General features: G+C 39.8%; 58 protein-coding genes and 1 pseudogene (2 of these 59 cut by a window edge). 38 read left to right on the plus strand and 21 right to left on the minus strand.

The features are described from left to right. From Q0976_RS14175 to Q0976_RS14210, 8 genes are all read left to right on the plus strand, one after another. Positions 1–903, plus strand: the 3' portion of a protein-coding gene (locus Q0976_RS14175) for a LysR family transcriptional regulator (RefSeq protein ID WP_299494500.1). Its footprint begins 42 nt before the window's first position; 903 of the gene's 945 nt are visible here — the last part of the coding sequence; the start codon falls outside the window, past its left edge; it ends in the stop codon at positions 901–903. 1,305 nt (positions 904–2,208) lie between these two features. Next, on the plus strand, positions 2,209–3,408 hold the full coding sequence (locus tag Q0976_RS14180; protein WP_299494501.1) for an ABC-three component system protein: 1,200 nt from the start codon (positions 2,209–2,211) through the stop codon (positions 3,406–3,408). After that, a complete protein-coding gene (locus Q0976_RS14185) occupies positions 3,405–3,905 on the plus strand; it encodes a three component ABC system middle component (protein WP_299494503.1) in 501 nt (166 codons plus the stop codon). The genes Q0976_RS14180 and Q0976_RS14185 overlap by 4 nt, the downstream gene beginning before the upstream one ends. Beyond that, positions 3,902–5,842, plus strand: coding sequence for a DUF3732 domain-containing protein (locus Q0976_RS14190; protein WP_299494504.1), 1,941 nt, complete (start codon positions 3,902–3,904; stop codon positions 5,840–5,842). Before Q0976_RS14185 ends, Q0976_RS14190 begins: the two co-directional genes overlap by 4 nt. 230 nt (positions 5,843–6,072) lie before the next feature. Then, positions 6,073–6,420: a hypothetical protein gene (locus Q0976_RS14195; RefSeq protein ID WP_299494505.1), complete on the plus strand. Its 348-nt coding sequence runs from the start codon at positions 6,073–6,075 to the stop codon at positions 6,418–6,420. A 420-nt stretch (positions 6,421–6,840) separates the two neighbouring features. Next, complete coding sequence (locus Q0976_RS14200; protein WP_299494506.1) at positions 6,841–7,017, plus strand: hypothetical protein; 177 nt, start codon at positions 6,841–6,843, stop codon at positions 7,015–7,017. A 75-nt stretch (positions 7,018–7,092) separates the two neighbouring features. Then, a complete protein-coding gene (blaDIM, locus tag Q0976_RS14205; RefSeq protein WP_299494507.1) occupies positions 7,093–7,851 on the plus strand; it encodes a DIM/SIM/IMP family subclass B1 metallo-beta-lactamase in 759 nt (252 codons plus the stop codon). Positions 7,852–7,892: 41 nt separating this feature from the next. Beyond that, entirely contained in the window at positions 7,893–8,381 is a 489-nt protein-coding gene (locus tag Q0976_RS14210; RefSeq protein WP_299494508.1) for a hypothetical protein, read from the plus strand. Between the two features lie 227 nt (positions 8,382–8,608). Here Q0976_RS14210 and Q0976_RS14215 read toward each other — a convergent pair whose 3' ends face one another. Then, positions 8,609–9,013 carry a hypothetical protein gene (locus Q0976_RS14215; protein ID WP_299494509.1) on the minus strand — a complete coding sequence of 135 codons (405 nt, stop codon included), beginning with the start codon at positions 9,011–9,013 and terminating at the stop codon, positions 8,609–8,611. A gap of 441 nt (positions 9,014–9,454) precedes the next feature. Between Q0976_RS14215 and Q0976_RS14220 the strand changes: the two genes are divergently transcribed. The 5 genes from Q0976_RS14220 to Q0976_RS14240 all read left to right on the plus strand — a co-directional run bounded on the left by Q0976_RS14220 (position 9,455) and on the right by Q0976_RS14240 (position 15,494). Further along, positions 9,455–9,991, plus strand: coding sequence for an AAA family ATPase (locus Q0976_RS14220; RefSeq protein ID WP_299494510.1), 537 nt, complete (start codon positions 9,455–9,457; stop codon positions 9,989–9,991). A gap of 949 nt (positions 9,992–10,940) precedes the next feature. Then, a complete protein-coding gene (locus Q0976_RS14225) occupies positions 10,941–13,304 on the plus strand; it encodes a TonB-dependent receptor (RefSeq protein ID WP_299494593.1) in 2,364 nt (787 codons plus the stop codon). A 105-nt stretch (positions 13,305–13,409) separates the two neighbouring features. Continuing rightward, on the plus strand, positions 13,410–13,694 hold the full coding sequence (locus Q0976_RS14230) for a hypothetical protein (RefSeq protein WP_299494511.1): 285 nt from the start codon (positions 13,410–13,412) through the stop codon (positions 13,692–13,694). Then, positions 13,691–15,253: a PepSY-associated TM helix domain-containing protein gene (locus Q0976_RS14235; protein WP_299494512.1), complete on the plus strand. Its 1,563-nt coding sequence runs from the start codon at positions 13,691–13,693 to the stop codon at positions 15,251–15,253. Before Q0976_RS14230 ends, Q0976_RS14235 begins: the two co-directional genes overlap by 4 nt. Next, a complete protein-coding gene (locus Q0976_RS14240; RefSeq protein ID WP_299494513.1) occupies positions 15,243–15,494 on the plus strand; it encodes a DUF3325 domain-containing protein in 252 nt (83 codons plus the stop codon). The genes Q0976_RS14235 and Q0976_RS14240 overlap by 11 nt, the downstream gene beginning before the upstream one ends. Positions 15,495–15,821: 327 nt before the next feature. Here the strand turns inward: Q0976_RS14240 and Q0976_RS14245 are convergent, their stop codons facing one another. Further along, positions 15,822–16,898: a hypothetical protein gene (locus Q0976_RS14245; RefSeq protein ID WP_299494514.1), complete on the minus strand. Its 1,077-nt coding sequence runs from the start codon at positions 16,896–16,898 to the stop codon at positions 15,822–15,824. Positions 16,899–17,044: 146 nt separating this feature from the next. Between Q0976_RS14245 and Q0976_RS14250 the strand changes: the two genes are divergently transcribed. Continuing rightward, positions 17,045–17,185: a hypothetical protein gene (locus tag Q0976_RS14250; protein WP_299494515.1), complete on the plus strand. Its 141-nt coding sequence runs from the start codon at positions 17,045–17,047 to the stop codon at positions 17,183–17,185. Between the two features lie 79 nt (positions 17,186–17,264). On the opposite strand, the gene Q0976_RS14255 is transcribed toward Q0976_RS14250, so the two are convergent. The 5 genes from Q0976_RS14255 to Q0976_RS14275 form a co-directional block, all read right to left on the minus strand. Further along, a complete protein-coding gene (locus tag Q0976_RS14255) occupies positions 17,265–17,558 on the minus strand; it encodes a hypothetical protein (RefSeq protein WP_299494516.1) in 294 nt (97 codons plus the stop codon). A 252-nt stretch (positions 17,559–17,810) separates the two neighbouring features. Continuing rightward, positions 17,811–19,259: a deoxyribodipyrimidine photo-lyase gene (gene phrB / locus Q0976_RS14260; RefSeq protein ID WP_299494517.1), complete on the minus strand. Its 1,449-nt coding sequence runs from the start codon at positions 19,257–19,259 to the stop codon at positions 17,811–17,813. After that, entirely contained in the window at positions 19,256–20,215 is a 960-nt protein-coding gene (locus tag Q0976_RS14265) for a DUF523 and DUF1722 domain-containing protein (RefSeq protein WP_299494518.1), read from the minus strand. Before Q0976_RS14265 ends, phrB begins: the two co-directional genes overlap by 4 nt. A gap of 19 nt (positions 20,216–20,234) precedes the next feature. Then, positions 20,235–20,909 (minus strand): ChrR family anti-sigma-E factor, encoded by a 675-nt coding sequence (locus Q0976_RS14270; RefSeq protein WP_299494519.1) that lies wholly within the window; start codon positions 20,907–20,909, stop codon positions 20,235–20,237. Next, positions 20,902–21,537 (minus strand): sigma-70 family RNA polymerase sigma factor, encoded by a 636-nt coding sequence (locus Q0976_RS14275; protein ID WP_299494520.1) that lies wholly within the window; start codon positions 21,535–21,537, stop codon positions 20,902–20,904. The genes Q0976_RS14270 and Q0976_RS14275 overlap by 8 nt, the downstream gene beginning before the upstream one ends. 404 nt (positions 21,538–21,941) lie before the next feature. Between Q0976_RS14275 and Q0976_RS14280 the strand changes: the two genes are divergently transcribed. The 3 genes from Q0976_RS14280 (at position 21,942) to Q0976_RS14290 (ending at position 23,373) form a co-directional block, all read left to right on the plus strand. Further along, positions 21,942–22,211 carry an AAA family ATPase gene (locus Q0976_RS14280; RefSeq protein WP_299494521.1) on the plus strand — a complete coding sequence of 90 codons (270 nt, stop codon included), beginning with the start codon at positions 21,942–21,944 and terminating at the stop codon, positions 22,209–22,211. A gap of 99 nt (positions 22,212–22,310) precedes the next feature. After that, the gene (locus tag Q0976_RS14285; RefSeq protein ID WP_299494522.1) at positions 22,311–22,466 is read left to right on the plus strand and encodes a hypothetical protein; all 156 of its coding nucleotides are present in this window, start codon (positions 22,311–22,313) and stop codon (positions 22,464–22,466) included. A gap of 145 nt (positions 22,467–22,611) precedes the next feature. Further along, entirely contained in the window at positions 22,612–23,373 is a 762-nt protein-coding gene (locus Q0976_RS14290) for an SDR family oxidoreductase (RefSeq protein WP_299494594.1), read from the plus strand. Positions 23,374–23,460: 87 nt separating this feature from the next. Here Q0976_RS14290 and Q0976_RS14295 read toward each other — a convergent pair whose 3' ends face one another. The 5 genes from Q0976_RS14295 to Q0976_RS14315 all read right to left on the minus strand — a co-directional run bounded on the left by Q0976_RS14295 (position 23,461) and on the right by Q0976_RS14315 (position 28,375). Continuing rightward, positions 23,461–24,168: an SDR family oxidoreductase gene (locus tag Q0976_RS14295; RefSeq protein ID WP_299494523.1), complete on the minus strand. Its 708-nt coding sequence runs from the start codon at positions 24,166–24,168 to the stop codon at positions 23,461–23,463. Positions 24,169–24,468: 300 nt separating this feature from the next. Further along, a complete protein-coding gene (locus Q0976_RS14300) occupies positions 24,469–25,278 on the minus strand; it encodes a PepSY-associated TM helix domain-containing protein (protein WP_299494524.1) in 810 nt (269 codons plus the stop codon). 75 nt (positions 25,279–25,353) lie between these two features. Beyond that, entirely contained in the window at positions 25,354–25,875 is a 522-nt protein-coding gene (locus Q0976_RS14305) for an FMN-binding protein (RefSeq protein ID WP_299494525.1), read from the minus strand. Positions 25,876–26,081: 206 nt separating this feature from the next. Next, positions 26,082–27,263: a porin gene (locus Q0976_RS14310; RefSeq protein ID WP_299494526.1), complete on the minus strand. Its 1,182-nt coding sequence runs from the start codon at positions 27,261–27,263 to the stop codon at positions 26,082–26,084. Between the two features lie 476 nt (positions 27,264–27,739). Continuing rightward, positions 27,740–28,375 carry a queuosine precursor transporter gene (locus tag Q0976_RS14315; RefSeq protein ID WP_299494527.1) on the minus strand — a complete coding sequence of 212 codons (636 nt, stop codon included), beginning with the start codon at positions 28,373–28,375 and terminating at the stop codon, positions 27,740–27,742. Positions 28,376–28,576: 201 nt separating this feature from the next. On the opposite strand from Q0976_RS14315, the gene Q0976_RS14320 reads away from it, so the two are divergent. Then, on the plus strand, positions 28,577–28,999 hold the full coding sequence (locus Q0976_RS14320; protein ID WP_299494528.1) for a GNAT family N-acetyltransferase: 423 nt from the start codon (positions 28,577–28,579) through the stop codon (positions 28,997–28,999). 19 nt (positions 29,000–29,018) lie between these two features. On the opposite strand, the gene Q0976_RS14325 is transcribed toward Q0976_RS14320, so the two are convergent. The 7 genes from Q0976_RS14325 to cmoA form a co-directional block, all read right to left on the minus strand. Further along, on the minus strand, positions 29,019–29,906 hold the full coding sequence (locus Q0976_RS14325) for a LysR family transcriptional regulator (protein ID WP_299494529.1): 888 nt from the start codon (positions 29,904–29,906) through the stop codon (positions 29,019–29,021). A 30-nt stretch (positions 29,907–29,936) separates the two neighbouring features. Further along, positions 29,937–31,664 carry a M3 family metallopeptidase gene (locus tag Q0976_RS14330; RefSeq protein WP_299494531.1) on the minus strand — a complete coding sequence of 576 codons (1,728 nt, stop codon included), beginning with the start codon at positions 31,662–31,664 and terminating at the stop codon, positions 29,937–29,939. A 21-nt stretch (positions 31,665–31,685) separates the two neighbouring features. Beyond that, positions 31,686–32,636, minus strand: a complete 951-nt coding sequence (locus Q0976_RS14335; protein ID WP_299494532.1) for an alpha-L-glutamate ligase-like protein — start codon at positions 32,634–32,636, stop codon at positions 31,686–31,688. 2 nt (positions 32,637–32,638) lie between these two features. Next, on the minus strand, positions 32,639–34,147 hold the full coding sequence (locus Q0976_RS14340; protein WP_299494533.1) for an inactive transglutaminase family protein: 1,509 nt from the start codon (positions 34,145–34,147) through the stop codon (positions 32,639–32,641). Positions 34,148–34,158: 11 nt separating this feature from the next. Beyond that, entirely contained in the window at positions 34,159–34,929 is a 771-nt protein-coding gene (locus Q0976_RS14345; RefSeq protein ID WP_299494534.1) for a RimK/LysX family protein, read from the minus strand. Positions 34,930–34,947: 18 nt separating this feature from the next. Then, positions 34,948–35,943 (minus strand): tRNA 5-methoxyuridine(34)/uridine 5-oxyacetic acid(34) synthase CmoB, encoded by a 996-nt coding sequence (gene cmoB, locus Q0976_RS14350; protein ID WP_299494535.1) that lies wholly within the window; start codon positions 35,941–35,943, stop codon positions 34,948–34,950. A gap of 92 nt (positions 35,944–36,035) precedes the next feature. Beyond that, on the minus strand, positions 36,036–36,767 hold the full coding sequence (cmoA, locus tag Q0976_RS14355) for a carboxy-S-adenosyl-L-methionine synthase CmoA (RefSeq protein WP_299494595.1): 732 nt from the start codon (positions 36,765–36,767) through the stop codon (positions 36,036–36,038). 149 nt (positions 36,768–36,916) lie between these two features. Here cmoA and Q0976_RS14360 point away from each other — a divergent pair, with 149 nt between their 5' ends. The 8 genes and pseudogenes from Q0976_RS14360 to Q0976_RS14395 form a co-directional block, all read left to right on the plus strand. Next, positions 36,917–39,211 carry a transporter substrate-binding domain-containing protein gene (locus Q0976_RS14360; RefSeq protein ID WP_299494536.1) on the plus strand — a complete coding sequence of 765 codons (2,295 nt, stop codon included), beginning with the start codon at positions 36,917–36,919 and terminating at the stop codon, positions 39,209–39,211. Between the two features lie 170 nt (positions 39,212–39,381). Continuing rightward, positions 39,382–41,160, plus strand: a complete 1,779-nt coding sequence (aspS, locus tag Q0976_RS14365) for an aspartate--tRNA ligase (RefSeq protein ID WP_299494538.1) — start codon at positions 39,382–39,384, stop codon at positions 41,158–41,160. Between the two features lie 108 nt (positions 41,161–41,268). Continuing rightward, the gene (locus Q0976_RS14370) at positions 41,269–42,015 is read left to right on the plus strand and encodes a YebC/PmpR family DNA-binding transcriptional regulator (RefSeq protein ID WP_299494540.1); all 747 of its coding nucleotides are present in this window, start codon (positions 41,269–41,271) and stop codon (positions 42,013–42,015) included. A gap of 135 nt (positions 42,016–42,150) precedes the next feature. Next, a complete protein-coding gene (gene ruvC / locus Q0976_RS14375; RefSeq protein WP_299494542.1) occupies positions 42,151–42,672 on the plus strand; it encodes a crossover junction endodeoxyribonuclease RuvC in 522 nt (173 codons plus the stop codon). Positions 42,673–42,717: 45 nt separating this feature from the next. Beyond that, positions 42,718–43,335 (plus strand): Holliday junction branch migration protein RuvA, encoded by a 618-nt coding sequence (ruvA, locus tag Q0976_RS14380; protein ID WP_299494544.1) that lies wholly within the window; start codon positions 42,718–42,720, stop codon positions 43,333–43,335. A 17-nt stretch (positions 43,336–43,352) separates the two neighbouring features. Continuing rightward, on the plus strand, positions 43,353–44,357 hold the full coding sequence (gene ruvB / locus Q0976_RS14385; protein ID WP_299494546.1) for a Holliday junction branch migration DNA helicase RuvB: 1,005 nt from the start codon (positions 43,353–43,355) through the stop codon (positions 44,355–44,357). A 233-nt stretch (positions 44,358–44,590) separates the two neighbouring features. Continuing rightward, positions 44,591–45,121, plus strand: a complete 531-nt coding sequence (locus Q0976_RS14390; protein WP_299494548.1) for a hypothetical protein — start codon at positions 44,591–44,593, stop codon at positions 45,119–45,121. Positions 45,122–45,344: 223 nt separating this feature from the next. Then, positions 45,345–45,627: pseudogene (locus Q0976_RS14395) on the plus strand (hypothetical protein); the annotation flags it as partial. A 99-nt stretch (positions 45,628–45,726) separates the two neighbouring features. On the opposite strand, the gene Q0976_RS14400 reads toward Q0976_RS14395, so the two are convergent. Both Q0976_RS14400 and Q0976_RS14405 read right to left on the minus strand, forming a co-directional pair. Then, positions 45,727–46,905, minus strand: coding sequence for a cytochrome P450 (locus Q0976_RS14400; protein WP_299494550.1), 1,179 nt, complete (start codon positions 46,903–46,905; stop codon positions 45,727–45,729). 9 nt (positions 46,906–46,914) lie between these two features. Continuing rightward, a complete protein-coding gene (locus Q0976_RS14405; protein WP_299494551.1) occupies positions 46,915–48,162 on the minus strand; it encodes a cytochrome P450 in 1,248 nt (415 codons plus the stop codon). A 428-nt stretch (positions 48,163–48,590) separates the two neighbouring features. Between Q0976_RS14405 and Q0976_RS14410 the strand changes: the two genes are divergently transcribed. The 12 genes from Q0976_RS14410 to Q0976_RS14465 form a co-directional block, all read left to right on the plus strand. After that, a complete protein-coding gene (locus Q0976_RS14410; RefSeq protein WP_299494552.1) occupies positions 48,591–49,862 on the plus strand; it encodes an MFS transporter in 1,272 nt (423 codons plus the stop codon). A gap of 199 nt (positions 49,863–50,061) precedes the next feature. Continuing rightward, a complete protein-coding gene (locus Q0976_RS14415) occupies positions 50,062–50,301 on the plus strand; it encodes a DUF1059 domain-containing protein (protein ID WP_299494553.1) in 240 nt (79 codons plus the stop codon). Between the two features lie 133 nt (positions 50,302–50,434). Next, complete coding sequence (locus Q0976_RS14420) at positions 50,435–50,923, plus strand: GNAT family N-acetyltransferase (protein ID WP_299494554.1); 489 nt, start codon at positions 50,435–50,437, stop codon at positions 50,921–50,923. Positions 50,924–51,316: 393 nt separating this feature from the next. Continuing rightward, positions 51,317–51,715, plus strand: a complete 399-nt coding sequence (locus Q0976_RS14425) for a hypothetical protein (protein WP_299494555.1) — start codon at positions 51,317–51,319, stop codon at positions 51,713–51,715. 288 nt (positions 51,716–52,003) lie between these two features. Further along, positions 52,004–52,669: a hypothetical protein gene (locus tag Q0976_RS14430; protein WP_299494556.1), complete on the plus strand. Its 666-nt coding sequence runs from the start codon at positions 52,004–52,006 to the stop codon at positions 52,667–52,669. A gap of 44 nt (positions 52,670–52,713) precedes the next feature. Beyond that, on the plus strand, positions 52,714–53,262 hold the full coding sequence (locus Q0976_RS14435; RefSeq protein WP_299494557.1) for an alpha/beta hydrolase: 549 nt from the start codon (positions 52,714–52,716) through the stop codon (positions 53,260–53,262). A gap of 307 nt (positions 53,263–53,569) precedes the next feature. Then, entirely contained in the window at positions 53,570–53,926 is a 357-nt protein-coding gene (locus Q0976_RS14440; RefSeq protein ID WP_299494558.1) for a VOC family protein, read from the plus strand. A 168-nt stretch (positions 53,927–54,094) separates the two neighbouring features. Continuing rightward, positions 54,095–54,451 carry an aldehyde-activating protein gene (locus Q0976_RS14445; RefSeq protein WP_299494559.1) on the plus strand — a complete coding sequence of 119 codons (357 nt, stop codon included), beginning with the start codon at positions 54,095–54,097 and terminating at the stop codon, positions 54,449–54,451. Positions 54,452–54,569: 118 nt separating this feature from the next. Then, positions 54,570–55,955, plus strand: coding sequence for a DEAD/DEAH box helicase (locus Q0976_RS14450; protein WP_299494560.1), 1,386 nt, complete (start codon positions 54,570–54,572; stop codon positions 55,953–55,955). 213 nt (positions 55,956–56,168) lie between these two features. Next, positions 56,169–56,624: a PaaI family thioesterase gene (locus Q0976_RS14455; RefSeq protein ID WP_299494561.1), complete on the plus strand. Its 456-nt coding sequence runs from the start codon at positions 56,169–56,171 to the stop codon at positions 56,622–56,624. Between the two features lie 72 nt (positions 56,625–56,696). Beyond that, positions 56,697–57,095 (plus strand): GNAT family N-acetyltransferase, encoded by a 399-nt coding sequence (locus Q0976_RS14460; RefSeq protein WP_299494562.1) that lies wholly within the window; start codon positions 56,697–56,699, stop codon positions 57,093–57,095. A gap of 79 nt (positions 57,096–57,174) precedes the next feature. Beyond that, positions 57,175–57,671: the 5' portion of a LysE family translocator gene (locus Q0976_RS14465; protein ID WP_299494563.1), read on the plus strand. 118 nt of this gene lie beyond the right edge of the window; only the first 497 of its 615 coding nucleotides appear in the window; it begins with the start codon at positions 57,175–57,177; its stop codon lies beyond the right edge, outside the window.

Consider the following 57,671-nt stretch of genomic DNA (forward strand, 5'->3'; position numbering starts at 1 on the left):
GATGTTTTGTTACGTGAAAAAAATGTTACACGGGCAGCTGATCAACTGGGGATAAGTCAGCCTGCCATGAGTAATGGGTTGAAAAGATTAAGAACTTTATTTAATGATCCGTTACTTATTCGCACTAGCCAAGGGATGACGCCCACGGAGCGGGCCACTGAGCTTGAACCGGCCATACGCTCTTTGCTTATTGAGCTTGAAAAGGCCGTCCAACCTCGAGCAGAATTTGATGCGACAAAGAGTCATCGAGTGTTTAGGATCATGGCCAGTGATTATGCCGAAGCCACTTTGTTGCCATTATTAATTGCTCGATTACGTAACGAAGCGCCCCATATCATTTTGGATATCATGACCCCCAGTGATGTAAATTTCCCCGACGTGGAGCAAGGCACTGTGGATATGGTCATTAATCGCTTTGACAGTATTCCGCAATCATTTCATCAAAAAGTGCTTTGGCGGGATGATTTTAGTTGTTTGATCAGTAAAACCAATCCTGTGCTCGAAGACTTTCATCTTGAAACGTATTTGGATGCGCACCATGTGTGGGTGAGCAAAACCGGAATGGGGGTGGGAGTGGGGATGGATCCTGAAGATGTACAGCGATTAGGCTGGGTGGATGAAGCCTTAACCCGAATCGGAAAGAAGCGCCGTATTACCGTGTTTACGCGTCATTACCAAGCGGCGTGCTCGTTGGCGGAGCGGCAAGACTTGATTGCGACAGTGCCCAGTAAAATGGCGCGTTTGCAACAAAGTAATCCTAATATGCAAATCGTTAAGCCGCCGTTTGATATTTTGCCCATTGAGCTCACCATGGCTTGGAGCCCGCTGCTGCAGCACAATCCCGGTCATCGCTGGATGCGAGAAATGCTCACCGAGACGGCCCATACTATTGATAAGGGGTAAAGGGGCTTGATGGCCATTTACAGGTATGGCCTTCAATAGTGTCTAGCTATATTGAGTTGAATTGCTGGTAGGGTTAGGTTGTGAGTTACACACTCACAGTGGGAAGATCTAGAATAGCGTCTAGCGATATTTGCATTTGATGGCTTATTGACGACCATAGCGATATTGGATTGAATTGCTGCCGCAGGCTTTTGTGTAGATACAAATACGAAACGCCGCAAGCACTTCCCTGTGGGCTCTGCTAAAACCTCCCTGTTTTAGCAGTTCGTTATTGCATCTACACGGGGTATTAAAGAGCAAAAGCAAAAATCACAAGCTAAAGAAGAGTGTTTCTTCGATTTGTGTACGTGTGTGGTTAGTCGGATCTTTATGGATATTGATAACAACTTCAATGTTTAAGAGCCAGTTCGGCATCGGTATAAACGGATTTATGAATGCCGTGGTAGCAGGGATGCTAAGGAACGGCGATGTCTCTCGTTCGAAACGTTTTATAAAGTAAAACCTCACCCTGCCGCAGACTTATGTGCAAGTAACTCTCGGGACGCTGTAGAACGATCTGATCTGCATGGATAGCAGGGAATGTCTTAAATTGTTGGGAACAACTTTGCATGATCGGTGACAGGGCCTTGGCAGCTTTACGGTTTCAAATGATACCCTTGTCTAAAGACCAGCCAAATATCCTTATTTGTCGCTCATCAAAGCCATATTTATGGCCTTCGCGCTCTTGTATTCATCATGACGCTCAATGGATGTTTATTTTTATCACCTGCGGTGAGTCTAAGGTCGTGGATTCCCATCCACACTGGGATTAGGAGGACTGCTCGTCCTTATCCTCCTAATAACCTCCATAACGCCCGACGGAGTGAAAAATACTGATTAGGTGCCTTGTTCTTATAAAATAAATGGCTAACATTTCCGATGCTACATCCCTATAGCCCGAAAATTAACCTGACATCCATGTCAGTCTTACACCATTTATTCAAACGAACTTCAGCCACTCCGATGGGGAGCTTAAAGCTAAAGCAGAGTGTTTCTTCGAATTGGAGTGTTGTTAGTGGTTTAGCTTGGTTTTTTCTTTTTAAGGGGAAGATAAACTTGTGAGTAATATCAAGTATTTCACCTTGTTCTTACTTGATTTTAAACAATTTGTTTACATAAGTAACGTTTAAGGGTATTTTCTTGGCAAGAGCGTGCTGTGCACTGGTTTAATAATAGTTAGTAGTCAGGAAGATTATTCTGCTGCTGTTGAATAAGCTGCTATATGTGCCTAGTGTGTAGGTATCACTTCAAAAACGGAATTCTAATATGAGTAAAAAATCAGAATTTGATGCTTCGGCGTCAATGTTAGGGTATTTGTACCAAATTAGATTCGGTTTATATCTCTCGTTGAAAAAACTCCCAGAAGTTGATGATCCTGAACAATTTAATATCTCGATAGAAACACTTGATGACGTAGCCTTTGATAATTATGGTTCGGCAATTGAATTGCTACAAACAAAGTATCATGGAGATTTAGGAAATTTAACAAACCGAAGTGCCGATATCTGGAAAACCATTCGGGTTTGGGTAGAAGCAGTGAAGAGTGGTGACGTAGTGTTGGGGCGGACAACGCTTACGCTAGTTACTACGCAGTCTTTACCTGAAAATACTCTTGCATATTATTTGAATCCTGAATCAGGAAGAGATACTGCTAAAGCCCTTGAACTTATGTTAGATATCAGTACAGAGGAAAATGCCACTAACGGGAAAGGATACACAGCGTTTCAATCATTAAGCGAAACACAAAAGAAGGCTTTTGTTAACGATATTTATGTCGTTGGCAAATCTGAGGATTTGATGCAAATAAGATCAAAAATATATAGGTACGGCCGGCAATATGTGGCCTCCGAGTGGGTTGAAGCATTTGTTGATCGTATAGAAGGTGTATGGTTTCAATGGTGTATTGAAGGGCTTAGTCAAGATCCATCAGGCGTAATTAACTTGGGGGATATTCAGGATCTTGCAGATAGGATTCGACCTGAATATACAGCCATTAATCTACCAGCAGAGTTCACCGATGCTCTTCCAGATATTCTTGAAATCGATCAAGATGCGAGGAGTTTTGTCCAACAATTACGTCTGTTCAATGCTCCTAATAGTATGGTGGAGCAAGCAATTGTGAATTACTTTCGAGCATTTGAACAGCGAACTAAGTGGGCATGTGACGGATTGGTGGAGCCTGGTGAATTGAGTGGTTTTGATCGTCAGTTATATGAACAATGGGTTGAACATCAATCGTTTATTGAGCTTAGTCATGAAATAAACTCTGAGAGAGATAAGCGCCTTTATTCTGCTGAGCTTTATCAAAAGTGCTTACAGGAAGGGGTTATTCCTATTAGGAAAAACTTTTTAGAAGCTTATGTTGCAAAAGGTAGTTATCACATTCTTTCCGAACAATTGAGAATAGGATGGCACCCTGACTATTTGGAGATGTTAGGCGGCGGTAGCAACGAGGACGTTGCATGATTTTTATGGATGATCAGTATTCACCTGAGGAGATAAACCTATATAACCCATCTTATGTTGGAGTCGTTCTCTATCAAGCCATTAGAGAATATCAAGCAAAGAGCCCGTCGGGTTTCCATTGTGGTTTAACATACATTGTCGTCCCTATGTCCATATCACCTAGATATTCGAAAATACTTCCTGTAACAGTGGCTACACCACTTGCTGGTTGGGTTTCGGAACATGAAGGAGAATTGATTGGGTTTGCGGGTGTGGTATCTGCTTATGCTGATATTGTAAATTCGGCAATAGCCTTTTTATTGGAACACCAAGCTATTTTGATGGATGACGACGGCCGGTATTTTTTAACAGAAATTACTTTCCCTCAAAAACCTAACTATGTAGTCAAAGATGCAAAATTTAAAGATAGTTTTTTGGCTGCGGGGTTACTTGGTCGTTGGTTTTCAGAAGCTTCAACTGTTGAAAGTGTCTATGCACAACTAGGAATACGACCATGACCATGCAGATTAGAACAATAACCTTGTACGGAAAGAATGGTGAGCGGCGAGACGTTGATTTTAATTTGGGTACCGTCAATATAATTACTGGGGCTTCAAAGCGTGGAAAAACGTCATTAATAGATATTGTTGAATACTGTTTGGGTGCGAGCGAATGCACAGTTAAAGAGGGGCATATACGTCAAACGGTTGATTGGTATGCGATACTGTTACAGTTTCCCGATTGCCAGCTTTTTATTGCTAGAGCTGCTCCATTGCTAGGGGCGAAAGCCAATTCTGCAGCACACATGGTGATTGCGAATGAAGTAACGATTCCAACGCGAAATGAAATTAGCAATAGTACCAATATTGATAGTATTGTTTCTTATCTAACCAGTAAAGTCGGTATTCCAGAGCAAATTACAGAAGTTCCTGAAGGTCAGACACGTCCCGAAGTTAAAATTAACTTTCGTCATTCCCGCTACTATCTTTTTCAGAGTCAAAATGAAATAGCAAACAATGAAGTTCTATTTCACCAGCAAGCCAAACCCCATATTCCGCAAAATATAAAAGATACGCTACCGTATTTTATTGGTGCGGCTGACGATGGGCGTTTAGCAGATATTAAGAAGCTGCGTTCTTTAAAACGTGAGCGAAGCCAGCTTGCTAAGCAGCTGGGTGAAATAGAGTCGTTGAAAGGCGATGGTCTACAAAAAGGATATGCATTATTAGCCGAGGGTGCTGAACTCGGGTTATATAACTCAAATGATTTAATTTCGAGTGATAAAGTTCTGGTTGCAGAGCTTACCAAGATAGCGAGATGGAAGCCGGAAGATATCGATTACGAGGATAGTACAGATCCATTGGTAAACTTAGAACGCGAATATCAGGAGCTGTTGCAAAAAAAGAATACTTTGAAATTTCGTTTAAGGGAGGCACAAGAATATGGCGCGTCTGAATCCGGATTCGAAAAAGCGGTAAATGCTCAGTTCTACAGACTAAATACAATTGGTCTATTTAAAAAATTCGGACGAACACATGAAAACTGTCCTGTATGTGAAAGCCAGAACGTCGGTGAATCTAAGTTTGAGGCAGTTATCAAAAAAGCTCTTTCTGATCTCGATAGTAAGTTGGATGGCATTAATCGAAGTAGACCAAGAATTACGGGCTACTTGACTCAATTAAGGGAAGAGCAGAGCCAAACTTTGAAGCATATTCGAAAAATTAAGTCAGCAATCAACAAAATAAGAGAGGAAGATGACGAACTAACTCGACAAGTTGACTTGGATATCTTACGTGCTCGCTTGGCAGGAAAAGCGTCATTATATGTAGAGAGTATTGATTGGAATCAAGACGTAAGCAGTTTGCATAATCAAATAAATATCTTGGATGAAAAAATTACTATTTTGTCAGAAAGGCTTGATCCCGAAGCTCTGAAGGAAAAATTAAACTCTCAGCTAAGTTACATTGCAGAGGATATGACAAATTGGGCACGAGAATTGAAGTTGGAGCACAGTGAAAATAGGATTAGATTGGATGCCAGCAAGCTTACAGTCGTCGCTGATACGCCACATGGGGTGATCCCGCTAAGTTATATGGGAAGTGGTGAAAATTGGGTTGGATATCATTTGGTTGCCTATTTTGCTCTTATAAAGTGGTTTATCGGACAATCTAGACCCGTCGGCAGGTTTTTGTTCATTGACCAGCCAACGCAGGTTTATTTCCCCGCAGAAAAATCTGATTCTGGAGATCTTTCGGAAATTGAAGAGGATGAGGATAGAGAAGCTGTAAGGAATATGTTCCGGTGGATGTTTGATAAGGTTCAAGCTTTAAGTCCTGATCTCCAAGTAATAATTACTGATCATGCAGATATCGATGAAGAGTGGTTTCAAGTGGCAGTTAGAGACCAAAAGTGGAGAGGTGATTTTGCCCTTATCCCTAAAAATTGGTATGAATAAGATCTAGATTTGCAATTAGGAAATAGTCGAAGATAATCCAAGCCAGCCATTGATAATCAATATGATAACTAGCTTAAGAAAGGTTCTTAATGATTAGAAGAGTAAAGTCATAACTTGAGACTAACTTAGCAAAGGATATGATGAAAAATTGGGCTGAAATGGGCAACCAACCGAGACACCCAGAATTAAAAAAACAACAACCTAGATACCCATGATTATTGGGGGAGTAAATGTTAGTGCTTTATCTTGTATCGCTCATTCTCTGCTTTTTAGTGACGGCAGGTTGCTTTTATTTTTATTTGAGAAAATTAGGTGTAACCCAAGCGTTAAGTCAAAGAAGCTGTTTTTTAAGTTTTCTTGTGGTTGGAGTGACGGCCTTAGGTGCTGTGGCTGCGGCGCATGTAAATGGGCTCGTTGCTATCATGGCGATAGGTGTTATCTACTTTATGATTAGGCATTTTCTAGAAATAACGAAAACCCAAGTGTTTGCTTTGATTGTCGGTCTTTATATCGTCAATGTGGTGGTTGTTAGTGTTACCTTGATGGTGTGTTTACCGAGTTATCAGGCATCCACCTGATACCTAGTGGTTAGATCTAGTAACTTAGTAACTTAGTAACTCAGTAACTTAGTAACTTAGTAACTCAGTAACTTAGTAACTTAGTAACTTAGTAACTAGGCACCCAAGATTATTTGGCTGATTAACGACCATAAACTCGGCTTTGAATAGTAGGTAAGTCATAGCTGGGGGCATTGCTTGATGAGGCGACATTGCTGGCTTGTATGGTTTATGTTGATTATTCCTTATTAACGAATAGGCCTATACGCGTAAAAATGGCGAGTATGCCCGAGCAATCGGAGTATACAAGTTTCTCGTTAAGATTATTAGTAGATCATATGTTGAGAATGGTTCAGATCTAGATTTGATAGGTACTGAGTGTTGATATCTTTCAGAATTCTCAGTATGTTATTGATTAATAATGGCTGGCTTTAAATTTTTATGCATACACATAATTGCTATGGTGGATTAATTGTTGGGCATCACCATAATCCAATAGGCGGTTTTATGGCCATTGAACATATCCCACGCTACTTAGGTGATCGTAAAGATGCATTGGCTTTTGAGAATGAATGTGTTCAGGCTAAGGCTGAGGAAGAAAGTGAAATCAGCAACTAACAAGTCGGTGCATGTGGACAGCCACTGCTTCGCGGCGTCTGCCCATTACCGAGACGTTATAAGGAAATACATAGAATGAGAAATATTTCAGTTTTAAGTCTGCTGTTACTCATTATCACGAACATATGTTTCGCTGATGAGTCGTTACCAGACTTAAAAGTAGAGAAAATTGAAGACAGTATTTATCTTCATACATCATTTGAAAAAATTGCAGGATGGGGGCTTGTCGCATCAAATGGGTTGGTCGTGCTTGATAATAATGATGCATATATTATTGACACGCCAATTTCTCCTCAGGATACAGAAGTACTCGTAAAATGGATTCGAGAGCGTGGCTTTATTGTTAAGGGAAGCATTTCGACACATTTTCACGATGATAGCGCCGCGGGTACCTCATACCTTAACTCAGTATCGATTCCTACACACGCCTCAAAACTAACGAATGAATTGATCCATAAAGATGGTCGGGAGCAGGCTAAATACTCTTTTGATAGTACTAGCTATTGGTTAGTTAAAGACAAAATTGAGGTTTTTTATCCCGGAGCTGGTCATACTAGAGACAACGTAGTCGTCTGGATGCCTAATAAAAAAATTCTGTTCGGCGGTTGTTTTGTAAAGTCTAAAAGTCTTGGTTATTTAGGTGATGCTGTATTAGAAAGTTGGCCTGCATCCGCTGAAAAACTTATATCCAGATATAGAGCCGCAAGGCTTGTTGTTCCAGGTCATGGGAAAGTTGGAGACGTATCATTATTAACTAAAACGCTGAATTTGGCGCTTGAGGGTGTCGCTTCTAACAAGTCAATTCAGCCGTCCGCTAACGCGTCGGCAGATTGAAGCGTTAAGTGTATATGCAACATGGAGTGCATCATTCAAAAATGAATATATTAAAATGCTTTTCCAGATTGGATGAGCTTTACGAAATCCTTGATGTAAAGTTAACTGAAATAGAGTGTGCAATCGATAAGTCAGAAGATCCCGACTCAGATGGTTTATTTGACCAATCTGAATATTATGTTGGTATTGGCTTAGCCGCTGCGCAACAATATCTGGCTGAAGCGGCCACTTTCTCAGGTATAGATAAAGATAAAGCGTATAAATTAGGTCCTCGCCATAAATCTGGTCTTGCTTATATTAAGGCAATAGATTCAGCTGCTAATTATTGGAAGCATGAAGCAGAGTGGTGGACAGACCTAGATACATTAAATAACTCCAACCCCAAAATAAGAACTCATGTTGTAACTGTCGCAGAAACTAGCCATTATCAACTTTCTAATTTTTTATATGCGTTGTCTAACGATAAAGAAATCAAACTAAAATGCTTACTTCCCATAATTGATGAATGGTTAGGTGCACTGAATAGTTAAAAAACACATAACAAGAGACTATGGCGTCAATCGTTAATGTTAAGTTTTTGGTTCTTGCCACAAAATGCCATCTCTTAACATTGAATTTAAGATAACAACTATCTTCCTTATGCAGACCGTATTTTTAGATAAATAATGGCTGGCTTTAAATTTTTTTGGGTAAGAGTGTCATGACTTTGACGAGTCCAGTATGTGTGTTATTAGGTTGGTGCTGAACGGTATAAGATTTATTGGGTTGTGATTTCATTCACGTCATATTTAGCAATACAGCCGTGATTAGGGGAGAGGTGGGCGGTAAAAACGTATTGTTTGTTTGCCTCTAATACCATCTGGTGTTCAATGTCATTGCTATAGCTTCTGCCTGAGTAGAAAATAAGACAACTCACAATCAATTGATGAGGGCCAGGATCGAGGTGTAGTATGTGTGTTGATGTAAAAAAGTCACTGACTTTTTTGCCATTAACGTATTCTATTTTCGTCGATGCCGAAGTAGAAAGCGGAACGAGAAACTGAAATGATGAGTCTTCAAATGCGACTATGGTGGCTTTATTGTTAGGAGTGTTAACTTGGCTTAAATCCGTTGCACAGGCTGCCAAGATGAATAGCGACACAGATACGATAATATTTCTCATACTTGTTCCTTAAGTCTGTTTATTGAGGGAGGGGACTAAAAAGCCTTTGTTGCATTATAGTGCTCATTGAGCATTTAGGTTGCTATAAGTGCAAATGTATCGAGATGAAAAACATTGAAAGTGATGTTGAATAGAAAAAAATAACAATAAATAACAAAGACATTCATAATTATTTCGAATGAATAAGTATAAACTAGGGGTCGTTGACAATTGGCCATGATTATCTGATTAAGATACCATTTTTCTCTTTGAAGTTCATATGTCCCGTAAAATAATTAGCGATAAACAGTGGAAACGAATTCATTTGCTTATTGACAGTGTTGATATTAAATTGACTTTTATATCAAGGGGTAATCATCAGGATAAGGTTTTTAGTTGTTGTCAAAAAAATTAATTATGGGTGTCTTAATTATCTTTTAATTGATTTTTTGAGGGCTCGTTTTGTATCAAGATAATTTTATAGTATTCACTGGGGGGCCAGGCTCTGGAAAAACGACAGTGATTAATGCGCTGAAAGCACAAAATTTCTCTTGTTCTGAAGAAGCTGGCCGTAAAGTTATTCAAACTCAAGTTGAACAAGAAGGTGATGCGCTGCCTTGGGCAAATAAAGAAGCTTTTCGTGATTTAATGTTTAAATTTGAAATAGCCTCATATCTGCAGCACCAAAGTCAAAATGGGCTTGTTTTTTTCGATCGAAGCATCATCGATATTCTGGGTTATTCAAACCTTGAACAAATCCAACTATCTGATGAGTTAATATCAGCGATCTCTGATTATAAATATCATTCTAAAGTCTTCATTTTTCCACCTTGGAAAGAGATATTTACCCATGATAGTGAACGTAAACAAGATTTTGCCATTGCGATAGAGACTTATAAAAAAATGGTGTCAGCATATGAGTGCGCAGCTTATGAACTGATTGAGGTTCCATTTGGCTCAGTCAGTGAAAGAGTCGATTTTATCTTAGCCAATTTATAGTGCAGCTGACACATGCAGTGGATCCTTTTTTGGTTGTGAGTATCCATTGCGTTATCGGTTGTAGTGTCGTTTTTGGTGTCTTTAGTCGCGTTTTTTCTGCGCGTGCAATGAGTATATGAGGGGGGCTCGTATGGAAGCGGCGGTAGAATAATACGCCATAATAAACAGTGGGAACTGATTAATGCATAAAAGCCTATTTTATCAACTTTATGCAACCCATTTTCCTTTCAAAAAATTTCACTTCACACACTCCTATCTAAAGAAGCACTGATCATAATGGTATACGCGAGTGATAAGTGCTTATTAATGGCAGGGCAATGCTATACCCAGTAGCTTTGGCCCAATATTATGAATTATCTGAACAATTAGGATGAAAAATAATCAAGGGAGTTTTTTCCAGCTAAAATACCTTTATCTTTACATAATGTAACAAAATGAAGGGGGTAGTACTTAAGTTGTTGAAAAAAAGATGTTGAAGCGAGGGTAATGAAAGTAATTAGTGGTGAAGTTGTAAATTTAAGGATTAATCTGATTTACAATGATTCTGATAATCATTATCATTCGCGCCTAAATTGAATGACCATGAAGTATCAATTAACCCATGTTGTTAACACCTCGCTTTAAAATGAAGACACTGGCTTTATCTCTGTCACTGGTTTACGCTACCGCTACGCCTGTTTATGCCTTACAAGATCAGCTTATTAACGTTAAATCTACCTCAGTCGGTTCGGCATTATCACAACTTGCTAAACGCAGCAATGTTGAAATCTATGCCACAAAAAGTGCCCTGCAAACAGCCCATTTATCTGATGAGTTGATCTTGAATACCGAGTCACTGGCTAACGCATTGACGGCAGTATTGGCTAATACCGATTTAGAAGCATACTGGTTAAATGACGAGCAAGTGGTCATTAAACATAAAAGCGATACACGTGCTGTTGATCAGTTGATGACATCAGAAAATAATCTATTGAACGATGGGCAAGATCTTAACAATATCGAACGGATCAGCGTATACGGTCGGCATAATCGGTTAGTGTTAGAATCGGGCACTGCAACTAAATCAAATATGTCATTACTGGAGACCCCAGCCGCTATCGTGGTTGTTGACAGTGAGTTGCTTAGCGAGCAGGGAATAACGACCTTGCAAGAGAGTATTCGTAACGTGAGTGGATTGACCCAAGCGGGTAATAACTATGGTATCGGTGATAATCTGATCATTCGTGGCTTGGGGGCTAATTATACTTTAGATGGCATGTATGGCGGCGCCAGTTTAGGCAACTCCTATAATCCTACTCGCTCATTAACCAACATTGAAAGTCTTGAAGTACTCAAAGGCCCTGCAACCGGTCTATATGGCATGGGCGCTGCCGGCGGCATAATTAACATGATCGAGAAAAAACCGCTTGATGAACCCAGATACCAAATTCAAACCAGTATCGGTCAGTGGGACAGCCACTCTTTAATGTTCGATGCTACGGCGCCTATTACAGATCAAACCGCTTATCGCTTAGTGGGCAACTATGAATCCAGTGATGGTTATCGAGGGCTAAGCTCTGAGCGCAGTGAAGTCTATGCCACACTCAGCCATCAGTTAAATGATAATAATAATTTTATCTTCTCAGCAGCTTATATTGATGATGAAGTGCAAGTGGACTCCATTGGCCACCCTGTGCGGATCTTGAATTATGACAGTATCGATGCAAACCCAGGGGAGATCAGCTGGGAAGATTTACCCAATGATACCAATGCAGATGGCGACGAACTTTACGGGATCAGCTTAACCGATGAGCAACGACAGCAGTTGGCCGACTCTCTGGTATCAACCGATGGCTTAGAACCTTACGATCTAGGAGAGCAGGCGTTGATATCACCTTTGTCGAGGCCTAATGAAGGGCAGGAAGCTCGTTTTAAGTTGCAACATGAAATGGATATCGATACTAACATATTCCTGCATCAGCAATTTGCCTATCGTGAATATTCTTCAGACTTTATTCGTCAAACGGGCGCTTATAACTACGTTTATTGGGATCGCAACGGTGAGATCAATGCCGATCCGAGAGCACCACTGGTAATAGACGGCGTACTTTACCCTTATGCTGCTCGTCGTCAGGAATCCAGGCGGACTAAAGTTGATGAAAAAACCTGGCAATATTTCGCGGATCTCACCGTTAGTTGGTCACTCCCCATTATTGACGGCGAGCATCTATTCAGTGCCAATTATGAAAATCGCGATATGGCCTTAAAGTCTTGGTCTGCCTATGATGCTGACGGCACTAAAGAGGGTGCTAATGCTATCCCTTACATTTTAGATATTCGTAACCCTAATTGGGGAACAGGTACCTTTGAAGATTATGATCCTGTATTGAAAAGTAACTACGACAAATCTGTTTCTGCTTGGGGAATGAGTTTTCAAGAGGTGCTTTATTTCGGTGATAGCTTAACTGGACGTTTTGGTATTGCCTATAGCGGTATTAAGCAAAGTTACCAGCATAAAGGGACAGATAATAGCCCTGAAATAAGCGAAGAAGCCGACACAGATGATGCAGGTGCAACCTATAATCTGGGGCTAAACTATCGCATCAACGAACAGCTGGCGTCTTTTGTCAATTACTCTAAGGGGCGAATGGCTTATAGTATCTTGGATCCGGTTTCTGGTACAACGAGTGACCGCCCTGATTCAGAGTCGCTCTCTTTTGATATCGGCGTCAGGTTTACCGCCTTTGATGAAGACTTACTGGGCTCTTTAGTGTGGTTTACTACCAAGCGCACCAACCTGCGTTATGTTAATCCTGAGTATAACGATAACCCAGATGATGTTGAATTTAACATCAGTGTGCCGCAATACTATTACGATAATAACGATACCACCAAAGGCGTTGAGTTTGACTTGAACTTGGCACTGAATGACGTCTGGTCAATGAACGTGAATGCCACTTATCAAGATGCCTATAGTATATATGCTGGTGAACGTTCAGAGCAGAATAAAGGGATACCACAGAAATTTGCCAGTTTATGGAGCAACTACCAGTATCAATTTACCGCTTTACCTTCGCCTATCACATTTGGCTTAGGCGTCACCTATGAAGATGAGCGTAGCATCAATTCGACCGCATTTGGATTGCCAAATTCAGTGGTTGATGCTTATGTATTGTGGGATGCGAATATCAGTTATCAGCTAGAAGAGTGGGATATTCAGCTGAATTTGCGTAACTTAACCGATACTAATTATTACAGTAAGCCGTTATTTTTAGGGGGATTGCCAGGTGAGTCTCGTAATGCCAAACTCAAGGTTCGCTATACGTTTGACTAGTCTTTTTTGAACACTGTTGTTCGAATAGATTGACTATGACTACCCAGCCAAAAACAAGTGATTTGTTTTTGGCTGTCGTCGTTAATTCACTTGCCCAGAGAGCCTATGAAAACGTCTTTAACGATTAGTATTCGTTGTTTGGCCGCCGTCGTTGGTGGTTATTTTGTTGCCAGTTTATCGAGTTTAGCTTTAGTCCCAGTACAACTGGCTTTATTTAAGCTCACTGTGGAAGATGCAATATTGATTGCCACTATGCTCAGTTATGTGGTTTTTTTTGTGGTGTTCATTGACTGCTTTTGCCAAGGGTCGGCACTTAAGGCTTGGCGTAATATTTTGGTTTATAACGGTATTTTAGCCTCTATTTGTTGGTACAGTGGGGGAGTATTATGAAGCCTGATTTCAGACGCACCATGATCTGGCTGCATACTTATACAGGGTTACTCATAGGCTGGTTGTTATTTGCCATCTTTTTTACCGGTACCCTGAGTTATTTTAATGATGAGATCACTCAATGGATGCAGCCTGAGTTTGAGAGTCGTAACAGCAGCGAAAACCAGCACTTAGCGCTCATTAATCTCTCAATCGCTAAACTCACAGCTCAAGGTAAAGAGCAGGATAATTGGCACATTGATTTACCTAACACTAGGAGTAACCAATGGCGTTTACAGTGGCAACAAGGCGAAATACGCCAATCCTTGTACTTACAAGGTGAAAATGGCGATCAGGTGATGCCAAGGCAAACTGCGGGAGGGGATTTTTTTCGAACGTTTCATTATTCTCTAGAGTTAAGAAATGTTGGCGGGCGCTATCTCAGCGGTATTGCTGCCATGGTTATGCTACTGGCTGTTTTTAGCGGTATTTTTACCCATAGACGTTTTTTTCGTGATTTTTTTACTTTGCGTAAAAAGACATTGCTTAAAACACTGACTGATTTTCATGCCATCACTGGAATAGTGACGATCCCTTTTGCGTTAATGATCTGTGCCAGTGCCTTGGTGATCTATATCGGGCTTTACATGCCTTGGAGCGCTCAATATTACTTAGAAGGTGGTACTCGAGAGCTTAATCAAAAAGTGACCACTTATTTACCTAAGGTAACACCTGCCAATCATTTTCAGGAGCCGATAACTGATTTTTCCGTTATACAAAAACAGCTTGAAAAAATCTGGGGTGAAGATCATCAAATCAAACGCATTTCGTTTGAACATCCCTTTGATAGTAATGGGCGGATCATTGTTGAGCGTAGCAAACAATTATCGCTGTCAAATAAAGCTGATGTATTAGTATTCTCTGCTCACAGTGGTCAGTCGTTAACGGGCATTCCACTCGAGCGCACGGCTAGGCAGATCCGTCGAATTTTTTATGGTTTACATGAGGCTCACTTTGCCGATCCCGGATTACGTTGGCTATTTTTTATTAGCGGTTTGCTGTCCTGCACCCTTATTGCCAGTGGCTTGATCATTTGGCTGAATAAACGCTTAGAAAAAGTCAAGCAACGCCATATGGGGCACTTTATTGTAGAGCGTTTAAATATTGCCGGTATTGCCGGACTCATGTTAGCGGTTTTAGCCTACTTTTATGCTAATCGTTTATTGCCAATTGATATTGACGATCGCGCAAGGCTAGAAATCACCATTTTCTTATTGGCTTGGTTAGTGAGCTTGCTACATAGTATGTTGCGTCCGGTAAATAACGCTTGGCTAGAACAGTTATTACTTGCTTCAACAGCATGTTTTTTATTACCTGTTGTTGATGTTATCCAGCAATCACAAAGGCTGCTTCAAGCCATTGAGCATCAAAATTGGGTGTATATCGGTTTTGAACTTGCACTATTAATGACGGGTGCACTGTTATATAAAACAGCAATTGCTCTTTATCGCAGGCAAAAAAAGCCAATGAATTGGCAGGTAACACGTTCAAATATAAGGAATAAACCCAATGCTGCTTAGTTTTCTGCTTCAACTAATCGCGATAGCCATGTTAGCTTTAGCTATGCATAAGCATTTTAAAGCGGTGTTTAACCTAAATATCACACCATTACAGGTTAAATTGTTAACCTTACTTGGTTGGCCTTTGTTGTGTTTATCCTATTATCTGGCGATTTTTAGTCTAGCTGCGCCGATAGCGACAGTATACTGGCTGGGATTATTGTCATTGAGTATCTTGTTTGTGGCCTTAGTGACCAATTAAAGAAAGAAAAGGAAAATATCCCTTGAGGGCTTAATGTTGCATTGTTATTAACTTGAGCCGTGGTTAGGGGAGAGATTGTGTGTTGAGTATGAAGGTAGTTTGATCGGAGCTGATGTCAATGCGTATGCACACTTTTTTAAAAGATTAAAAGATTAAAAGATTAAATGATGAAAAGATTAGGATATAGCATGGAGAAAAAGAGCGTAGAAGGACGGTATCGAGAACGTTTCTATGGTGTATCCTTTAACATTGTGTAGCCCTTAAAAAGCGATTTAAGTCAAACCTATGTTTGGATTTTGCTTCGTTAGGTATTTTTGAGTCAAATCATCAGTGTTTTTTAAATTTGAATATTTTACCTGCTAGAATAAAATTAAATCCCAAAATATTTTTGCTTTCAACAGGGGTAATTAATTCAATACTGCCTAGCTTCAATAACGAATAGATTAATTCAGAGATCAGCGTTACGGCATATTTTTTACCAGGACAATACCTGTCGCCGCCACTGAATACATATTTTTTCGTTCCCGATAATTCGCCATAATGATTGAGCCCTGACACATATACTTTATTATTATCATCGACCCGTAATGTTCCACTTATTACCGCATCGGTAGATAATGCTTGATACATCGTAGAGATTATTATGTCTAGTGTTTGTGCTTTATTTTTATTAGATTGTATGTTTTTTTGTAAATCAGAAGAGTTCGAAATGGCTGCCAGTGTTTTTATCAATGCGTTGGTGGTATTTAAACTGGCACCAAAAAACATGCCAAGCACACTTTTTTTATCTTTTAGAGGAAGATTGCTAGCTTCAACGATATTATAGATTTGACTATTGTGCCTTTTAGATGAAATATCTTTGTTCATTATTCTAATAATGTCGCGTATTTTTCTTGATCTTGGAAATAATAATCGTTTTATCATTGGCCAGATCATGAAAGGAATAAAATAGGCGTACTGCCCCTCTTTTGAAAATGCATAACGTATATCACTATACGTTACTTTACTTGATACTTGGTGAAGGTGAGGGCACTCAAGAATTTTATAGACGAGGGATACGTTAATCATTTGGTATAAATTATCAGCACTTAAAAATGTTGGCTCAGAATTGAGATAAATGGAGAGTATTTCATTGTCTATAAAATCAGAGTTTATTTGTAATGCTTTGTCATCTAAGTACTTATTAACATTTCGCTTAAGTCGTTTCCACGCAGGGGTGAGTGTGGTAACAGTAAATATATTAGTGCCATCAAAGATTATTTTAAATGCTTTTTTTTGGATGTCTGGTTTTGTTGATAGGGTATTGATTATATATTCGTGAGCGCTGATGGAACGAGCTTGAAACATTTTCTTCCCATAATTTTTAATTTCCTTAAAAGACATATTTCTTGAGTGTGTATCCATTTTCAAATCCTGTAGGGGATACAGATATCATGCAATTACTGAATAACATAATACTGCTATTGACTAAGCGTTATATAAGTGGGGGCATTTGTCAAAATTAAGCTTAATTTCATTGTCTAGATATTTTGAAAGGATGAATACTTTTCATGATGATTTTATTTTACAATATGCTAAGCTCAGCTTGTGTTAATAGCATCACCTTTGATGGTTGGTTGAAAAATAAAATTCATGTTAATCAACAGGTAATGAGTATTTTGAAAACATTAACGGATCTGAATATCAATTGAAGATTGTGCCGACTTCAGGACATAATGACTAAGCGCTTCAGCAATCAAGTCTGAGCGCTAAGCTTTAGAGGTCTTTGAACTATTGGTTAGGCCGACGCAGCTTTAGTAACCATGAGCTATTGTTTTTTTCTGCGTCATAAAATACCGCCATGGTGAAGAAGAACATCAATAATAAAATAATGTGGGCTGCTAGGCTGACACCAAAATAAAGAATACTGCCAAGATAGGCCGCAAAGGCGACACTCCACATAGTCGCTAAAATCGTCATAATATAAAACCGGCTGACGGGATCGGGAATGTGTCGCAGTGGGTTCTTGCTAGAATCAAAGATATATTTGTAATAATCATATATTTTCAGTGCGAATGTTTTCATGACAAACTCTCTTATTTAAACATCTACCTTACTTTACTCTACGAAGTGATTGGACATTTGGATCAGTATTAAAATGATCCTTCTGTGATTTTAAGAGACTTGTTTTTTCAAATATGCTCACCATCAGCGTGGTTTGTCTCTGAGGTGGCATTTAAATTTGAGTGTTTGAAATAGCTGTAGTAAGGGAGGAGACCATCACATCAGGGTAACTACAGAGTACTTTTTCATGAATATGTTACAAAATTGAAATTGTCATTGTTGCCCCCTTTTGAAAAAATCCAGTGCTCTCAACCTTGCCTGTTTGTGATCTACCAGTGGTGGCCAGTAATTGGCAAGGTTTGGATGCTGCGCTAAATATTCATGAGGAAAGTGGATTACCTCATTGGGCAAAGCATCTAGCTCGGGTAAATAGCGCCGAATAAACGCTCCGTTTGGATCAAATTTTTGACTTTGGGTGATAGGATTGAAAATTCGAAAGTAGGGCTGTGCATCACAGCCAGTACTGGCCGCCCATTGCCAGCCGCCGTTATTAGCACTTAAATCACCATCAATGAGATGAGACATAAAAAATTGCTCGCCCCAACGCCAATCGATTAACAGGTGTTTTGTCAAAAAGCTGGCAACGATCATTCTTAAGCGGTTATGCATCCAGCCGGTTTTTAGCAGTTGTCGCATAGCGGCATCGACAAGTGGGTAACCAGTTTTGGCTTGGCACCAAGCGTTAAAATGATCCATTGAATTTAGCCAAGGTAAGTGCTGGTAGTGACGTTGAAAGCATTGTCCTTGACTAAGTGTAGGGAAGTGAAACAGCAAGTGTTTATAAAAATCTCGCCATATTAATTCATTGAGCCATGGAAACTGAGCATGATCAGGATCTAAGAGAATCTCAGGCTGGGCTTGAATGAGTTGAGTGGCGACGAAACGTGGGCTAATGGCACCAATGGTGAAATAAGGAGACAGTCCTGATGTGCCTTTAATCGCCGGAATATCACGAGTGTCACCGTAATGCTGCACTTTATGTTGTAAAAAATGGGGCAGTACTTGCGTCATCATGTGATCGCTAAGTGGCCAAGCGCTAGAGTCTTGCTGGGGGTAATCAAATTCAAATGTTTGCCGAGTCTTTTGTAAAGTGCTTTGTTTAGTCGATGTCGATGCATGAGAGACTGAATGTAAATGAGCAAGATTATTTGACTGAGTAGGCGCGCTGACGAAATCAATCCCCTTTGTTTGAACATAGCTCAACCAGGCTTTTTTAAACGGAGTAAACACCTTAAACATTTGCCCTTGTTTATTCAGTATGGTGCCCCGTGGCGCGATAATATCTGACTCAAACAAGGTGAGATTAAGTTCTGTGTCTTGCAGGGCATTGTCACGTTTTATTTCGTTGATTTCACTCTCGCGATTAGCAAAAACCTGCGTGATATGATGTTGCTCACAATAAAGGCGTAATACCTGACTTTGGGTTTTGTAGTTGCTGGCTGCTAAGTGGATGAGTGCAATCCCAAATGAAGCCAGTTGTTGTTTTAGTAAGTTAAGATGCCGCTTGATAAAGTCAGCTTGAATGGGGGCAAGGTGATGGTCTTGCCATTGAGTGGGCGCCGAAATATACAGCGCGGTTGTGGCGCCCGACTCTATGGCTTTGTTTAATGCAGGGTTGTCATGAACGCGCAAATCACGACGTAACCAAAGTAAAGTGCTCAATAGCCATACCTCAACTTGAGGGTCTCTGGGTGTGGGTTCAGATACGCTTGTTGACTTAGGTAGTCATTTGGAAATTCAAGTAAGTAATGTTTAATCAAAGTCAGGGGGACTAGCAATGGTGCTATTCCTTTACGATAGGACATAATCGCATCAGAAAGTTCTGCTCGTCTGCTTGGCGTTAAATACTGTTTAAAATAGCCTTGCAAGTGTTGCAGTGTGTTGGTATGAGATTTTTTTGTTGCGATGTGCCTTAAGCCTTCCATGAGTTGATGAATATATTGCTTCGCTAACACGTCAATAGGCAGGTGAGACTGCATGCCCAATAATTGGCCGAGTTGCTGGTAACTTTCAAGATGGTGACTTAAGACTAAGTATTTAAGTTGGCTATGAAAAGCGATCAATTTGTGTTTACTCAAACCACTGGCTGTTAATGTGAGCCATTTTTGGTAAGTAAAAATACGGGTGATGAAGTTCTCACGCAATATGGGATCGTTAAGACGGCCACTTTCTTCCACAGGTAGGGCCGGATTGGCTTGCATTATTTGCTCTGCAAACAAACCAACGCCTGTTGCACTTGAGCCTTGACCGTTGTGATGATAAACCTTGACTCGCTCCATACCGCAAGTGGGACTTTTAGCACAAAAAATGAAGCCTGCTATGTCGGTGGCTGTATTGGCGATGTCTTTGCCATATTGAGTAACGGCTTGAGTGACATCCTGACTGCCATCGGGCCGAGAAAGCGTAATGAGTCCATCTTTATCAATTTGTCGAATACTTTTTCTGGGGGTTGGAAGGCCCACGGCCACTTCAGGACAAATGGGTTTGAATTGTACAAATTCGCTGAGTTGCTGTGTACAAAAAGTGGAGCGTTTATGCCCACCGTCAAATCGCACATTTTGTCCCATGACACAGGCACTAATGCCTACTTTCATTTTGTTTTTGGTAGGAGTATTCATCCTGTGGCTCCTTGATAGTTCAGTAAATGAGTTTACCGATGGGGTTGAGCATTTGAGACATACCTTGAGTAAATTTCAATGCGTCATTGGATACGGTTAGGCACACACAGCCTTCTTTTGAGATGGGTTGATGGGTGTGATCGTTATTTAACCAGATGAAGTCACCGGCGTGATATGTGCCCATTTCATCTTCAAAGCTACCTTGTAATAATAAGGTAATTTCAAACCCTTTGTGGGTATGACAGGGCACGCTGCCATTTTTAGCAATGCTCAGTAAACTCATTCTGCGTTCATCGTCCTCAATATTGAGCCTAGCGCGAGATATTTTGCCTAAGCCTTGCCAGTCTTTAAGTGCAATGGATTTAAGTGCATGAGGCAAGGATAAACGCTTCCCTTCTATTTCAATCTCGGTGACATTTTTTGGCAAGTTTAATGGGGTGTCTTGCTCAGCTGACGTGATCTGGCCCATCATGTGGAGCACATCATCACTCAATGTGTCGTTATTATCGAGTTGATGAAGGTCGTCGAGATCATCAAAGTAGCTCGATGCCGCTTGTTGAGTCAGTTTAGCGACTTTTGATTGGCAAGCTGGGCACATTTCAACGTGACTGGACACAATAACAGAAAGGCTGATGGTTAAATCGGCTTCGATAAACCGAGTGAGTAATGCGTCACTAGGATGGTGGTTAATCATTGTCGTGATCTCCCAAATACTGTTTAAGTTTGGCAAGGGCGAGTCTGAGGCGAGATTTTATGGTGCCTAAGGGCACATTCAAAAGCTGCGCTAGCTGCTCTTGTGAGAGTTCTTGATAGTAAATCCCTTTAACGACCTCCTGTTGCGCTGGTGGTAAGGTGTCTATGTAGTTGAGCAACAGTTTACTTTGTAAATGATCTTGCAACTGTTCATGAGTATCCAAGTGCGCTGCAGCGGTATCGGGCAAGTTATCAATCGGCCAAATGTTATTTGAAAAAGTTTGCTCTGATTGAGTTTGCATTTTTCGTAACATATCAAAGCAAGCATTGCGCATAATGGTATACACCCAAGTAGTCGCCGCTCCTTTGCTCTTTTGATACAAATGGGCTTTTCGCCAGACATTGCTCATGGTGTCTTGTAATAATTCATTGGCCATGGCATCGGTGTTGAGTTTACTGAGGCCAAAGCGTTTTATTTTTGGGGCGAAGAAGGTAAACAGATGAGTGAAAGCATGCTTGTCTTTTTGATTAGCAACACGTTCGAGACAATCACACAGCTCGATTGGGTTAGAATGAGGTGGAATAATGCCCTCCTTGTGACTTGTATGTTCTTGAGCACTTATCTGCATTTTAGACCAACCATTTAACTTCTTTCCATTTAACTTAAAGCTACATACGCTTGCTTTCTCAATAGGGATCACTTTATTTTCGTTTTTTATTTGTCGTGATTATTACCGAAAGCAGATGAGGGGGGAGTGATTTTTGAACAATAAGTTGTGTCTCATTTGAAAAGTATTTATTTTTTAGCTGGTTTTTGAGGGGGCGATGATGTCTGTCGAGTTGGGCTGTTTAAAACTTCATACTCATATTTTTTGTCACTTGCTTATGCCAATCTAAGTCAATAACTGATCATTTAGCGGGAATGAACAATACAGTAGGCAAGGCGTTCACTTTAAAAATGTGCTGCAATGTCGGCAAGCATTGATTTATTTTGGTGTCGATTTAAAATAATCATTTCATTTTTGTGAGGGTGATGATGTTATATATCTTTTCGGGGTTGCCAAGCACGGGGAAATCAGTGTTAGCACAGTATTTGTCGCAATGGATTAAAGGGACCTATCTTCGTATTGATACCATAGAGCAAACAATGAAAAACAGTGGCATGAATGTCAGTTTTGACCAAGGTTATCAGGTTGCTTTTAAGTTGGCCGAGGATAATTTAACCTTGGGTCAAAGTGTTGTGGCTGATTCGGTTAATCCCGTTATACAATCGAGAGAGGCTTGGCATGAGGTGGCAAGCTAAGCTAAAACTGCGTTTTGTAACATTGAAATTATCTGTTCAAACAAGCTTGAACATCAGCGGCGGATCGCTCAGCGCAAAGCGGATATTTCTGCGCTCCAATTGCCGACTTGGCAACACGTTATCGAGCGTGAGTACCATGAATGGCAGGATAATAACAGACTTGTCATTGATACTGCAGGTAAAACCATAGAGCAAAGTCAGAAGGAACTGATCAGTGTATTGGAGCTTGAGCATCAAGGTTTTGTTACGGCATGATAAGCTCTGCCTTGTCTAAAGAGCCCACAAACAGCGGTAGAAATCATCACGAAAAATCAACACGATCTAATATTATTTGATTTATTTTATGCTATTGCGTATTTTCATTTGAAAATTAATTAAAGAAAGATCAATGATGGCATTAATGAATGGTGTTGCCATAGTGACAGGTGCTGGACGGGGCATTGGTGCGGCAACCGCTAAATTATTGGCTTCAAGAGACTATGCGGTTTGTGTTAACTACCTTAACGATCATGTGTCTGCTGAAGCGGTGGTAATGCAAATACGGCAAGCTGGTGGAAAGGCCATCGCGATAAAGGCTGATGTTTCTAAAGAAAATGATGTTCTTGCTTTGTTTGAGCGTGTAGAACAGACATTGGGTATTGTGACACATTTAGTGAATAATGCAGGCGTGTTATTGCCTCAGTCCCGCTTAGTGGATCTTGATGCTGCGCGTTTTAATCAAATGATGCAAACTAATGTAACCAGCTGTTTTTTATGTTCAAAGACATTCATCCAACGCTTACAAAGTAGTGACTTGTTAGCGGATGGAACGCTTTTTAACAGTGCGATTGTTAATGTATCATCAGCAGCTGCGAGAACCGGTGCGCCTTTTGAATATATTGATTATGCCGCATCCAAAGGGGCGATGGACAGTTTAACCAAGGGGTTATCAATTGAAGTGGCCGAGTTGGGCATTCGAGTTAATAGTGTAAGACCGGGCTTTATTCATACTCAAATGCATGCTGATGGGGGCGAGCCTGAACGCGTATCTCGGTTAGCGCCTCAGATCCCACTTAAACGTGGAGGTACGCCGAATGAAGTGGCTAATGCCATTGCTTGGCTGCTTAGTGAGGATGCAAGTTATGTAACGGGCTCTTTTATCGATTTGGCGGGGGGGAAATAGGTCTATCTAATCTTTTAAGCATTTTCACCTGTTTTATCATCGAATAAAATTAAGCTTTGTTTTTTATATTGATTTACCTATACCGTATTACCAAGGAATTTTTTGTCCATCGTAACTAAAAAAGCTGCCTGAATCTTTTGGGCTAATATGATTGATTAAGCCCATCAAACATTGGGCAACATAGTCAGGAGAGAAGAGTTTTTTACTTGGGACGTTCTGTTGAAAAGGTTCAGATAAAGCGGTGTTTGTTGTGCCGGGATGAAAAGCAATGACTGTGCAGTGAGGTAATTGATGCCGCCATTCAATGCTGATGGTTTTCAGAGCCATATTGAGGGCGGCTTTTGAAGCTCGGTAGCTTATCCATCCCCCTAAGTGATTATCTTCGATACTTCCAATTTTGGCCGATAAGGTAATAAAAAAAGTTTGCTGTGTTGAACGTAGGTGAGTGGAAAAATATTTGGCTAATAATATACTGGGTAATGTATTTAACTGTATATTTTGTTTAAAAAATTCACTATTAAAAGATTTTAAACATTTTTCAGGAAACCTCTCTTTTGTATGCAGCATACCAATGGTATTGATGAGTAGGGTTAATGACGGGATACGCTCTGCTAGGGCGGCGATATTCTCTTCCTGTGTGATATCCACTTGGATCCATTGTAATCGGGGATAGTTAAAGGAAGGAGGCTGGGTATGAAAAGTGGCATAAACGGTTGTTAAATGAGGCAGCGTAAGGGCATGTTTAATTAAACCTGTGCCTATGCCACCGCTTCCGCCGAGGATCAATATATTCATATTGTTGTTTGATGGCCAATGGGATTATTTGAGTATATACCCGTGATACTTCAAGATGCATGTTTTCAGAGTGCGTAAACGTGCCTAATTCAAGGCGTATTATTGCCTTTTAAGGTGATGGAACGCAGAAGTAGGCGCTTTTACACACTCCCAAAGGGTTGGTTTAAAAGCCTTTTATACTGTGTTATTAAACACCAACTTAGAATGACTAGGCTCGATGTTCAATGCCTTGTCTAAAAGACTTTTCATTCCAACTGAATCCTGCAGCTTGAAGTCTCACGGGTATAGAAGAGCTGTGCTTCAGTGTTCATCATATTTGCTGGATTTTCTGTTTTTTGTCCGTTTTGTTGTGCTTTGCCAGAGGTAGATGCCTGTTAATGACATGATGATAAGAGCGAGCGCCACTAGATCCATAAACCAAGGTCCTAATGGGCCAAAAAAACGCCCACTATGGATATCCAGTAATACTCGTTCCCAGGTTAAACTTTCACTTCTGGCTTTATGTGAAACCTGCGTTATAAGATTGTTGACTTCAAAGGAAGGAAGCGGACTGACCCATGAGATTGCTTTCAATGGCATTGCTTTTGTCCATTCAATAAGATCATCATCGCTGGTAAAATAACCGTTAGCGGTTTTAAGCCAAAGTTGGCCATCTTGGCCTATTGATTCAATCTGTTGGGGTAAGCCTAGGCTGCTATCCTGCTTTTCTAATAATTGACCTTGTGGTGAAATGAGATAAAGCTGGGAAGGGGTTATGGCCACATAAAGATGATTAAAAGCGGTAATAGCTAAAATGGGTTGCTCAGCTTCGATTGGCGAAAACTGACTAATCCAAATGAGGTTATCTGAACTTGCGATGAGTGGAGAGGCTTGATAAATATGAATATTGGATGGTGATTTAATACCATAGTTGTCTAGTAACCAAGAAAAGGTGACGGGCTTGGTGTCTAAAGACAGTGTGTTGCTATGATTAATTAAAATGCCCGTTATTGCCAGTAATATCACAAATAATACACTGAATATACCGAGTTTTTTATGCCAAAAGCGAAATTGTTTGCTGGCATGTTTATTGATTTTATGGTTTTTTATTCGGCGATATTTTTTGGTCATATTGATATTTTATATTGTATTTTCATTTGATTGGCCTATAGGGGAACAGTGTAGGCGGTATCCATTTTTTTGTGATCAGCTTTTGCTTTGAATTGTCGCATCAAGCCAAAGGGCTATTCGTGATAGCTTAGTTAATGCTCTTACCGAAAGCGTTGCCCCTGTAATACCGTCGATGTGCCTATTGAGTGTGAGATCATTATTCAATTTTGCAGATTTAAATTGATCGGTAAAAAAGCTGTGCCTGACTTCATCACCACGGCTTTCTCGGTAAATGAGCACTTTAGTTTGAACTATTTGTTGGTTTTTTACGTGTATGCCCACTGTAATAGGGGATTCTTTGCCTATTTCATTTAAGATCCATACTGTTTCATTATTTTTTTGCCAATAACGGATCCGCATTTTATTAAATCGATGGGCTAAGATTGTTTCGATAACCGTTTGGGCATTATCATCAATCCAAAAAACTTTTGCTTTTGGTTTTGGAGCTTGTAATGCCTGTTCTATAAAAGATTCTGGGGTTTGATAGGTTCCTTTTGCTAGGCTGATTGGATGGTAAAATAAAATAAGAAAAAGGGGCAATAAAGGAATAAACTTCATGTGTGAGCACTAGCCTTTAAGAATTTTGAGTCGATTAACTATCAATACAAGTATATTAACTATCTTATATTCTAGCCATTTGATATTGCATCTTCAAGTGACTCAAGGACGGATAAAAGTGTTAGTTAATTGATGAGATTAATAATGCAAAGCCAACCAGTATATGGCATGAGGGCTGGCTTTAGTGTCTATTGGTTAGTGTTTATCTAAAATTGATAACCCACTCCTAAGTTAAATCCATCGGCATCATTCGCCCCACCTTGATTTTCATAGTCCGCTTTAAAGACAACATTTTCATGAAGCCAATAATTAATTCCTACATTGGTTTGAGTAATAGAGGTATCATCATTATTACCTCCTTGTGTGTCATATTCATTGTAGCGAGCAAAGATCCCAAAACTCTCATTAAAGCGATATGAGGGCTCAATATAATAACCATCTTGCTTATCTTTTCCTAAGGCTTCAGCTTCGTTACTGTCTATGTTCCAGTTTGCAATAAGGGCCTTGATGGTGAATTTTTGAATGGTGTAGATGACATGACCTGATAGTAAAATGGCTTGTGCGCTATCGACACCAACGGCCCCTTGAGTGATGTCACTTTGGTATTGTGCTGTGGCAGCCAGTTCTAAGCCTGGAATGGCCGTATATTTAATCCGTGCTGTGTAAGCGAAATCTGAGGCGATTGCTTCAGAGACTTTTTGGCGACCGCTACGAATGTTATAAGCATTGTCACCGGTTGTTGGCACATCTAACCCACTGGTGACGGCTAAATCGATATCAAATCCAGGGGCGGCGATAATATCCAGTGCCAGTCCACCTTCCCACCAAGTGGTTGGAATGATGTTTTTCTCTACTGGATTACGTTCAACACCATAGAAAGTTGCGGGTTCGTGGGTTTCGTTTAAAATGCCGACAGGAATAAGAAATAAACCTGCCTTACCTGATAATTGTTGATTGAAATCATATTCGACATAAGCTTGTTCTAATTCTACTTCTCCGTTTTGTCCATCACCTGAGATAGAATGCTCTAATTCTACTTCAGAGAAAAAACGGATGTTGTCCGTAAACTCATGACCAAAGAAGAGCACAAAGCGATGAAAGTCAATTTCTTCATTGCGAGTATCTGTTTGATTATCTTTTATATTGTTGTAGTGCATTTCACCATAACCACCAATGGTCGTCGCACTTGTATGACCGATATTCTCATCGACCACATCCGCTGTTCTTTCGACTCTTTTTTCTGTTTCATTTAAACGCCGCTCAAGCTCATCAAGCACTTGTTGTTGTTGTTCAATAATTTTTCTAAGGTCGTCGGTATTTTCTGCAGCGATTGCGGTAGGTACAGACAACAAAGTGGTCAGTACTCCAGCGAGTATGGTTTTTTTCATCTTAATCCCAGTGGTTTTTGGTTAATTAAATGCATTCCATGTTTTGTTTTTGTATTTTATTTTTATTGTGTTTGTAATGCAAATTATTATCGTTCGTAAATTTGTTTATATTCAGATGTTTGTACTGTTGTTGTTATATGGTTTATTTATATAAGAATTAACTAGTGGGAAAGAGTCATCGATATGAAATATAAGGAATGGGTTTATACCCGTGATATTTGAAGATGCATGGTTCAGTTGGAATTAAAAGTCTTTTAGACAAGGCTTTGAACATCGTGCCTAGTGATTCTAAGCTGATGTTCAGTAACGCTGTATAAAAGGCTTTTAAACCAGCCCTTTGGGAGTCTGTAAAAGCACCTACTTCTGCGTTGCATTACCTTAAAAGGCAATAAGCATTTCTGCAATAATACGCCTTGAATTAGGACCTTTTACAGGCTCTGAAAACATGCATCTTCAAATATCACGGGTATAAATGTCTAAGAAAGCGATTTTTCTTTAATGTATTTAACAAGTTGTGCAGACGGCCAAATCATGATGGTGGTGATGACTATTTTTGAAAAAAATGATACACCAATAAGTTCAATGATTTCAGAAAGCGTTTTAACGTCATAAAACCAAATGCTGTAGCCGATGACGGTAAAGAAAAACACCCCAATAATGGTTGAGCAGAAGCTACGGAGCACGTAGTGACGGTTATTTAATTTGTGCTTCCACCAAGCCATAATACTGATATTAATGAGTGAGCTTATGGTTAATGCAATGATGAGTCCCCAATAAATATGTGGTAAAGGCCCAAGTATGGCTTCATAAGCGGGTTGCATTTTAAATGAGGTAGGAGAGGGCAGATAAATTATTTGGCTAAGCACGACATCAAAAATAAATTCCATAACCAATGAGCAAAATAATAAATAGGTGGCTAGTTGTTTGCCGTAGACTTCATTGATCATATCGCTGATCAAATAAATGACGGGGAATACAATTAATGAGGCGGAGCCATTAATTCCACCCAGTTCAACGATTTTGTACGTTAATAGATCACTGGAAATGACACACAGCATATAAAACATAGTGATGGCTATTAGTAACCGATAATGGAATTGATGGTTTGGCATAAAGTCTCTTTTTTGTATGGGCTATTTGAAGAATAGCTGATGCGTTGAAAGTTCATCATGTTTTTAGACAATAAAACGAGAACCATTTCAGGAATAAAAAACGCTAAAGTAGAAGCTTAAATCTATTATATCAGATGGTTATTGATATTTTTTATTTTGTTCAGTATATTGATTTCCATTGTGAAAAATGGTTGTAATCATATGATCAGAGAAGGTACGTTTGAAGAAGCCTTGAGTCTTTTTGATAGCATTCCTGAGTTTGAACGCTTCAGTAGTGAAAACGAGATGAAAGCGAAGCTAGTGAAAGGCTCTTTGATTTTAGTCACAGAAAAAGCGGGCGAATTGATCGGATTTAAAATGGGGTATCCGTTAAATGAAGATGAATTTTACAGCTGGTTAGGAGGAGTACGTCCTGAGTATCGAAACGCTAAATGTGCTCAAGAGATGCTAATTTATCAAGAAAATTGGATTAAAGAACAAGGTTATAAACGGGTAAAAGTGAAGTCCATGAATCGCTTTTCAAGCATGTTGTGCATGCTTATTCGCAATGGATATGATATTGAACGTGTTGATGAGTATGGACATTCTGAATTAGAGCGGATTGGTTTTGTAAAGTCACTTTGATAGCGCTGAGACCGTTATCTTATGCATGTTGCGCTAGAATTAAGGATTCAAGCAGTTTTGCGGCTGGACCTTGTTCATCTCGATTGGGCACGACTAGGCTGAGCATGGCTTTGCGTTGGGTATTGCCGGCTAACGTCAGTTGAGTCAGTTCCCCTTTTTCGAGATCTGTTGCGATAAGCTGGGAGGGGATCCAACAAAAACCAATACCTTTTTTTAAAATTTTAATGGCTTCATGGAAGTTTGAGACTGTCCAGCGTTGTTCTGCTTTGAGCCAGCCAAGATCTGAGGTTTGATGCCGAGCGGTATCCTTAATGACAATTTGTAAGTGTTGGGCAAGTATTTGATCATTTTCAATATGATCCAGTGCAGCTAAAGGATGACTCGAATGGCAAACCAGTAAGAAAAACACATCACATAGGGGCTCTGCAAGGTGCCCTTTAGGGGGAACACCACCGCAAATAGCGAGATCCACCGATTTATCTTTAATATGTTCTTGAGTGCCGGTGATCACCGAATCAAGAATGGTAACCCGAGTGCCTCGGCTTTGAGGTAAAAAAGCATCTAATGCGCAAATTAAGTCGTCAATTGGATAAATAATTTCTCGTGCTAATGTCAGTGTCGGTTCCCAGCCTTTTTGTAAGTTAGTGGCTAAGCTTTCTAAATGGTTCACAGATTGTGTCACAAGACGAGAATGACGCAGTAAGACCTCTCCTGTGGGAGTTAACTGGGCTTTGCGTCCATGCACTTCAAGAAGGGATACACCTAATTGCTGTTGTAATTTAGCAACAGCATGGTTTAAGGATGATTGACTTTTATTGAGCTTCTGCGCTGCTTGAGCATAGCCACCAAAGTCGATCACCGCTTGTAGGATCCGCCATTGTTCTAATGTTGACTTTGCTCTATCCATAGTGAAAGACCTTTTTGATTATTTGTGTATCTATTGGGCGACTGTACATGTCAATGGTGCATTATTTTGTATTTTTTGAATTAACTCATAGGGCGTTATTGGTGTATTGAATAAATGGGATAAGCGCTCTGTGAGCTTAGTTGATTTTTCATTGACGACCAAGGCATTAAAAATGGCTTTTTGATCATGGCAGTGATCCAGTGAAGTATATAAATACTGTCCGAGACTGGCCTGCCAAAGTGATTGGTAATATAAAGGCCCTTCATCGGCGATGGCACTGAAACTGACAGGGTAATTGTTGACTTGTGGCCAAGTATCACCAAAAGCATTCACAAAGTCTTGGCTTAGGTCTTTCATTGGGGCTTGTTGATTAACTTGATAAGTCTGTAATGCGACCTTAGCTCTAAAAACGGTCAGTTGTTGACGATAGGCTTGAATGATAGCATCACGGCTTTTTGCTAAAGGCTTACCAATAAGCGATTGTGTTAATGCATATTCTAGCCAATAGCGTCCAATATTGGCACTGTCATGGGTTTCCCCTAAGGTATTATTAAAATAATAATGGCTGCCTTGACTCAGATCATTAATGGCCATCGCGGTTATGCTGATCAGTTTTTTGGCTGCTTGATAATTGAGTACCTTATCTTTTATTTTAAGCTCAATTTGCCCAAATTGCTGTCCAACGACAATATGTCTAATGGGCAGGTAGCTAAATTGATGAGAGGATGAAAGAAATAACTCTCCTAATAACCGCCCATTGAGCCAAACTCGATGAATATAGGGAGAAATTGGCTCAACACGAATACCATAGGGGGTTAACGCTTGGTATATTTTGTCTAAAAAGTCCGCTGAGCTTAGGGCGGTAAAAGGAGATTTCTCAGCGTTTTTCAGAGCGATACCAATGTTCCAAGGGGGAATATTGGTTGAGTGAGTTTGGCTGTTTAAAAAAGTGCTAACAAGTGCAGGTGAATAAAGCATTTGAGTGGAAGTTTGCAAACTGGCGTAATCATTAAAGCCTTTTTTATGTGCATAGGCTTGTTGTATGCCGATAATGGTATTCAGTATGGGGGTATTACGATGAATAGTCCGGGCTTGATATGCTTGCCATATGGTTTTTCGACAATCGGCATTCGGCTGCTGTAACAAGTAACTGGCAATGGATTGATTAAAAGGGGTTGGGGTTTGCTCGGGAGTAGAGCCAGTAATATTTTGCGGTAATTGACAACGTTTATCATTGAAATTTAATGATAATGCTTGTGAGGCTAATCCTTGTTTAAAGGCTGCTTGAGCCGTGTGCAACTGTGATTTTTTTTCTCTTGTTTGTTGCTTGTAAAGTAGCCGATATAATCGCTGACCTAATTGGGTTAATTCTGTATTTGAGGCATTGAGCAATTGAGGCAAGAGTTGGGTGAATTCGTCAGATAATACGAAACGCTGGAGACTATCACTTAAATAAAACTGACAATTCAATAAGCTTTCTTTGTCATCATTATGAATAGGAAATTGTTTATAATAATTCACTCGGTCTTTAATATTATAAAACCCTAAAAGCCGATGCTCTAGCTGAGTCATTTGCTGAGCTAAACTATCACTATCATGCTGCTTTTGTTTATCTGTTATTTGTAGCCCCGTTGCGAGGGGAGGGAGCTGTAAGCATTGCTTCACTAAAAGTGATAATGGCGTGGCAGCAGAAAAAGCTAAAGAAGAGAAACCGATACTGACTAAGAACAGTATCGGTCTAAAACCAACAAACATCATTGTATTACCCTGAAAATAACATTAGCCTTTAAAGCAAAAGTGCTCTTTGGCATAAGCGACGCGATCTTCGACTGCCATAGGTTCATTTTTTAATTTCTCAATATGTTGCAATGGACCTAATAACCCACAGTTGTTAGCTATTTGAATAGCAAGCCCAGGTCTGGCATTCAGCTCTAGTAAGAGTGGACCACGGTGTTTATCTAACACCATGTCAGTGCCTAAATAACCCAGACCTGACATTTCATACGCTTTGGATGCGGTGTGCAATAGGGTATCCCATTCCGGTACGGCAATCGCTGTTAGGTTTTTTTGTGTATCAGGATGAAAATCGAGAGGATTATCAAATTGTACTGCATGTAAGCCTTTGCCTGTGCCAATGTCAATGCCGACACCGACAGCACCTTGATGTAAATTGGCTTTACCGTCTGAGGCGGCTGTGGATAAGCGTAACATGCCCATCACAGGGAAACCTTTGAAAACAATCAGGCGAATATCCGGAACTCCTTCGTAAGAGTAGCCTTCAAAAACCGGATCAAATTGAATGAGGCCTTCAACAATTGCCACATCGGGGTTTCCCCCTAATGAGAATAACCCACTGAGAACATTGGAAACATGGCGATATAACTCATCAGGTAAAACTTCATCGCCATTGGGTTTGAAGTAGCGATCATCTTCAACTTTAGTGATCACTAAAATCCCTTTTCCGCCAGAGCCTTTAGCAGGTTTAATGACAAACCCAGGTAGGCCTTTTACCATGGCTGGAATGTCATTAATTGCATGTTGGACAAAAATAGTACCAATTAAATCAGGAACCGCAATACCATTAGCAAGGGCTAAACGTTTGGTACTGAGTTTGTCATCTACGCGTTTATAATACTTACGTTCATTATAGCGACCAATATAATCGATATTGCGTTTATTCATGCTCAGTACACCATTTCGGTGTAAGGCTTGTGGCCGAGCGAAGATCATGATTATTCTCCAGCCAAGGGTTTAAAGCGTTTTAATTCAAGTAGGCGATAGCCCGTATATTGTCCCATGACAAGCACTAATGCGAGGACAATAAGGTGGATCCCTAAAAAATTAAATACCCAATGTTGTACCCAACTGGCACTCATTGCAAGATAGGCCAGTGTGGCCACAAGTAAGCTGCCTCCCCCTTGGATAACCACTTCTTTGGGGCCTTCTTCTTCCCATAATATTGACATACGTTCAATCGTCCACGCCAAAATAATCATCGGGAAAAAAGTAATGGTTAATCCTTCACTTAGCCCTAGCTTGTAAGATAAAAGGGTAAATACACCGATAATGCCGATGACCACAATAATGACCGCCGATATTCGTGAAATGAGCAATAAATTGAGCTGAGATAAATAGGCTCGAATCATCAGTCCACAGGCCACAATTAATAAGAAGCCAACCAGTCCAGTAAATAAGGTCGTTTGAATAAAGGCTAAAGCGATTAAAACGGGCATAAAGGTCCCAGAGGTTTTAATCCCAATTAACACGCGTAAAAATACGACCATCAGTACCCCAATTGGGATCAGTAATATGCCTTTAAAGAGACTCTGTTCTTCAAGAGGGAGCTGATAAAGCGAAAAACTTAAAGCGTCATTGTTACGTAAAATATCAATAGAAGTGGCTAATGCCGAGCGCGTATCTTGTAGCATTGAAAAGCTGACTTGCGAATTTGTGCCACCGATCACATCTAATACAGATGTACCCGATTGTCCCCATAAAAGTAAGTTTTCTGGTCGCCCCTGAGTGCCGTCATTTGGATTAAACAGATACCATTGACCTTCATTGTAAACTTCAACAAAATTCACTAATTCTTGTCTGCGACGTTGATCTTGCAAATACAGACCGCTTACTTCGCGAGCTGGAATTGATTTGTTATGTAAGATATTGATAAACAAAGTTGTCGCACTATTACCAGATAAAAGTAGCTCAATATTTTGACTGCGCTCAGTGGCATTGAACTCTTTATTTAATTGCTGGGCAAAAGATAAATTCGTCGCGCTATGATCCCATACTTCTTGAGTTACTTGTTCTGCTGCTGCTTTTTCTGTTGCAGGCCAAATATAAGGTGTCGGAGCTTGAGGCTCTTTTGTTGCAATAATATTCGTTTGGCCTGTTGGGATGAGTGTGACTTTATAATAAAGATCTTGTCGTCCCGTAGCAGAGCGTTTTGACCAAATAGCGCGTTTATTTCGATTATCGGCATTGCTAATGCTTAAGCCGTAACCTGGAGAGGTCGTATTTTCAACTAACACTTCATAGGCAGGGTCTTGAGGTAATGAAAACGAGGCTTCAACAGGTTTTCCTGTTCCTTGGAAACTCACTTTTGCATCTACAGCCCAACTTTGTACCTGTTGTCCAGGCAAGAAAGGAACATGGTGTTCTACACTGCGATAAATACAGGCGGCAATACCTAAAATAAATAAGAAGGCAACTAAAATATAAAAGGGTTTCTTAGAGTGCATCAGGCGTATCCCTATTTGTTAGAATTGGTCTTGTTTGGATCCTTCTTTCCATGAATAAAGGTTTTTCCTACATCAACAACGGCAATATCTTGCATGAATTTTCTGCCTAATAATAAGGGGTATTCGAGGTGACTACGATTGACTAAATTTAATTCAGTTTGGGCTTCATAATCGCCAATTTTGAGGTGGGCGAGAATAACTGGGCGACGATCGCTACTATTATCATCGGCATCTTGTTTGATACGGACGAAACGGACGACTTTAGCTTCAAAGGTTTTAGCGGGCTTATCTGGACCGTCAACATAGACATCAAAACGCACCCAAGAATCGCCATCACGTTCAAATAAAACAATATTACGAGAGTCTAAAGAGGAAGACTCAGCCCCAGTATCGATACGGGTATTAAAACTGGCTTTGACTTCATCCACATAAACCCGCTCGACGGCGCCTAAAATAAATTTATCGCCTAATGGAGAGGTGCATTTTTTATCCGTTATGGGTTGGCTAACTTGCTCAGTCGGTTTCTCAGTTTTAGTTGTTGCTTTAAGGGTTTTGACTTGATTTTGTAGCATGGATAGTTGTGCATTGAGTGCATCTAAACTGGCTTGTTGAGATGCACTGTCTAAATAAATACTGGTTAAGATACTGTCTTTTTGTTTTGCTAAACTGGCTTGAAGTGCTTCAGCATCCACAGGCTTTGGAGCAGGAGGAGCCGCTTTTTGAGTCGCACAGGCAGCTAACAGGCTAGGCAGTGCAATTATACAGATGATTCGCTTCAACATAGAGTTTCTCATTAGACATTACTCGACAAGATCTTTATTGGGCTGATTTTTTGTGGCGATGATTGTCGCTCTTTTAGGGGCTGGATAGCCTTCAACGGTAAGATTGATATCATTGGGATCTAAATAATCAACTAAGGATTCATTAGGCATCCACTCAGTACTTCGCTGCTCAGCCAAAGAGGTCACATCAATATTAACGCATTTTATATCAATAAAGTCACTTTTTCTTAGCCATAGCATTAAAGCGTCAATAGATGGAAGAAACCAGACATTATTCATTTTTCCATATCTATCTTCAGGTACAAGGACGGTATTTTCATCCCCATCAATGACTAAGGTTTCTAGGATTAATTCCCCGCCTGTGCGTAATTGATCTCTTAGCTGTATTAAATGATCAATCGGTGAGCGTCTGTGATAAAGGACTCCCATGGAAAAGACAGTATCAAAAGCATCCAGAGGCGGCAGTTCTTCAATGCCTATAGGGAGCAAATGAATGGGATGGTGTTGACCTGCGATTCTTTTAATGGCTTCAAATTGACATAAAAATAATGTTGAGGGGTCAATGCCGATAACGTGTTTAGCGCCTTCACCTAACATTCTCCACATATGATAACCACTGCCACAACCCACATCGAGTACAGTGCGATTGGCTAAAGGGGAAAGGTGCTCTTGTAGTCGCTCCCATTTCCAATCTGAACGCCACTCTGTATCAATTTCAATACCTTGTACAGAGTAAGGCCCTTTACGCCAAGGTTTGAAGATCCCTAATAAATTTTTGAGTTTTTCCTGCTCACCTTTTGACAGTTGTTTTCCAGACCCTATGGTTACACTGGTCTTAAAATCAATGAGATCGGGAGTGGGGTAGTGCAGTTTATTGAGTACCTTTTCCCATTTGGGTAAATTTCCATGTTTATGCTCGCGTTGCCAATGTCCTAAAATGGTAGGCAAGGTTTCAAGCCAGTGCTGTAGACTTGAGTCGGCGATTTGTTTGTAAAAGGAGCTAAAGCTAATCACTTATGTGGCCACCATGGTTTGTTTCATGTTGATTTTATAACATGATTGGGTCAGTTATTCGGTATTGATCTGTTATCGATTAAACATGGTATTTATTTAATGGCGATCATAGAAGCAAAATTAAAACATTGGAACCAAACATTAAAATGCTCAAACCCTTGAGATTTTAAACGTTGCTCATGTTCAGGTAGTGTATCAGGTTTCATGACATTTTCGAGTGAACTGCGTTTTTGGCTAATTTCAAGTTCACTGTAACCATTTGCACGTTTAAAATCGAGATGTAATTCATCCAGAGTATTCTGAATAGGTTCATGTTTAAAATAAAGTTTTTCAGATAGAATTAATACACCGCCAGGGTTAAGCCCAAGATATATTTTTTTGATTAAGTTATCTCTGTCTTTTGGCGCAAGAAATTGCATGGTGAAATTTAATATGACAAGTGAAGCATTTTTAATCTCAATATCCCTCACATCACCACAAATAAGATCGACAGGAGTCTGGCTCACATAAGAAGTCAGGTTTTCTTGGCATCGCTCAATCATTGCTTGACTATTATCAACAGCAATAATGTGACAATTTCTGTCTTGAATATGCCGGCGAACGCTTAAGGTTGCAGCGCCTAATGAACAGCCTAAGTCATACACATGGCTATTTGGTGTGACAAATTTATGAGCTAAATCTCCAATTGAATGAATAATTTGTTCATATCCAGGAACAGAACGGCGGATCATGTCGTTAAATACCCCAACGACTTTACTATCAAATTGAAAATCGCTTACTTGCGTAAAGGGAGTGGCAAAAAGTGTATCTTGAGAAGAATTCATTTCGTTTACAGTGTGAAGATAGAGCATGACATTTTCTGCATGATAGCAATTACTGGGCTGACTAGCACTGGAAATCTTTAGAAAAATTCGCTTTAATATCATTTTAACCACATATTCATTACATCAATGTATCAAGATTAGGATTATCATTGAAATTTCTCATTTATTTTATACTTATACTGGGGATGAGCAGTGTTGTTGCTTTTGCCTTTGCAGATGACGAGAAAGGAAAAACGGATTTAATCTTAGGAATGGATGGGAAAAGCTATCCATTACAATTTATTAATGCATCGGGACAACCTGCTGGGTTACTGGTTGATATTTGGCGAGTATGGGCCAAAAATACCCAAACCAATATTCAATTTAAGGTAGTAAAAAATAGTGACATAAACGAGAGTCTGGTGGCAAAAACGATCGATTTACATATTGGCCACTTTGATAAAAATGACAATCTTAATCAGCCCATTTCAGCGTTAGCGGCTTTAACCAGCACTAATCATTATTTATATCTTCATCAAGCCTTGTTAGTGCCTGATGACATTCGTCAGTTATCTTCATTTTTGATAGGTGTTATTCAAGACAGTTTTACGGCAACAATATTAGAAACTGAGTATCCGTCATTGAGCTTAAGGTATTACTCGAATATTGATTCACTTATTCAGGCGACTGAAAAAAAGCAAGTTTATATCATTGCTGCATCAGAAGGTTTATTACGTAGTCATCAAGTCGGTCGCCAAGTTAGCAAAGGATTGTTATCGTTTAATCGATTGCTTTTAAAGCAATCAGTGTCCTATCCATTGGTGTTAACAAGTCAAGTGTCATTGATTAATCAATTAAGTGGTTTATATACACAACACACTGCGCAATTGAGCCAAAAGTGGTTAGGTAAAGGGCAAGGAAGCCATTATCTCACCATCGGATTACCACTGAACTTTGCACCTTATGCCAGCATTGGCATCGACGGGCTTGCTCAGGGATTATTAATCGATATTTGGCAAGCTTGGTCTTCACATTCAGGGGTAAAAGTCGACTTTGTTTTTAACGATGACCAAACACTGTATAACAGCTTAAAAATGGGTCGAATAGATGGACTGCTGAGTTACCCGAATAAAGATATGGATACCAATGGCTTTAAAGAGCAGCAGAGTTTATATCAGATCAAAATGCGACTGTTTAGTTATCAGACCCAGATAACCGATATTGGTACTTTAGTGGGGAAAACAGTGGCATTTAATGCTGATTTTGCCGAGATTGAGCCAATTAAAAAATGGCTTCCTGGTGTGAATTTTATTCATATGGATAATATTAGTGCGATGATCCAAGCCACTGAACATGGCGATGTCGCCGCGTTTATTGCGCCGACAGCATTAACACAGCATTATTTATTATTAACAAAAAAGTGGCAGCACTTCCATCAGCATCCTTCATGGGTTTTTAATATTCATATGCGATTGTTGTCAAGGGATAATGGGCCACAAGATGGTGATCATACCCTGACTCAATTTGATCCTCTTCCCACAGAAACCTTGATGAATATTGAGCGACAATGGATACCCGATCCACAAAAGCAATGGGTGGAGCAGCAGCCTAGTAAGTTAGTTTTTAATGAAGCTGAAACAGCCTATTTGACACAACTAACGGGACTAAAGGTGGGGTATTTATCGAATTGGAAGCCGATGGAGTTTACGGATATGACTGGGCAATTTTCAGGCATTAATAGTGATATCTTTGCACGTATAGAGGCAGGATTGGGCGTGACGTTAGAACCTGTGGCGTTTGAACATTGGAATGATTTGTTGACGGCACTTTACCAAGGTGATATTGATTTGGCTGGCAGTATTGCCAATATTTCTGAGCGTCAGCATCGATTACGTTTTAGTCAATCTTATTGGCCTGCATCATGGGGAGTATTGACGTATTCGAATGCGGTGAATTTTTTTCATCTTAATGATTTAGCGGGGCTGAGGGTTGCGGTTGTGGAAGGTTATCAACTCGTGCCGACTTTACTCACCGAGCAGCCTGAATTAGCCCTAGTGCTGGTGCCTGACATTGATGCGGGGATCAAAGCGATGAGACAGGGTCATGCGGATGTATTTATTGATAAATTGGTGAATTTGAGCATGATGTTAACACATCGCCGCGATTCGATTTTGAAGCTAGCGGTACTGGTGGATTTTGCTGAGCAACGGAGTCATATAGGTATCCATCCACAGCATGGGTTATTACCTCCATTAATTGATAAAGTGCTCATGACGATTGATACGCCGACCCAACAAGCTATTCAGCAAAAGTGGGTGACCAAGTTGTTACCAGCAAAAGGCCTTCATTCAGCTCAATGGCGAGATTTAATGGTGGTGACGATACTGGTTTTAGTGAGTCTGGTAGTACTGATCTGGTTGATTCGTTACGGAATGAAACAGAAAAAAGGCCGTTCTTTGAATTGAAAGGGGCTGTTTTTTAAAATAATCGAGAATGAATGAGAAAAGTTGGTGGATAGTTCACCGACTGAGAGATGAATGGTTTCGAAGTGGGTGATATTTTATTATAATGTCGCTTTTGTCTTATTTTGAATATTCCTCAAGCACCAGTTTGCGGATTTAAAGGAAGGAATGAAATGCGCAGTCAATATTGTGGGGACGTCAATGCGTCTCACGTTGGACAGGAAGTAACTTTAGTCGGTTGGGTCAATCGAAGCCGCGATCTCGGTGGTGTTGTATTTCTAGATTTACGTGATAGAGAAGGCATTGTTCAGGTTGTTTACGACCCTGATCTCCCAGAGGTGTTTGATGTGGCCAGCTCGCTGCGCAGTGAGTTTTGTGTACAAGTGACCGGTCTGGTTCGTGCTCGTCCAGACAGTCAAGTGAATAAAGACATGCGCACTGGCGAAATTGAAGTGTTAGGTAAAGGGTTAACCATACTCAATAGTGCCCCAGCTTTGCCTATTAATATGGACAAAAACCAGCATAACACAGAAGAGCAGCGTCTTAAGTATCGTTATTTAGATTTACGTCGTCCTGAAATGGCCGAACGGATTATCTTTCGCTCTAAAGTCACCAGTGCTGTACGCCGCTTTTTAGATGGTAATGGTTTTTTAGATATCGAAACCCCGATTTTAACCAAGGCAACCCCTGAAGGCGCGCGGGATTATTTGGTTCCAAGTCGAACCTATAAAGGGCAATTCTTTGCTTTGCCTCAATCTCCTCAGTTGTTTAAGCAACTCTTGATGATGTCAGGTTTTGATCGTTATTATCAAATTGTCAAATGTTTCCGTGACGAAGACTTGCGTGCTGATCGTCAGCCTGAATTCACTCAAATTGATATTGAAACCTCTTTTATGACGTCCGAGCAAGTGATGGCGCAAACTGAAGCCATGACTCGAGGATTATTTAAAGAACTGCTAAACGTGGACTTAGGTGAATTTCCTAAGATGACGTTTGCAGAAGCCATGCGCCGTTTTGGTTCTGATAAACCTGATTTGCGTAATCCCCTTGAGCTGGTTGATGTGGCAGATTTAGTGAAAGATGTTGAATTTGCTGTCTTTAACGGTCCAGCGAATGATGCTGATGGACGCGTGGCTGTATTGCGGATCCCCGGCGGGGCGAAATTGTCTCGTAAACAGCTCGATGAATATGCTAAATATGTCACTATTTATGGTGCCAAAGGGCTTGCATGGATGAAGGTCAATGATGTCGATAAAGGCATGGAAGGCATTCAATCGCCCGTGCTTAAATTCCTATCTGAAGATGTTGTTAATGGCATATTAGACAGAACCGCTGCACAAACCGGTGACATTATTTTATTTGGTGCCGATAAAGCCAATATCGTGGCAGAAGCGATGGGCGCATTGCGCTTAAAAGCGGGGGAAGATTTTGAATTACTCGAAGGTGACTGGCGTCCACTTTGGGTGGTTGATTTCCCAATGTTTGAACGCACATCTGATGGCGGGTTACATGCTATGCATCATCCTTTTACCGCGCCAAGTAATCTAACACCTGAAGCACTTGAAGCAGATCCTACAGCTGCGATTTCGGATGCTTATGATATGGTATTGAACGGTTGTGAACTCGGTGGTGGCTCTGTACGTATTCATAATGCGGACATGCAAGCGGCCGTTTTCCGTATTTTGGGTATCGAAGAAGAAGAAGCCAATGAAAAATTCGGTTTCTTATTAGAAGCGCTGCGTTATGGAACGCCGCCACATGCCGGACTGGCCTTTGGCTTAGATCGCATTGTGATGCTAATGACAGGCGCGAGTTCTATTCGTGATGTGATGGCATTTCCAAAAACCACCACTGCGGCATGCCCATTGACCAATGCTCCGAGTGACGCTAATCCTGCTCAATTAGTCGAGTTAGGCGTCGGTGTATTAGAGACATCAAAAGGTGAAGCGTAATAAGGTTTTATCTTAATACTATAGATAGACTTAGACAATAGACGGCACAAGGAAGTGAGTGGTGATATTCGCTTCCTTGTTGATTTTAACCTCTTTGAGGAGTTATCAATGGCAGGTCACAGTAAGTGGGCAAATATTAAGCACCGTAAAGCAGCCCAAGATGCAAAACGCGGAAAATTATTCACAAAATTCATTCGAGAATTAACCGTCTCGGCTCGAGAGGGCGGTTCGGATCCTGATTCAAACCCGCGCTTACGCGCGGCTATCGATAAAGCGCTGTCGAATAACATGACCCGTGATACCGTTGAGCGAGCAGTTAAGCGCGGTGCGGGTGAGCTTGATGGTCAAGTACTTGAAACTATTATGTATGAAGGCTATGGTCCCGGTGGTACTGCGGTAATGGTGGAAACCATGACAGACAATCGTAATCGTACCGTTTCGGGGGTGAGAAATGCCTTTAGTAAATCAGGTGGTAATTTAGGGACGGATGGTTCAGTCTCTTATTTGTTTGATAAAAAAGGCATCATTTCTTATGGCGAAGGGACTGATGAAGACGCCTTAATGGATGCAGCATTAGAAGCGGGCGCTGAAGATGTGGTGACCAATGAAGATAGCTCGATTGATGTGTATACTACACCGGAAGATTTCGGCAGTGTGAAAGATGCACTGGATGCGACAGGGCTCGAGTCGATTAATGCCGAAGTGACAATGATCCCATCGACTAAAGCGGATTTGGATGCGGATACGGCGCCGAAATTTATGCGTTTAATTGATAACTTAGAGGATCATGATGATGTTCAAGAAGTGTATCATAATGCAGATATTTCAGATGAAATCATGGAACATTTAGAGTGATCTACCGCATTGTAGATTTCAATATTACTTTCTAAATAACTGATTAATTTGATAGTTTAATTAAGAGGCTGAATGATAATTTAGCCACAAATATCAGTGGCTAAACACAATCTTTATTCCATAAAATAGGATATTATGGCTATTATTTTAGGTGTCGATCCGGGCTCTAGGATCACCGGTTATGGTGTTATTCATTGTCAAGGGCGACATCAGCAATACTTAGGAAGTGGCTGTATTCGCACTTCCAGTGATGAGCTGCCTCTAAGGCTCAAGCAAATTTTTAATGGTTTATCAGAAATTATTCGTCAATATCAACCGACCGAGTTTGCCATCGAACGGGTGTTTATGGCAAAGAATGCTGACTCAGCTTTAAAACTTGGTCAAGCGAGAGGGGCGGCCATTGTTGCCGCGACCGTGGCAGATTTGCCTGTTGCAGAGTACAGTGCAACCCAAATTAAAAGTGCCGTGGTGGGCTCTGGACGTGCACAGAAAACCCAAGTCCAACATATGATCCAACAATTATTTAATTTACCCGCCGCGCCTCAAGCGGATGCGGCAGATGCATTAGGCGTGGCGGTATGCCATTTTCATACCCGTCAAAGCTTAGTGGCCTTGGCGGGTCAAGCCGCTAAGCGGACTTATGGCCGTTATAAATAATGTGTGTCAGTTTACGCTTAACAGCATAATAAATGAGAAAGTAATATGATAGGTCGATTACGAGGCAGTTTGATTGAAAAGCAGGCACCAGAAGTCTTATTAGAGGTGGGAGGTGTCGGCTATGAACTGCAATTACCGTTAAGTTGCTTTTGTGAATTGCCAGAATTGAGTTCAGAGGTGATCCTGTATACGCATTTTGTGGTGCGTGAAGATGCCCAATTACTGTATGGTTTTATGACGAAGCAAGAAAGGGCTTTGTTTCGTTTGTTAATAAAAACCAATGGTGTTGGACCCAAATTAGCGTTAACCATTTTGTCTGGTATGAGTGCCAGTGAATTCGTAACCTGTGTTGAACGTGATGATGTGGTGACTTTAGTGAAATTACCCGGTGTGGGTAAAAAGACGGCAGAACGCTTATTGGTTGAAATGCGCGATAAACTAAAAGCATTATTAGAGGCTTCTGCGGGCTCAGAACGTGAGTTTGTACTGCAGACTAACTATGCACCAGCGCCGGTGGCTAATACAGCTGAGGAAGATGCTATTAGTGCTTTATTATCATTAGGCTATAAGCCTGCTCAAGCCACAAAAGCCGTGGCTGCCGCTTATGTTGACGGTATGGACTCAGGGGCATTAATTAAATCGGCACTGAAAGCCATGTTATAGTATTGAAAGGATAAGTGATGATAGAGGCAGATAGGCTTATTCAGCCACAAGCCATCATACAAGATGAAGTCGTCGATCGGGCTATGCGCCCTAAATTACTCGATGAATATACCGGTCAAGATGATACTCGCGCCCAGTTAAAAATTTTCATCGAAGCGGCGCAAAAGCGCGAAGAAGCGTTAGATCATATTCTGATTTATGGCCCGCCGGGACTTGGTAAAACCACGCTTGCAATGATTGTGGCCGGTGAAATGGGCGTCAACATTAAATCGACCTCGGGCCCAGTGCTTGAAAAAGCAGGTGATTTAGCGGCCATGCTGACGAATCTCGAGCCTCACGATGTCTTATTTATTGATGAAATTCATCGTTTAAGTCCTGTGGTTGAAGAAATTTTATATCCAGCGATGGAAGATTATCAACTTGATATTATGATTGGTGAAGGCCCTGCGGCGCGTTCGATAAAACTAGACTTACCACCGTTTACCTTGATTGGTGCAACCACACGTGCGGGGGCATTAACTTCACCGCTACGAGCGCGTTTTGGCATTCCACTGCGGCTTGAATTTTATAATGTCAAAGACTTGAGTGCGATTGTCACACGCTCGGCGAATGTGATGGGATTGGAGATTGATGCTCAGGGGGCGGGGGAAATTGCTCGCCGCTCTCGCGGCACGCCACGTATCGCCAATCGATTATTACGTCGAGTGCGAGATTTTGCTGAAGTGAAACACGATGGTACTGTGACGCAAGACATTGCACAAAAAGCGCTTGATGTATTGGATGTGGATAACGAAGGTTTTGACTATATGGACAGAAAATTGTTATTCGCTATTATTGATAAATTTATGGGCGGGCCTGTGGGGCTGGATAATCTTGCTGCAGCGATTGGTGAAGAGCGAGAAACTATTGAAGATGTCCTTGAGCCCTTTCTTATTCAACAAGGTTTTATTCAACGGACTCCTAGGGGAAGAATCGCCACCCAACGAGCTTACCAGCATTTTGATTTAGCTAAGCCTGAATAAAACTGGATATTGTGTGAAAGGATTAGGTCAGCATTCGCTGGCCTTTTTTATCAGTGCGTTTTTGGTTTCGAAGTTGCTTCTGTTGTCTCTGTAGTTTTATATTCTCAAAAATCCAGTTCAAGGTATATACATTCGTGTTGATGCAAACTTCTATGTAATAATCTGTAATATTTTTATTTAATTTTGATACCTATTCTTTATTTGTTATTAATAAATTCGGTAAGGAATTAATTATGAGTATATATGAAAAGATAGAAAAAAATACGGTTGAGAAAGAACAAGATACGAATAAATTAATTTTAAATGAATGGGTTTATGTTACTAATGTAGGATTTGGTCAAATGTTTGCAGCGACAACGGATAAAGATGGAGATGATCACATCGTTGAGGTTGGCAAAGGAGGGCAAACTGCCGATAAATATCAATGGAAAATATACAAAAATGATGGCTATTATTTTATACAAAACAAAAGCCAAGGATTTATGTTTTCTGCAACAGGAAAAAAGTATGGTGACGACCATGTTGTTGAATGTCGTCCTTCTCTAGTGACACTTGAATCTGCAATTAAGAATAATCAAACGAATAATAAGTGGAGTTGGAAAATTAAACAACAGGGGAATGATTTGCTAATAGTGAATAATAGACAAGGGCAGCTATTTGCTGCTCATAAAGATCTCAAAGGAGAAGATCACGTTGTAGAAACTCAACCGGGATCTGAATTTAACACTGATAGTAAATTTATCTGGACTTTGGTTAGGGCTTAACGTTAGTAGCATATTGATGCTGGAGGACGTTTAATATTCTGAGTCAGTGATATGAGCGAGTGACTCAACATGGGATTTAAACGTCCTTTCATATCAATTAAGATATCACCAGTGACAACTTTGACAATGCTGAGTATATATTGCCTGATCTGTTTCTACCGTATCAAGCTGATCGAATGATGTGTCATTTAATGTGGAGGGATTTGTTACTTTCTTTTTTATTGCGGTTTTCGCCCAAATTAAAGTGAGTTGGTTTCATCCTTTTTTATATTGGATCACCATTATTGCGTCTACCACGCTTGATATCACTTTAGCCGATTTTGTCGATCGTTCTCTGGGTATTGGTTATTTAGGTGGCTCATTAATATTAATCACGTTGTTAGTTCTGACCCTTTTGGCATGGCAGCGTACGCTGGGTTCGATTAACGTGAGCTCTATCAGAGCCTAAATCAGAAATGTTTTATTGGCTGACGATTATGTTTTTTCAGACATTAGGAACCGCACTTTGGGGGCCGTTGTGATTGTTTTTATTATATTTATTTTTCCTCAAAATGCGGTAAAAAAGGGTCATTGATCATGAAAAATCAACAGCTCTTAAATATAATTTATTTTATTATGCTCTGTAAAATAAACTGGGGAGGCGCTAAAGCGGCAGAGGCTGGAGGATGAGCTTCTTGGTGTAATACAGTTAACTGATAGGGGGTGAGTAATGTTAAAATGTGCTCGACTAATTGCATTGATAAGTGAGCAGCTGGACAAATATGCTCACCCCAGCCAAAAGGAATGAAAGTGTTATTTTGACTTTTAGTTTCTTTTTTATGCTGAAGGTGGTTTTTTGACTCACGTTGCCAGCGAAAGGGGTTGAATGTTGTTGCTTGTTTCCAGTTATTAGGATTACGATGAACAGCATAAGGACAGACAATGACAGTGTCTTGAGGGGTGACATTGACACCTGCGATAGTGTGGTTGACTGCTGGCTTTCGGCTTAAATTCCATGCAACAGGCCATAGGCGTAATGTCTCTAGTACGATCCAGCTTGGTTTTGCTTTTTCAAAGGTCTTAGCATGATTATTGCTTGCAAGCATGTAGATTGACCAACCGAGAAGAAAGCCGACAGAGCCTGCTATGGAAAAAATAAATGAAAAAAAGATTTCAATAATGGCGGGTGTTTTTAGGTTGTCTGGTGTTGCCTTAATAATAATGTCTAATAAATCGCTTGGCTCGACTGTTACATTGAGTGTCGAACGTCGTTTTTTTATTTCTTTTGAAAGGGCAACTTTAATACTGAATCTAAAAAGTTTACGGCTGATTTCGTTATAATTGTCTTTTGCGTCAGATAATACGGCGCGTTTAACCACTTGCTTCATCGATTTTCTGAGATGTTTAGGGCTGTTTTTATTTAATAGAGCAAACTCTAAGTGATGGTATAATAGCCAATTACCAGTGTCTGGCCATTGACTTTCTAACGTGAAGGCTTGAGTCACTTTTTCTTTAAGTGTAGATTTATTTCTTTTCAGGTAATGGGTTAAAAATTGTTTAGCGTGTAGGCTAATTTCTTGCTGTTTTTCACGAGGCCCAAAGACTCCATGGGACGAGGTAAAAAAATCAGAATGTTCAGTAAATAAGCCTTCTTTGTTTGCAAGTACTTGTTTTGCCGTATTTCCCTCTGCAAGTATAAGCTCACCATTAATTTTTTTTATTGGGTGCTCTCCATTTGAAAAAAACAAATCTAATATTTCAAATGGGTTACGATACCAAGTCTCTAAAATATTTTTCTCGTCCATGATATTATTTTATCTTTTGTTTATTTGACCATTGAAATGTAATGGTAATGGCATAGCAGCTAAAACCATTTCGATATTATCGGGTTTATCTATCTGAATATGATATTGTGTGCACATTAAATAGGTAAAAATAATTAACTGGTAAGTGCCGAGTGTTTGTCCAACACAGGATTTTGGTGACCAACCAAAAGGAATGTAACTGCCTCGTTTAAGAGGACCATTTTTAGCCCCTGGTAGCCAGCGATCGGGGTCGAAACGATCCGGCTCTGGCCAATACTCTGTATTATGATGGATAAAATAAGCACTAAAGACATATTGTTGCCCTTCTTTGAGGGTCTGTTTTTCATTACCAATGTTAATATCGATATCAGTCCTAACTTCTCTATTTGTGATAACTGGCGGGCTCCATTTTCTTAAGACTTCTTTGACAAACCGATAGGTGATCGGAGCCGCTTTAGTTGGAGATTTTAACAGGGTACTCAACTCAATGTGTGTTAATTCTTCCTGTAGTTTATGTTTCCAGTTTTCTTTTACGCATAACTCGTAAAGTAAACAAGAAGCAGCAGCGCCAGGTGGGCCAGAAATAGCCGTTAAGATCATTGTTCCGGCATCAATAGCTCTATCAATACCTAAGTGAGGGAGCATATCAACGATGGGATCGAGAAGATCGTTTTGTCTTGGCTTTATTTGTTTATTTCTATCTCGTAATTCTTGGCGAACGCTGTTTGCTGCGCGTATTTGAATAAACGCGCTTAAGAGTGACTGCCAGAAAGTTTCAGGCTGGGGGTTTTCAATAGTAAAGTGTTTAATTTTATTTTGTTGATCCTGAAGAAGGCTTTTTATTTGTTTATTGGATAAATTGGTAATAATGATAGGGAGTAATGATTGTGCAATAACTTCCTGAGATAAACTCACTAGATTTATTTCTTTACTTAATTGCTTATCTATTAATTGACTCATATGTTCTGTCAGCTTGGTGAGTTCATTAGCTTGTAATGGATGTTGCATTGCTTTTTGCCAAGCATCTCTGATGGTCGCCCAAGAAAAAGGGCAGCCGATTTGACCTTTAATTTGATCACTGAGTTTTTCAGGTATCGTTAAATCGTTATAGTTATCAGAATTAATCTGCTTTGCCACAGTAGGATCAAATATACCGAGAGTTGTATTTTGGGGATCAATGAAAAAAATATTGCCTTCTGTTTCGCAACGATGCAGTAGCTTTCGAATAAAGGGCGGTTTTTTGGCTGTTGGACTCATATGTGATTTTAATGATTATTTAATAAAGTATTATAAAAATGCGGGATATAAAATGTACCCGCATTAGAAAGATTAATATTAATCTGTAACCTTATAAGAGTAACTTATACATTGTGATACATAATCCAATGATAAGGGCCTTTTTGTTGCTTACGTAGGCCAATAGATCTTAAAAATGCAGCTTTTACTTTTTTCATAGAATATCCTTTTCAGTTGTGGTTATTTAAAAGATACATCTAGATTACTTAGTTTAAAAATACTTATTATAAACTAAGTAGGTTTGACTATAACGCCATATTTACTTTTTAGTCAATGGTTGAATAATATTTTTTATATTGACTATTGTTGTCATTAGTTTTATACCGTATTCTGTTTTAATATTTAAAATAATATTTTTAGAGCAAGTTTTATAGGACTATTTTTGCATCATGACAGGGATGAACAAGAACGGATACCTTCCATTGAGTCAACATAAACCATTTCACCGTTTATGTTTATCTTCTGTTATTTCTGGTTGGGGGGATCAATTAACCATCATTGGGTTACCTTGGTTAGTGCTATTTTTAACTGATGAGAGTTGGGTTTTAGGTTTAGTACTGAGTTTGTTTAGTTTACCTATGTCCTTATTTATTCTATTTGGAGGTATTGTTGTTGATCGTTTTTCAGAAAAAAAAGTATTACTTTCAGCTAAGTACATTAATTTCTTTCTTCTTTTAATATTGTCAATGTTATTATTTTTTGACATGTTAACTTTAACGATCTTATCTTTATTGATCTTTATAGTAGGGGTTTCAGCTGCATTTACGATCCCTGCAGCATCATCTTTTTTACCGAGTATTGTGGCTAAAGTGCAGTTACAAACCGCGAATAGTATCGGAATAAGTTTACGGACGGTGATTAGTTGGCTCGGACCATTAACGGCGGCTTTTATTATTGGGACAGACAAAGTGACAGCAAGTACTTTAAGCCTCGTTTTTATATTAGATGCATTTAGTTTCTTATTTTCAGCCATTATTCTTCACGGTATTGTTATTAAATCTAAAGTTAAAAAAACAGTTTTAAATGTGAGGGAATCATTTGTACAAAGCTTTAGTTTTTTTTGGCAACATAAAACATTACGGTTAATCGTTATTTATGTTGGTATTGTGAGCTTTTTTATTACTGGTCCTATTGGAGTCGGGTTGCCCATTTATATTAAGAATGAATTGAAAGAAAGTGCTGACTCATTAGGTTTTTTAATGTCTTCCCAAGCATTAGGCATATTTTTGGGGGTTGTATTAGCGGGGAAGTTTTCAAAAGTTGGAGGGTTATCAATGGGGATTACATTATTAATTGCAGATTGTATCGTTGGTATTGCCATTACTTTTTTATCTTTAAATTCCCAACTGTATATTAGTTTTGTTTTATTATTTCTTATTGGATTAGTGACAGGTTACTCTCAAGTTATACTCATTACTTGGGTACAGCAACAAGCAAGCCCTCATATGCTTGGTCGTTTGATGAGTATTGTTATGTTTATTGTAATGGGACTCGCTCCTTTAAGTTCAGTGATTAGTGGGTATTTATTAATATATATATCTACGATTACGTTATTTTCATTAGCTGGTGTGAGTTTAATTATAACGACATTATTAGTTTTCATATCAACGCAAATAGCAACAATCGATAAAGATGAGGTTGAATTTACAGATATGTATTAGTCAGTTATTAATTGTCTGTATATGGCTGTTACTCTGGAGAAACGCACTACTTATGGTCGTTTTTCCTCGTTAAAGGAAAATGGTTTGATATGACGCATTATCTCGAATTCAGGTTTATGAGTTTGTGAGTAGAAGGATAAGTTATATTGAAAGTGATTTAATAAAAAGCAATTCTTAGTCAATAAATTAAGGATGACCAATGAAAACCATGAATTGTAAACAGTTAGGCGGGGCCTGTGAGAAGACCTTCAGCGCCAATACCTTTGAAGAGCTTGTGGCCCAGAGTAAGCAACACGGTATGGAGATGTTTCAACAGCAGGATACTGCCCATCTCAAGGCTATGGAGGACGTTAAAAGGCTTATGCAAAATCCAGCGGATATGCAAGCTTGGTTTGATAAGATAAAACTACAATTTGAGGAGTTACCGGAAGATGACTAACTCATTAGTTTTTGATAGGAAATGAGATGAAATGATGTATTCATGATGGATTGCGACTGTGATTTAAGATAAAGTGCTTTTTATCAATTGGTTGTTTATAGCCAATATCAGTCGTTTTCATAAGGCGTTTTTCATGGACCTTGATACTGATGTTATTCGCTTCGCGACATGTCACGATGTTGATAGAATTTGGGCGATTCGAACGCAAGCCATTTTTAATAGCTGCGCTGCTTTTTACACTCAAGATAAAATAACCGCTTGGGCTCATTCGCCTATGCCAAGGGATTTTTCTCATATTTTGGTCACACTCAAGGCTATTGTATATGAAGAAAACGGTAGGGTATTAGGATTTGGTTTTATCGATAGCGATAAACAATCTCTTGAGTCTGTGTTTGTCGATCCGACTGTTCATGGCAAAGGTATAGGGAAAACCTTAGCATTTGCGTTACAAAAACAGGCAATGAAGGCAGGAATTAAAGTATTATCATTGTCTGCGTCGCTCAATGCAGTTACATTTTATGAAAGCCAGGGCTTTATCGCGCAAGAGCCCAGCTTTTGGTTACATCCTTCAGGGGTTAAGTTGGAATGTGTGCCCATGGAAAAGGCATTATTGCATTGTTAATTTAGCTTGTAATAGAAAAATGAGATTAAAGTGAGGTTAAAGGAGGTTAAACCGTCCCTAAAATAGACTGAGTCGCTTAGTGTTGGTATGTTAGCGATACCTGATTAATATAAAATTAACTTTATAAAAGCTAAGTTTGATTGCTGATAGAGGCTGAATAAGTGTATGATTATGGAGTTAATTTATTTGGTCGTACAAGTTAATACATTGGCGTTAATAGATTGTTTTTATAGGTATTAAGGGGCTATTTACAAGGAAGATGCTTGATGTACTTCGAATAGAGAAGAGGCCATCAAGTGAAACATATAGGAAAATAAGAAGTAGCCTAATATTCGCTTTGAGTATGTTTTAATTTAATTTAGGTTTGGGTAAAAAGGGGATAGGTATTCTTAGATGAAATGTTTTCTGATCCTTATTTGTTTGTTTTTTTTAATGAGTTTACAGGCCATAGCCAAAGAAGCAATGTGTGGAAATATTGACAATATTAATGCCGTTCGAGCCGATCACCCCATACTAAAGGTTTTGGCAGACTATCCAGAACTTTCTTTTAAATCACCTCGTTCTGAACATGCCTTTAGGCCCCCCCGTACGCCAGGTTGTGCTGTGGTAACTTTTACACTTTCAATAAAGCCCGGCTCGAAAGGGAAGTTATTAATTCCTCAGAATGTTAAAATCTATAATGCTTCTGAAACTCGGTTTGGATTGGCTGCTGTTAAGGCCGTGGCACAATGGGAATATTTATCTAAAGAAGTACCTGAACCGTCAAAATATTTTACTGTGTTTACGTTTTAATCTAGAAAGCCTTGCTTTAAGAGCAAAATAAAAAGAGTTTTCTATACTTTGTTATCAAGGTTTTCGTTTAATTTTGAATTTGTTACTGATGAATATGCGGTTTTCTTATATCACTTTGCTTTCTGTGGTGTTGATAAGTGCTTGTTGTTCAACAACAAGAGTAGAAAATATGGCTGAATGATTTCTTGCACTATCGCTTGAGTTGTTGCCAGAACTCTTACCTGAGCTAAACTGATGACTGGTAAGGTCCTATAAAGCCTATGTTTTCTTTAATAAAAAGAATTTTCTATGTTTTTTTATCAAGGTTTTCGTTTAATTTTGAATTTGTTACCGATGAATATGCGGTTTTCTTATATCTTTTTGCTTTTTGTGGTGTTAGTCAGTGGGTGCTCCTCAACAACAGGAGGGGCTATTGGTGGGTTATTTCCCGCACCTAAATGGACAGATGGAGAGATCCGTAATGATCGTTATTATGCTCCTGAAGGCGATTTCTCTATTGCATTGCCCCATTTAGAAGATACCTACGAATATCGCTACATGCACATTAAAGAGCAATTTAGTCAAGAGAGTGATTATGTCAGTTTTGGTCCCGCAGCAACGGATAAATCGATTTACCGTGTATTGATTATCAATAAAGTTTCACCGCAGAGTCGGGCATATACTGAAGATGAAGCGGTTCAGCTGCTTTTAAATATTTATCTTGATCAATTACGTTCATATCAAGGCAATCCTGAATTAATCTCACAAAAACCTGTGGAGGTTAATGGCCTTAGGGGGACTGAATATTTGTTTGTACAAGGAAAAGCTGGGAGTGAGCTTAATAATCAGTTCATTATTATTAATGAAAAGACTAGGATCCTTCTGTTTGGCGAACAATGGTTTAAGGTGGATGATAATAAATTAAGGTTAGGCCTTAAAACGTTTTCTCAATCGTTTCAACCTGCTCAGAGATAAAGGTTGCTTTTGAGTATTTGTTGAGTGATGTTAAAGGAATTCGAATGATGAATATAATATTTGTACCTGGATATCTTAATTCGCTAGCGGGGCATTGGCAACGGTTTTGGTTTGAGGAGTTTGTCGACAGCTATTGGGTGGAACAAGAAGATTGGGCCTATCCTGATAGGAATAAGTGGGTAGCGAGCCTCAATCGTTTGGTAGACAGCCTATCTGGAACAACTATCTTAATTACTCATAGTTTAGGTGGAAATACGGTTGTAGAGTGGAGTCATTGTTATCCAGAGAAAGCGGCAATGATAAAAGGGGTTTTTTTTGTCGCCGTTCCCGATGTACAAAGAGATGACTTTCCATCGACGATCAGCGGTTATCAAACCCCGCCAATTAGCCGATTGCCTTTTGTTAGTATGATGTGTGCCAGTAGTAATGATCCCTATTGTCGCCCTGAGCGTGCTCAATTTTTTGCTCATCATTGGGGCGCTGAGTTAATTCCGGTGGGTGCATTAGGTCATATTAATGCTGATGCTAATATTGGTGATTGGCCTGAAGGAAAAGCGCTTTTTGAAGTGTTTATTAATACAATTACCGACTAACTTTTAATGTTCATTTATTCTGGGTAATTGATCTTTGGTGTTTTTTATATTGTTACATCGTTACATCGTTACATCGTTACATCGTTACATCGTTACAAGGTTATTGTTTATTGATGTACGACGCCAAGGTCGTTCATTCACATCCCTGTGAGCACGACATTTGTTCATCCGTAAACATCAGATGGAGAAGGTAGAGGATGTCTGGAACCCAAGCTGCGCATTACTACGCAGGATCAGCTTTGGCATGTATAAAGGCTCAACAAAGGTTAATCGGTACTAGTGAGTCATTTTTATAAAAGGATTAAATATGAGTCAACATGAGAAAATGGATTATATTGAATTTTCAGCGAAAAACTTACTAGCGACGAAAACCTTTTTTACTCAGGTTTTTGGTTGGACATTTGAAGATTTTGGTCCCGATTATACCGCTTTTGATAATGCGGGTTTAAGAGGAGGTTTTTTTCATTCAGATTTATCGGCATCAACGTCAAATGGCAGTGCTTTAATGGTCTTTTTTAGTCATGATTTGGAAGCTACCCAAGATAAAATTATTCAATCAGGCGGAAAAGTGATAAAACCCATCTTTTCATTTCCTGGGGGGAGGCGTTTTCATTTTACTGAGCCAAGCGGCAATGAATTCGCGGTATGGGCTCAAGCCACATAAATAAATTGGGCTCAAGGGATCAGGAATTTAGCGCGTTAACGAATTAAAGTGAGTCATTTATGGTTGCATCCATTGTAACGGAATGAAGAGGTTGTTGACTAAATAACTGTTTTTATATACAGTTGTTTTTCGTCTGTTATGAAATGGATTTAGAATAAGGAAATTAACATGTCAACTAATAGGCTAACGGCCTCCTGTCATTGTGGTAATGTCCAAGTGGCAGTTGACACACTACCTGATACAATCACCAGTTGTAATTGCTCTATTTGCCGCAGAACGGCGGCATTATGGGGATATTATCCACAAGCTCAAGTCTCAGTTACAGTGACAACGGAACCCTTACAAACCTATCGTTGGGGGGATGAGTATATTGACTTTCATCGATGTGGAAAATGCGGTTGTATGACGCACTATACTTGCCGCCCTAAGGCTGAAATGGACAGAGTGGGTGTGAATTATCGATTATTTGACAATGAAGTCGTCCAACAGCTAGCGGTAAGAAGGATTGATGGTGCTAGCTTCTAAGCTTGATTGCCTTAATTAATCTGAATTTAGGTTAACTTGCCGCTTTACATTGCGTTAGCCTATATCGTTAGTGGTAGAATAAGCGGCATTTTTAGTGCTTTTTTATTGGTCGTCTTTTATGTCTTTTTCATCAATAGGGTTAATGCCTGAACTGGTTAATCGTTTATCCGCTCTGGGTTATGTGAGCCCGACGCCTATTCAACAGCAGGCCATTCCTGCCATATTGGCTGGTCAAGATGTGATGGCCAGAGCCCAAACGGGCACAGGAAAAACCGCTGCTTTTACCTTACCCATTGTTCAGTTATTGGTTTTAAAAGCTCATCAAGATAATAATGCTTGCCCAGTCAAAGCTCATGCTATTAGTGCACTTATTTTAGCCCCTACTAGAGAGCTGGCCATTCAAGTTCATGAGAATGTTGAAACATTATTGCAAGGTGTATCGATACCTATCTTGGCCCAAAGTGATAGCTTAGCGCAAATAAACCCATTAGCTTTAAAGAGTGCCTGTGTTTATGGTGGGGTGAGTATTGATAATCAAGCTAAACGGTTGAGGGCGGGGGTCGATATTCTTGTGGCGACCCCTGGGCGCTTACTGGATCATGTCAATAGAGGTAATGCGCATTTTAACGATCTGGCTTTTCTAGTATTGGATGAAGCAGATCGTATGTTGGATCTCGGTTTTAAAGACGAAATTAATCATATTTTTAAATTGTTAAATAAAAGTCAAGAGCAATATGATAGTCACAATCGACAATGCAGACAAACCTTATTGTTTTCAGCAACCTTTACTTCTACGGTATTTGCATTAAGCCAAAAGTGGCTTAATAAGCCAGTACTTATTGAATTGGATGAAACAAACACGTCAGCTATTCACGTGGAGCAAATTGTTTATCAAGTGGATAATGACAAGAAAATGGCAGTGATCAATCATTTGATTAAGCCTAGTTCATCGAGTCAAAGTCCCAGTTTTACTTCTGGTGGAAATCGTCATAAAGAGAATGAGCCTGAACAGCAAGTATTAGTTTTTTGTCGAAAGAAGCAAGACGTTGATAAGCTGGTACAGTATTTACAGCAGCAAGGTTCGCCAGCACACGCATTGCACGGTGATTTATCACAGAGTGTGCGAGAGCAAGTATTAAATCAATTCAAGCAAAGAGATATCCTTTTATTGGTGGCTACTGACGTGGCAGCGCGTGGGTTAGATGTGAATGGCTTAGAGCGGGTGATTAATTATGAATTACCTTTTAAAGCTGAAGATTATGTGCATCGTATCGGGCGGACGGGGCGTGCAGGTAACAGCGGTAAAGCCATTACTTTATATAGTGAAGATGATGCACTCTTACTTGAACAAATAGAAACGTTATTGGACAAAAGATTGCCGCAACAGTGGTTAACGGGATTTGAGCCTGATCTCACTAAAAGTGCACCTGTATCCTATAAAAATACCAAAGCGGCGCAGAAAAAGCGCGCGAGAAGAAGAGCATTAAGTGGTAAAAAACGTTAAGTAAGACTTAATACCGATGAATTAATTAGCGATTTTTTAAAGTAATTTTATTTTTAATATTCAGGATATAATGAGTAGAGCTGATAAAAAAAAATGCAAAATTGCTATTTGATATCAACTTTTTTGCTGACAATATTGTGTGTCTATTCACTGTTTTTATGCTGGTAACATTAACGTGAATAAACAAAGCGGTAATAAAGGAATATGAAAACTATGGACTCAAAAAAGATTCAAGAAATGACAGGTTTTGAACTATTAGAAGCGATGCGTCTAGGGGAGATCCCACCAGCCTCGATTGCTGTCACTATTCCAATGATTATTACGCAAGTATTAGAGGGAGAAGTGACCTTTATCGCTACGGCAGATGATCACCATTTAAATCCCTTAGGTGGCGTGCATGGTGGCTTTGCCGCAACGGTCCTGGATTCAGCTACAGGCTGTGCTGTTCACAGTGCATTACAGGCGGGGATAGGTTATGGCACGATAGATTTAAACATTAAAATGATCAGACCTATACCCAAAAATGAACCACTTATTGCACAGGGGAAAGTGATTAATTTATCAAAATCCTTGGGGATTGCTGAAGGAACATTAACAAACCAATCGGGTAAATTACTGGTTACTGCAACGGCGACTTGCATGTTAATTAAGCCTAGGCATGGAGAGTAAAGCGAGGTGTTAACTCGTGGTGTTGTTGATATGGGAGTGCTGTCTTGTCAGCAAGTTGAATAAGGAAATAAGATGGTTCAAGTTTTAGAACAGGTGGTTTCAGTGGATGATTTTATGCGTTTAAGACATGTCTCAGGGTTAAGCCCGCGTGCCTATGACGCGGTTGAAAAAGGACTGCCTAATAGTTTATTTGGCGTGACGATCGTGATTAATGGTCTTACTGTGGGGATGGGGCGAGTGGTGGGCGATGGTGCCTTAAATTTCGATATTGTTGATATTGCTGTTGAGCCTGAACATCAAAGAAAGGGTTTAGGGCGGCTGATCATGCAATCAATTATGGATTATCTTGATCGCGAAGCCTTGCCCAGTGCTTATATTACACTGATGGCGGATGTGCCAGCGCTCTATAAAAAATTTGGTTTTCAATTAAGCCGTCCTGAGAGCGAAGGCATGTATCTCATTAAATTGTAGATTCGAATTTTTTGTTAATGACCCTTTAAATTATCTCCTATATTATCAATGTTATAAGATGTAAAAAGGAATACTGTTCATGTCTACTATCAGTTTATTGACGTTAATCAGCGCCATGTTATTGCTGGCGATTGTGCCTGGGCCTGGTGTCTTTGCGATTATTGCTCGCTCTTTCTCTTCAGGTTTTTTACGGGGAGTGTATATGACAATGGGTATGTTGTTAGCGGATTATTTTTTTATTGTGTTAGCACTATTTGGTTTATCGGCTTTATCAGAAATCATGGGCGCGGCGTTTATCGTTATAAAGTACCTAAGTGCAGTGTATTTGATGTGGCTGGGGTACAAATTACTTAAATCATCGGGGACAAAAATGGAGATTGAAGCCAGTGTTCAATCATCATTAGGCGCGAGCTTTATGGCAGGATTATTAGTGACTTTAGGTAACCCTAAAGCGATTTTATTTTATGTCGGATTTTTCCCTGCGTTTGTGAATGTCGAGACAGTATCGACTTATGATATGGGACTTATCATGTTAGCGGCAACTCTGGCGTTTGGCAGTGTTAACTTAGGCTATGC

Origin of the sequence: uncultured Shewanella sp., from assembly GCF_947501665.1 — a bacterium.
Taxonomy (GTDB): domain Bacteria; phylum Pseudomonadota; class Gammaproteobacteria; order Enterobacterales; family Shewanellaceae; genus Shewanella.

Coding starts and splice junctions, on each gene's coding strand:
- Q0976_RS14180 (WP_299494501.1), top strand. CDS start 2,209: ATGAGTAAAAAATCAGAATTTGATGCTTCGGCGTCAATGTTAGGGTAT.
- Q0976_RS14185 (WP_299494503.1), top strand. CDS start 3,405: ATGATTTTTATGGATGATCAGTATTCACCTGAGGAGATAAACCTATAT.
- Q0976_RS14190 (WP_299494504.1), top strand. CDS start 3,902: ATGACCATGCAGATTAGAACAATAACCTTGTACGGAAAGAATGGTGAG.
- Q0976_RS14195 (WP_299494505.1), top strand. CDS start 6,073: ATGTTAGTGCTTTATCTTGTATCGCTCATTCTCTGCTTTTTAGTGACG.
- Q0976_RS14200 (WP_299494506.1), top strand. CDS start 6,841: ATGCATACACATAATTGCTATGGTGGATTAATTGTTGGGCATCACCAT.
- blaDIM (WP_299494507.1), top strand. CDS start 7,093: ATGAGAAATATTTCAGTTTTAAGTCTGCTGTTACTCATTATCACGAAC.
- Q0976_RS14210 (WP_299494508.1), top strand. CDS start 7,893: ATGAATATATTAAAATGCTTTTCCAGATTGGATGAGCTTTACGAAATC.
- Q0976_RS14215 (WP_299494509.1), bottom strand. CDS start 9,013: ATGAGAAATATTATCGTATCTGTGTCGCTATTCATCTTGGCAGCCTGT.
- Q0976_RS14225 (WP_299494593.1), top strand. CDS start 10,941: ATGACATCAGAAAATAATCTATTGAACGATGGGCAAGATCTTAACAAT.
- Q0976_RS14230 (WP_299494511.1), top strand. CDS start 13,410: ATGAAAACGTCTTTAACGATTAGTATTCGTTGTTTGGCCGCCGTCGTT.
- Q0976_RS14235 (WP_299494512.1), top strand. CDS start 13,691: ATGAAGCCTGATTTCAGACGCACCATGATCTGGCTGCATACTTATACA.
- Q0976_RS14240 (WP_299494513.1), top strand. CDS start 15,243: ATGCTGCTTAGTTTTCTGCTTCAACTAATCGCGATAGCCATGTTAGCT.
- Q0976_RS14245 (WP_299494514.1), bottom strand. CDS start 16,898: ATGGATACACACTCAAGAAATATGTCTTTTAAGGAAATTAAAAATTAT.
- Q0976_RS14250 (WP_299494515.1), top strand. CDS start 17,045: ATGATGATTTTATTTTACAATATGCTAAGCTCAGCTTGTGTTAATAGC.
- Q0976_RS14255 (WP_299494516.1), bottom strand. CDS start 17,558: ATGAAAACATTCGCACTGAAAATATATGATTATTACAAATATATCTTT.
- Q0976_RS14265 (WP_299494518.1), bottom strand. CDS start 20,215: ATGAATACTCCTACCAAAAACAAAATGAAAGTAGGCATTAGTGCCTGT.
- Q0976_RS14270 (WP_299494519.1), bottom strand. CDS start 20,909: ATGATTAACCACCATCCTAGTGACGCATTACTCACTCGGTTTATCGAA.
- Q0976_RS14275 (WP_299494520.1), bottom strand. CDS start 21,537: ATGCAGATAAGTGCTCAAGAACATACAAGTCACAAGGAGGGCATTATT.
- Q0976_RS14280 (WP_299494521.1), top strand. CDS start 21,942: ATGATGTTATATATCTTTTCGGGGTTGCCAAGCACGGGGAAATCAGTG.
- Q0976_RS14290 (WP_299494594.1), top strand. CDS start 22,612: ATGAATGGTGTTGCCATAGTGACAGGTGCTGGACGGGGCATTGGTGCG.
- Q0976_RS14295 (WP_299494523.1), bottom strand. CDS start 24,168: ATGAATATATTGATCCTCGGCGGAAGCGGTGGCATAGGCACAGGTTTA.
- Q0976_RS14300 (WP_299494524.1), bottom strand. CDS start 25,278: ATGACCAAAAAATATCGCCGAATAAAAAACCATAAAATCAATAAACAT.
- Q0976_RS14305 (WP_299494525.1), bottom strand. CDS start 25,875: ATGAAGTTTATTCCTTTATTGCCCCTTTTTCTTATTTTATTTTACCAT.
- Q0976_RS14310 (WP_299494526.1), bottom strand. CDS start 27,263: ATGAAAAAAACCATACTCGCTGGAGTACTGACCACTTTGTTGTCTGTA.
- Q0976_RS14315 (WP_299494527.1), bottom strand. CDS start 28,375: ATGCCAAACCATCAATTCCATTATCGGTTACTAATAGCCATCACTATG.
- Q0976_RS14320 (WP_299494528.1), top strand. CDS start 28,577: ATGATCAGAGAAGGTACGTTTGAAGAAGCCTTGAGTCTTTTTGATAGC.
- Q0976_RS14325 (WP_299494529.1), bottom strand. CDS start 29,906: ATGGATAGAGCAAAGTCAACATTAGAACAATGGCGGATCCTACAAGCG.
- Q0976_RS14330 (WP_299494531.1), bottom strand. CDS start 31,664: ATGATGTTTGTTGGTTTTAGACCGATACTGTTCTTAGTCAGTATCGGT.
- Q0976_RS14335 (WP_299494532.1), bottom strand. CDS start 32,636: ATGATCTTCGCTCGGCCACAAGCCTTACACCGAAATGGTGTACTGAGC.
- Q0976_RS14340 (WP_299494533.1), bottom strand. CDS start 34,147: ATGCACTCTAAGAAACCCTTTTATATTTTAGTTGCCTTCTTATTTATT.
- Q0976_RS14345 (WP_299494534.1), bottom strand. CDS start 34,929: ATGTTGAAGCGAATCATCTGTATAATTGCACTGCCTAGCCTGTTAGCT.
- cmoA (WP_299494595.1), bottom strand. CDS start 36,767: ATGAATTCTTCTCAAGATACACTTTTTGCCACTCCCTTTACGCAAGTA.
- aspS (WP_299494538.1), top strand. CDS start 39,382: ATGCGCAGTCAATATTGTGGGGACGTCAATGCGTCTCACGTTGGACAG.
- Q0976_RS14370 (WP_299494540.1), top strand. CDS start 41,269: ATGGCAGGTCACAGTAAGTGGGCAAATATTAAGCACCGTAAAGCAGCC.
- ruvC (WP_299494542.1), top strand. CDS start 42,151: ATGGCTATTATTTTAGGTGTCGATCCGGGCTCTAGGATCACCGGTTAT.
- ruvA (WP_299494544.1), top strand. CDS start 42,718: ATGATAGGTCGATTACGAGGCAGTTTGATTGAAAAGCAGGCACCAGAA.
- ruvB (WP_299494546.1), top strand. CDS start 43,353: ATGATAGAGGCAGATAGGCTTATTCAGCCACAAGCCATCATACAAGAT.
- Q0976_RS14390 (WP_299494548.1), top strand. CDS start 44,591: ATGAGTATATATGAAAAGATAGAAAAAAATACGGTTGAGAAAGAACAA.
- Q0976_RS14400 (WP_299494550.1), bottom strand. CDS start 46,905: ATGGACGAGAAAAATATTTTAGAGACTTGGTATCGTAACCCATTTGAA.
- Q0976_RS14405 (WP_299494551.1), bottom strand. CDS start 48,162: ATGAGTCCAACAGCCAAAAAACCGCCCTTTATTCGAAAGCTACTGCAT.
- Q0976_RS14410 (WP_299494552.1), top strand. CDS start 48,591: ATGACAGGGATGAACAAGAACGGATACCTTCCATTGAGTCAACATAAA.
- Q0976_RS14415 (WP_299494553.1), top strand. CDS start 50,062: ATGAAAACCATGAATTGTAAACAGTTAGGCGGGGCCTGTGAGAAGACC.
- Q0976_RS14420 (WP_299494554.1), top strand. CDS start 50,435: ATGGACCTTGATACTGATGTTATTCGCTTCGCGACATGTCACGATGTT.
- Q0976_RS14425 (WP_299494555.1), top strand. CDS start 51,317: ATGAAATGTTTTCTGATCCTTATTTGTTTGTTTTTTTTAATGAGTTTA.
- Q0976_RS14430 (WP_299494556.1), top strand. CDS start 52,004: ATGTTTTTTTATCAAGGTTTTCGTTTAATTTTGAATTTGTTACCGATG.
- Q0976_RS14435 (WP_299494557.1), top strand. CDS start 52,714: ATGATGAATATAATATTTGTACCTGGATATCTTAATTCGCTAGCGGGG.
- Q0976_RS14440 (WP_299494558.1), top strand. CDS start 53,570: ATGAGTCAACATGAGAAAATGGATTATATTGAATTTTCAGCGAAAAAC.
- Q0976_RS14445 (WP_299494559.1), top strand. CDS start 54,095: ATGTCAACTAATAGGCTAACGGCCTCCTGTCATTGTGGTAATGTCCAA.
- Q0976_RS14450 (WP_299494560.1), top strand. CDS start 54,570: ATGTCTTTTTCATCAATAGGGTTAATGCCTGAACTGGTTAATCGTTTA.
- Q0976_RS14455 (WP_299494561.1), top strand. CDS start 56,169: ATGGACTCAAAAAAGATTCAAGAAATGACAGGTTTTGAACTATTAGAA.
- Q0976_RS14460 (WP_299494562.1), top strand. CDS start 56,697: ATGGTTCAAGTTTTAGAACAGGTGGTTTCAGTGGATGATTTTATGCGT.